Below are 57671 nucleotides of genomic sequence, written 5' to 3'. Positions count from 1 at the left end.
GACCCGCAACGGCTGGGTCCAGTCGTACGGCTCGCGGTGCGTGCGCCCGCCGATCCTGTGGGGCGACGTGACGCGCTCCGCGCCGATCACCGTCCCGTGGAGCGCGCACGCCGCCTCCCGCACGCCGAAGCCGATCAAGGGGATGCTCACCGGCCCGGTGACGATCCTGGCGTGGTCGTTCGTTCGCGACGACCAGCCGCTGGCCGACACCGCCCGCCAGGTCGCCCTCGCCCTGCGCGACGAGGTCGCGGACCTCGAGGCCGCGGGCATCGGCGTCGTGCAGGTGGACGAGCCGGCGCTGCGCGAGCTGCTGCCGCTGCGCCGCGCGGACCAGCCCGCGTACCTGGACTGGTCGGTGGCCGCGTTCCGCCTGGCGACCGCCGGCGCCGCGGACGCCACGCAGGTCCACACCCACCTGTGCTACTCGGAGTTCGGCGAGGTCATCGACGCCATCGACCGCCTCGACGCCGACGTGACGAGCATCGAGGCCGCCCGCTCGCGCATGGAGGTGCTGCCGGACATCGCCCGCGCCGGGTTCGCCCGCGGCATCGGCCCGGGCGTGTACGACATCCACTCCCCGCGGGTCCCCCGCCGCGAGGAGGTCGCCGAGCTGCTGCGCCTGGCGGTGGCCTCGGTGCCCGCGCGGCAGGTGTGGGTGAACCCCGACTGCGGGCTGAAGACCCGAGGCTACGCCGAGACGGTGCCGGCGCTGCGGAACCTCGTCGCCGCCGCCGCGGAGGTCCGCGCGGAACTGGCCGCCGAGCAGGCCGCCGAGCAGGCCGCCGAACGGGTCCCGGCGAGCTGACGACCCGGGCCACCCGTCCCCGGGCGGGGCGGGGACGGGTGGCCCGGCCGTTCAGCCCTCCAGCGGGGTGAGGAGTTCCGCGCGCACCGACGTGACCAGCTCCCGCACCCCGCGCAGGAACTCCGCGGTGCCCGGTCGCGCCTCGTGCGCGGCGTGGGCGTCGCGGTCGGCGTACTCCTCGTAGAACAGCCGGGCCAGCGGCTCGCCCTCGACGCGGTGCGGCACGTACGTGAGGGTCCCCGGCTCCTCGGCGAGGATCCCCGGCACGTTGCGGGCCACGAGGTCGTCGAACGCCGCGGCGGCGCCCTCGTCGGGAAGGTCGAAACGGACTGCGATGGCGAACACGGGAGCCTCCGTCGTCGGGGTTCTCAGCGGCGCCGGTCCAGCCGCCGCAACGCATCCTGCCGCCACGCCTCCGTGCCCGCCACGTCGTTGAAGGTGAACACGTGCAGCCCCGCCAGGTGGTGCGCGGCGGCGCCGAACTCGCCCGCCAGGCCGGCGAGGACCGGCCCCGGGTCGTAGCCGTGCCGGGCGAAGAACCGCCGCAGCAACCCGGGCTGCTTGCGCAGGAACCGCACCGACTCCCCGACGCCGATGCCGGCGGTGATCCGCAGCAGCTTCTCCCGGCTCACCGCTCCCGGGACGCCCACGCGCACCGGCAGGTGCACGCCCAGGGCCGCGACCTCGCGAGCCCACGCGGCGATCACCGCGGGGTCGAAGCAGACCTGCGTGACGACGTGGTGGGCCAGCGGCGCCTTCCGCACCAGGGAGCGCTCCAGGTCGGCCGTGGCCAGGGAGGCGTGCCCCTCCGGGTACCCGGCGACGCCGACGTCGGCGAAGGGGTGCCCGACCCGGTGCAGGGCGCGCAGCAGCGACAGGGCGTCGGGGAACTCCCCGGCGTCCTGCGCGTCACCGCCGACGACGAACACCGACGTGGTGCCGGCGACGCGCAGGCGGTCCACGACCTCGCGCAGCTCCGCCTCGTCGCGCAGCATGCGCGCCGACAGGTGGGGGGCGACGCGGTAGCCCTCGGCACTCAGCCGCTCGGTCAGCTCCAGCGTCGCGGCCGTGCCCCTCGAGGGGGAGGCCGTCACGGTCAGCGGCACCGTGCGCGGGACGTGGGCCAGCACCGCCTCCGCCGTGCCGGGGAACGGCAGCACCTCGTACCCCGCGGACTCCAGCGCCCTCCGCAGCGGCTCCTGCGCCCGGTCCGCCACCTGGCCCCCTCGTCCGTTCCCTCGCCCCGCCCCCCACCACCGCCCGTCGCGGTGCGCGGTGGCCTAGCCTGCCCCACCGTGAGCACCGCCCCTCGAGCCACCTCCGCCCGGGCGGCACCGTGGGGGGCGGTCGCGGCCGGCGCCGTCGCCGGTGCGCTCGCCCGCCACGGCGCGGCCCGGTGGCTGAGCACCCCGCCGGGCGGCTGGCCGGTGGCCACCACCGTCGTGAACCTGCTCGGCTGCCTCGCCCTCGGCCTGCTGCTGGAGGGGCTCGCCCGCCGCGGCCCGGACACCGGCCGACGGCGCCTGCTGCGGCTCGGCCTGGGCACCGGCCTGGTCGGCAGCTTCACCACGTACAGCACGCTCGCGGTGGAGACGGACCTGCTCGCCCGCGACGGGGCGGTGGGGCTCGCGGTCGCGTACCCGCTGGTCTCCGTCGTGGCCGGGGTGGCCCTGTGCGGGGCCGGCGTCGCCCTCGCCGCCCGGTTGGTGCCGCGGCCGGCGGGGGAGGGCGCGTGACGCTGCTGGCGCTGGCGCTCGCCGCGGCCGCCGGGGCGCTGGCCCGCCACGGGGTGGACGGCGCCCTGAAGCGCCGCCGACCGCAGCGGCCCACCGCCGCGGTCCTCACCGTCAACGTCACCGGCAGCCTGCTGCTGGGCCTGCTCACCGGCCTCGTCGTCGCGCACGGCGCACCGGGATCGTTGCTCACCGTGCTGGGCACCGGGTTCTGCGGCAGCTACACCACCTTCAGCACCGCGTGCTTCGAGACGGTGGGCCTGCTGCGGCGCGGACGGACCGGTGCGGCGGCCGCGCACGCGGCGACCACGGTGGTGGCCACCACGGCCGCCGCGGCCCTCGGCCTCGCCGTCACGGGTGCGCTGACCTGACCCCGGCGGCCGCGTGCGCCGAGGGGCCCCGTCCGCTGAGTAGGGTCGGGCCGTGGTGGAGCAGCGGGCGGACGGGGACGAGCAGGCGTTCGTCGCCGTGCGCGACGCCTGCAAGGTCTACGACGACGGCCCCCGGCACGTCACCGCCCTGCACCACGTCGACCTGGAAGTGCCTCGGGGGCGGTTCGTCAGCGTCATCGGGCCGTCCGGCTGCGGCAAGTCCACGCTGCTGCGCCTCGTGGCCGGCCTGGAGGAACCGGACTCCGGCGAGGTGCGCATCTGCGGCCGCACGCCCGCGCACGCCGCCGAGCGCAAGATGGTCGGCTTCGTCCCGCAGACGCCCGCGCTGCTGCCGTGGCTGGACGTGCTGGGCAACGTGCGCGTGCTGGAGAAGGTCAACCGCGCCGCCCGCCGGCGCGGCCCGGAACCCTCCCGCGCCGCGCCCGAGCGGTGCGACCTGGCAGGCGACCCTGTCGCGCTGCTGCGCCGGCTGGGCCTGGGGGAGGTGCTGCACCGCCGGCCCGGGCAGCTGTCCGGCGGCATGCAGCAACGCACCGCCATCGCCCGCGCGTTCGCGCTGCAGCCGCAGGTGCTGCTCATGGACGAGCCGTTCAGCGCGCTGGACGAGTTCACCCGCGAAGCCGCCCAGCTGCAGCTGCTGGACGTGTGGCAGGAGCTGCGCACCACCGTGGTCTTCGTCACCCACTCCATCACCGAGGCGGTCCTGCTGTCCGACACCGTCGTCGTCATGGCCGCCGGGCCCGGTCGCGTCGCGGGGACGGTCGACGTCCTGCTGGACCGGCCGCGGCGCTCCGGGCTGCTGGACTCCGCTGCGTTGCACGAGCACGAGCACCGGGTGCGAGAGCTGCTCTCGAGCGCGTGGCACGCCGGCGCGGGGGCCGGCCGGTGAGCCTGCAGCCGCGTGCGCCGCGCCCGCGGCCCGCCGCTGCGCGCGCGAGGACGTGGGCGGCCGCGCTGCACCCGCGGGTGTGGTCACCCACCCTGGTCGCGCTCGCCGTCGCCGCCGCGGTGTGGTCGTGGGTCGCGCGGCGCAGCCCCTACGTGCTGCCGGCGCCGGGCTCGGTCGTCGAGCAGTTGGCCGGTGACCCGGGCCTCTACCTCGTCAACGCCTGGGCGACCCTGTCCGAGGCGCTGCTGGGCCTGGCCGCCGGGGCGGCGGCCGCGTTCGCCGTGGCCGTGGCCGTCTCGGAGTCGGTGCTGCTGCGCCGCGCCGTGATGCCGCTGGCGGTGGTGCTCAACGTCACCCCCGTCGTCGCGATCGCGCCCGCGCTCGTCGTGGCCTTCGGGTTCGGCATCCTCCCCAAGGTGGTCGTGGCAGCGCTGACGACCTTCTTCCCGGTGCTGATGAACACGGCCACCGGCCTGCGGTCGGTTCCCCGGGAGGTGCTGCAGGTGTTCCGCACCGTGCACGCCTCGCGCTGGGACGTCCTGGTGCGGCTGCGGTTCCCCAGCGCCCTGCCGTTCGTCTTCGCCGCGCTGCGGGTGGTCTTCCCGCTCTCGCTCGTCGGCGCGATCGTCGCGGAGTTCAGCGCGGCCGGCGCCACCGCGGGCCTGGGCACGATCATCAAGGTGGCCGCGGCCAACTCCCAACTGGACCGGGTGTTCGCCTCCATCGGCTGCCTGGCGCTCATGGGGGCGCTGCTGCTGCTGGTCGTCACCACGGTGGAGCGGCGGGTGCTGTCCTGGCACTCCTCGCAGGCGCGGTGAGGAATCCACGGGCCGCTGGCGGCCTTGGACGACCCGGGGCCCCGACGCCCCGGACGACGAGCAGGAGGCGCACGTGAGCACCCGCAGGACCCCCCGGCCGCACCGGCCCGCCCTGGCCGCCCTGGCGGCCGCCGCGCTGCTCGCCGGCTGCTCCGGCGGGGACGGTGGTGCGGGCGGCGCCGGTGACCCCGCCCCCTCCGCCGACCGCGGCTCGGCCGTCTCGGCCGAGCGGTGCGCGCTCAACGAGGCGGCCGGCACGATCACCTACGTCACCGGGTACCAGTTCCAGTCGTCGGTGAGCATCCTGGACCCCGTCGCCGCCGAGGACCTGGGGTACTTCGACGCGCTGTGCCTGGACGTGGAGATCCAGCCGGGCACCGGCGAGACCGCGCAGAACGCGCAGCTCGTCGCCGCCGGGACCGCCCAGGTCTCCTCGATCGCCGGTGCCTCCGACGTGCTCGTCAACGTCGCCAACGGCGTGGACGTCACCGCCGTGGCGCTCTTCGGGCACGTGCCGGTGGCGACCCTGATGACCGGGCCGGAGGTGAGCGACCTGACGCAGCTCGAGGGCGCCACCCTCGGGCACAAGGGGGCCCTGCCCGTCACGATCGAGGCGATGCTGCGCAGCGCCGGCGTGGACGTCGCGGCCGTGGAGCAGGTGCAGGTCGGCTACGACCCCACCGTCCTGGCGCGCGGGCAGGTCCAGGCGCTGACCGGGTACAAGTCCAACGAGCCGCTGACGCTGCGGGAGATGGGCGAGGACGTCACCGAGTGGAACCCCGAGGACCACGGCGTCCCCGGCTCCATCGCCGCCACGATCGTGAACCCCGGTTTCCTCGACGAGCACCCCACGGCCGTGCAGGACTTCCTGCGCGCACAGCTGCGCGCCTACGCGCACTGCGAGGAGGACGCCGCGGAGTGCGTCGCCCTGGCCGCCGAGCGCTCGCAGGTCGGCTACGACACCGAGCACAACCAGCGGGTGTGGGAGACGGAGACCCGTCTGGTGGCCGACTCCCGGCCCGCCGGGCAGCCGCTGGGCACGATCGACCCGGCCACCGTGCGCGCCGAGGCGGACTTCCTCCTGGAGATGGGGCAGGTCGACGCCGTGCCGGACGTCGACGCCCTCGTCGACGAGGACGTCGTGGCCTCCCTGTACGAGGACGGGCAGCTCGTCTGGCCCGCTCCCTGACCGGGGGCGGGCGGCGCCCGACGCCGTAGCATGGCCGGGCCATGTCGAGCCCCTCCAGCCGGCCCGGGCGCCCGCAGCGCGGGCGCCGCCGTCCCTCCCGCTCCCCGCGCCCGTCCTCCCGCGCCCTCTCGCCGCAGGACCTGCCCGACGACCCGCGCGCCGCGCAGCTCGCCGGCCGCCTGGAGCGGGTGTCGCTGCGCGACGAGGACCGGCTGCGCCGCCGCCTGGCCGTGCTGGCCCGCACCGGCGACCCGCAGGCGCTCAGCCGCGGGCTGGACGACGTCGAGGCGCAGACCACGGCGGCCGAGGAGCGCGCCCGCCGGCGCGACGCCGCCGTGCCCGAGGTGCGGTACCCGCCCGAGCTGCCCGTCAGCCAGGACAAGGACCGCATCGCCGACGCGCTGCGCGAGCACCAGGTCGTCGTGGTGGCGGGCGAGACCGGCTCGGGCAAGACCACCCAGCTGCCGAAGATCTGCCTGGAGATCGGGCGCGGCAGGCGCGGGCGCATCGGGCACACCCAGCCGCGGCGCATCGCCGCGCGCGCCGTGGCCGAGCGCGTCGCCGAGGAGCTCGGCGGCGAGGTCGGCGGCCTGGTCGGCTACGCGGTGCGCTTCACCGACAGCGTCGGCGAGGACAGCGTCGTGAAGGTCATGACCGACGGCATCCTGCTGGCGGAGATCCAGCGCGACCCGGACCTGCTGCAGTACGACACCCTCATCGTCGACGAGGCGCACGAGCGCAGCCTGACGATCGACTTCCTCCTCGGCTACCTGGCGCAGCTGCTGCCGCGCCGGCCGGAGCTGAAGCTCGTCATCACCTCCGCCACCATCGAGACCGGGCGGTTCTCGCAGCACTTCGGCGGCGCGCCGGTGCTGGAGGTGTCCGGGCGCACCTACCCGGTGGAGGTGCGCTACCGGCCGCTGGCCGCCGACGAGCTCGCGCAGGAACTGGCGGGGGAGCTGGACGACGACGCCGGCGAGGCCCTCGACGTCGACGAACCGCCCGCGCCCGGCGACGACCGCGACCAGACCGAGGGCATCGTCGACGCGGTGCGCGAGCTGGCCGCCGAGGGCCCCGGGGACGTGCTGGTGTTCCTGCCCGGTGAGCGGGAGATCCGCGACACCGCCGACGCGCTGGGCGATCTGCTGCGCGAGCGGGAGTTCCGCGGCACCGAGGTGCTGCCGCTGTTCGCGCGGCTGAGCGCCGAGGAGCAGCACCGGGTGTTCCGGCCGCACCGCGGCCGGCGGATCGTGCTGTCCACCAACGTCGCCGAGACGTCCCTGACCGTGCCGGGCATCCGCTACGTCGTCGACGCCGGCACCGCCCGCGTCTCCCGGTACAGCCACCGCACGAAGGTGCAGCGCCTGCCGGTGGAGAAGGTCTCGCAGGCCTCCGCGAACCAGCGCGCCGGCCGGTGCGGGCGCGTCGCCGACGGCATCTGCATCCGGCTGTACTCGCAGGCCGACTTCGAGTCGCGCCCGCAGTACACCGACCCGGAGATCCTGCGCACCAACCTCGCCGCGGTCATCCTGCAGATGACCTCCCTGGGGCTGGGTGACATCGCCGCCTTCCCGTTCATCGAGCCGCCGGAGGGGCGCGCCGTCGCCGACGGCCTGGCGCTGCTGACCGAGCTGGGCGCGCTGGAACCCGCCCGTGAGGGCGAGCGCGGGGTTCCCCGCCTGACGCGCACCGGCCGCGACCTGGCCCGCCTGCCCATCGACCCGCGGCTGGGGCGCATGGTGCTGGAGGCGCGCGGGAACTCCTGCCTGCACGACGTCCTCGTCGTCGTGGCGGCGCTGTCCGTGCAGGACCCGCGCGAGCGGCCGCTGGAGCAGCGCGAGCGCGCCGCCCAGCTGCACGCGCGCTTCCGCCACGAGCGCTCGGACTTCCTCACCTACCTGAACCTGTGGAACTACCTGCAGCACCTGCAGCGGGAGCTGTCCTCCTCGGCGTTCCGCCGGCGGGTGAAGGCCGAGATGCTGCACTTCCTGCGCATCCGCGAGTGGCAGGACACCTACCACCAGCTGCGGCGCGTCACGCGCGACCTCGGGCTGGAGGTGCGGGTGCCGGCCCTCGAGGCGCCCGCCGAGGGGGAGGACGTGCCGCCGCCCGCGTACGACGCGGACGCGGTGCACCGCTCGCTGCTGGCGGGGCTGCTCGGCAACATCGGCCTGAAGGTCGAGCAGGAGGACAAGCGCGACGCCCGACGCGGCCGCGGGGACGACGCGCGCCGCGGCCGCGGCGACGGGCCCCGCCAGCAGGAGTACCTCGGCGCGCGCGGCGCGCGGTTCGCGCTCTCGCCCGGCTCCTCCCTCGGTCGCCGCTCCCCCGACTGGGTGGTCGCCGGGGAACTGGTGGAGACCTCCCGCCTGTGGGCGCGCGTGGTCGGGGCCATCGACCCGCGCTGGATCGAGCCGCTCGCCGAGCACGTCGTCAAGCGCAACTACTCCGAGCCGCGATGGTCGCGCAAGCGCGCCGCCGTCGTCGCCACCGAGCGCGTCACCCTGTACGGGGTGCCGATCGTCGCCGGGCGCACCGTCGCCTACGGGGGCGTCGACCCGGAGCTCTCGCGCGAGTTGTTCCTGCGGCACGCCCTGGTGGAGGGGGACTTCGAGACCCGCCACGAGTTCTTCGCCCGCAACCGCGAGCTGCTCCAGGAGGCCGAGGAGCTGGAACACCGCGCGCGCCGGCGCGACATCGTCGTCGACGACGAGGTCCTGTTCGCCTTCTACGACGCGCGCGTGCCCGCAGACGTCGTCTCCGGCCGGCACTTCGACGCCTGGTGGAAGCAGGCCCGGCGCACCGACCCGGACCTGCTGACCTTCGACCCGGAGATGCTCGTGGCCGGCGACGCCGGCGTCAGCGAGGAGGAGTTCCCCGCGGTGTGGCGCCAGGGCGACCTGGAGCTGCCCCTGACGTACGTGTTCGAGCCGGGCTCGCCGCGCGACGGGCTGACGGTGGACGTGCCTCTGGAGGTCGTCAACCGCTTCGACGAGCGCGACCTGGCCTGGCAGGTCCCCGGCTTCCGGCACGAGATGGTCACCGCGCTGCTGCGGGCGCTGCCCAAGCAGCTGCGCCGGAACCTCGCCCCGGCCCCGGACAAGGCCGCGCGGTTCCTGGAACGGGTGGTGCCGCAGCAGCGGCCCTTCTGGGAGGCGTTCGAGGACGAGGTGCCGCGCCTGGGCGACGGCACGGAGGTCTACTACGAGGACGTCGACCTCACCCGGGTGCCTGCGCACCTGCTGCCGACGTTCCGGATCACCGCCGCCGACGGCTCGGTGCTCGCCGAGGGCAAGGACTTCGCCCGGCTGCGGCAGGCGGTCTCCACGCAGGTGCGGGCCACGATCGACGAGGCCTCCGACGAGCTGCGCCGCACCGGGGCGACCTCCTGGCCGGCCGACCCCGGCCCGGACGACCTCCCGGCGCGGATCCCGGCCACGCACACCACCGTGCGCCGCGGCAGCGACGTCGTCTCCTTCCCGGCGCTCGTGGACGAGGGCGCCGCGGTGGGGCTGCGCACCTTCGCCACCGAGCTGGAGGCCGCCCGGGCGCACCGGGAGGGCACGGTGCGGCTGCTGCTGCTCGTGCTGCCGTCGCCGCTGCGGACCGTGCAGTCCGGCCTGCCCAACGACGCGAAGCTGCTGCTGGCCCGCGCCCCGCACGGCAGCGCCGCCGCCGTGCTGGAGGACTGCCTGCGCGCGGCCGTGGAGGAGCGGCTGGACGCCGCCGGCGGCCCGGTGCGCAGCGCCGAGGAGTTCGCCCGCCTGGCCGAGCAGGTCGGCCGCGGGCTGCTCTCGACGACCACCGAGGTCGTCGACCGGGCCCTGCGGGTGCTGCGCTCGGCCGCGCAGGTCGAGCGGGAGGTCTCCCGCACCTCCAGCCTGGCGCTGGTGCCCACGCTGGCCGACGTGCGCGAGCAGTTCACCGGACTGGTGCACGCCGGGTTCGTCACGGGGGCCGGTGCCGGGCGGCTGCCGGACCTGCTGCGCTACCTGCAGGGGATCGTGCGGCGGCTGCAGACGGTGCAGGAGAACCCGCAGCGCGACCGGGTGCGGATGGCCGAGTTCGCCCGGGTGCGCGACGAGTACGCCGCGCACCTGCGCCGGGCCGGTGCGGCGGTGCCGCCGGAGCTGGTGCGGATCCGCTGGGCGCTGGAGGAGCTGCGGCTGCAGAAGTTCTCCCAGCCGGTGCCGACCTCCGGCCCCGTCAGCGACGAGCGGATCCTCAAGGCCCTCGCCGAGCTCGGCTGAGGCGCCCAGCCGCTCCGCCCGGTCGGGGAGATCCGCTGCACCGCACGGGATGTCCTCTTGCACTCGGGTCCGGGGAGTGCTACCACTGGTGGTGCGGGAACCGGGCGAGACCCGGACCGCGTGAAACGCAGTCGCATCTGGTGTACGCACTGGAGGTGGTGGTTGTGTTGATGCGCACCGACCCGTTCCGCGAGCTCGACCGCTTCGCCCAGCAGGTGCTGGGCACGTCGGCGAGGCCGGCGGCGATGCCGATGGACGCCTGGCGCAGCGGTGACGAGTTCGTGGTGGAGTTCGACCTGCCGGGCGTGGACCCGGCCAGCGTCGAGCTGGACGTGGAGCGCAACGTCCTGACCGTCAAGGCGCAGCGCCCGGTCAACGAGGGCACCGCGGAGATGATCGCGGCCGAACGCCCCCGCGGCGTGTTCAGCCGGCAGCTCATCCTCGGCGACAACCTCGACACCGAGAAGATCCGCGCGTCCTACCGCAGCGGTGTGCTGACGCTGCGCGTGCCGGTGGCCGAGCGTGCCAAGCCGCGCCGCATCGCCGTGGAGACCGTGGAGGAGCAGCAGGCCATCGGCGCCTGACGGGCGCCGAGAGGTACCGGAGGTCGTCGTGACCGGACGAGCGGGAGCCGGTCCGCCGCGCGTGCACGAGGCGTTCTGCGAACTGCTCGGGGCGGACCCCGAGTGGGTCCGCGCCGAGTTCGACGCCCTCGTCGCGGCGGTCTGGCGGGGAGGAGGTGCGCAGGAGGCGGACAGCGGCGTCGACGCTCCCCGGCCCGGAGCCGGGCGCCCGGTGCCGCGCACGCGGCGGCCCGCACCGCCGCGCCGGGGCCGGGTGCCTCCGGCCCGGGCGCCGGAGCGGGAGCGCTCACCCCCGTCCTCCTGAGCGCTGCGCCGGCGGGCCCGCGGCACGGGTGAGTGTGCCGCGGGCCCGTCCGCGCGCCCGCGCTCAGGGGAGCGGTTCCACCGCCACCGGCACGCCCCTCAGCAGCGACTCCTGCGCGGCGTCGGCCACCCGGGAGGCCGCCACCGCGTCCTCCGGCCGGCACAGGTCGCCCTCCCCGGCGCCACCCACCAGGGCGACGAACGCAGCCACCTCGGCGCGGTAGGCGGCGGCGAAGCGCTCGGCGAACGTCGCGTGCGCGGGGCCGGCGGGGAAGCCCACCCCCGGCTCGGCCGAGCGCACCGCCATCGCGTCGTCCATGCCGACCAGCAGCGTGCCGCGCGAGCCCTGCAGCTCCAGTCGCACGTCGTGCCCGGCGCCGTTGTACCGGGAGGCCGTCACGACCGCGAGGGTGCCGTCGTCGAGCGTGCACACCGCCAGCGCGGAGTCCACGTCGCCGACCCGGCCGATCTCCGGGTCGCCGTTGTTGGACCCGCGCGCCCAGACCTCCACGACCTCCCTGCCGGTGATCCAGCGCAGCACGTCGAAGTCGTGGACGCTGCAGTCGCGGAACAACCCGCCGGAGGTGGCCAGGAACGCCACCGGCGGCGGGGCCGCGTCGCACGTGACCGCCCGGACGGCGTGCAGCCAGCCCAGTTCCCCGGCGTCGAAGGCGCGCTTGGCCTCCCGGTAGCCGGCGTCGTGGCGGCGCTGGTGGCCGATGCGGACGACCCCGCCGCGGGCCGCGACGTGCTCGAGCACCGGCAGCGAGCTCGCCACGTCGGGTGCGACGGGCTTCTCGCACAGCACCGGGACCCCCGCGTCGACGCCGGCGCGGATGAGCTCGGGGTGCGCGGCGGTGCCGGAGGCGACGACCAGCCCGTCGATCCCGCTGCGCAGCAGCGCCTCCACGCTGCCGGCGGCGCGGACCTCGACGGCGCCGCCGTCGAGGGTTCCGGCGAGCGCGCCGGCGCGGCCGGCGTCGACGTCGGCGAGCGTCAGCCGCGCGACCCCGGCGGTGGTGGCGATGTTGGCGGCGTGCATCGCGCCGATGCGGCCGACACCGGCCAGGCCGAGGTGCAGGTCGGGCACGGGGCTCCTCCGGGGACGGCAGCGCTGCTGGACCGCTCCAGCGCCGACGACCCTCGGGCCCGGCGGCACGGGGTGTCAAGGGGCGACGAGGCGCGCCGGGCCCGCTGCGGGTCAGCGGCTCACGCGGTGCGGTGCAGGTCGGACGCGTGGACCTCGTGGGCCAGCCCGCCCGTGCGCACGAACCGCTCGACCTCCTCGACCGCGCAGGCCCCCAGGCGCCGCAGCTCGTTGCCGAGCGATCCGGCCACGTGCGGTGTCAGGAGCACCCCGGGAGCGTCGAACAGCGGGTGGTCCGGCGGCAGCGGCTCGGGGTCGGTGACGTCCAGCACCGCGTCCAGGCGGCCGCTGAGGACCTCAGGCACCAGGGCCCGGGTGTCGATCAGCGAACCCCGCGCCGTGTTGACGATCGTCGTGCCGTCCCGCATCAGGGCGAGTTCCGGCGAGCCGATCAGGTGGTGCGTCTCCGGCAGCGCCGGGGCGTGGAGGCTGACCACGTCCGCGCGCCCGAGCAGGTCGTGCAGCCCGGTCGCCTCGGCCCCCAGGCCGCGGGCCTCCTGCGGCGTCACCCAGGGGTCGTGCAGGAGCGGCTCGACGTCGAAGGGGCGCAGCAGCTCCAGCAGCCGCCGCCCGGTGCGCGAGGCGCCGACGATCCCGACGACGAGGCCGTTGTTGCCGAACGGGGCCCGCGCCGACCACGCCGTCAGGGACCGGTGCTGCGCGTAGGCGCGCGAGGACTCCAGGACCCGCTTGCCGGCCAGCAGCACCACGGCCAGCGCGTACTCGGCGACCGGGCGGGCGTTCACCGAGGCGCTGCTGGAGACCCGGACGCCGCGGTCCCACACCGCGGCCGGCGCGAGCCGCTTCACGCTGCCCCCGGTGTGGACGACCACGCGCAGCCGGGGCGCGCACGCCAGCACCCCGGCGTCCAGGACGGGTGCGCCCCAGCCGGTCAGGAGGACCTCGGCGGCCCCCAGGGCCCGGCGCGATCGGGGGTCGTCCACGGCGGTCACCACCCCCGGTGCCAGGTCGACGCAGGCGTGCAGGCGCCGCAGGGCCGCCGCGTCGAAGAGGTCGCCCACCAGACCGGGGTCCCCCAGCGCGATGGCGCCGCACAGCCGGTTCACCGGGCCGCCTCGCGACCGCGCGGGACGACGTCGACGTGACCGTCGCGCCAGCGCACCCGCACGGGCCCGGAGCCCTCGGCCTCCACCGCCGCCACGGCGTCCAGGTCACCGTCCTCGCCGGCCGCCGAGAGCACCACCAGGGCCGCCACCACGCGGTGCTGGGCGACGTGGCCGCCGCTGCGCAGCCACGGGGTCGCGGAGACGACCCCGAAGGGGTCCGCCCCCGTGCGCCGACCGGCACCGGTCAGCACCGGCCCGGTCACGGCCCGCACCAGCGACGTGGTCCCGTCACCGCGCCGCACGCGCACCCAGTCCTCGCCCTCCTCCACGACGAGGTCGGCCGCCGAGCCCGCGGCCAGGGGCCACCCGCCGACGTGGACGGCGAACGGCCCGGTGCAGCGCGGCCACAGGGCCTCCTCGTCGACCCCGGCGAGCTCCGGCGGTACGTCCGGGGACGCACCCGGTGCACCGGGGGGCTCGTCCCACCACGCCAGGCGCACCTCGGAGCGGCCGCGGGCCACCGAGGCGGTCGTCAGGCGGGGACCGCGGCGCAGCCCCGCCCACACCGCGGCGCCCCCGCCGTCACCCTCACCGCCGTCCCCACCCGCTGCGGGCAGGTCCAGCCAGTGCACGTGCGAGCGCGAGACCGCCACGCCGCCGGCCAGGTGCAGCGGCTCGGTGTCGCCCCGGTGGGAGGGGGCGCCGCGCTCGTCCAGCAGGGCGACGTGGGAGTCGGTGGGAGCGGCGATCGCACCGGGGGACAGTTGCGGGGAGGTCCTGTTCGAGTAGCCCTGCCGGTCGTAGAACGGGTCGTCCGCCCGTGCCGCGAGCACCGGTTCCAGGGACCGCTGGGACCCGTGGTTGAGCACGCGGACCGTGCCGTCGCCCGGGGTGGACAGCACGAGCCAGCCGGGCACCGGCAGGAGCGTCACGCGCTCGCGCCGCCACGCCGGCGGGGTGGCCGGCTCGGCGCACCAGACGGGGTGCTGCGCGCCCAGCAGCAGCCCCAGGAAACCCTTGCTGGCCCAGTACGGCGAACCGGCGCCCGTGTACAGCTGCCGCAGGCGCGGGAACGGGCGGTGCCACCCCACGCTGAGCAGGCCGCGCTCGTCGAGCGCACCGCAGGAGGTGAAGTGCTCCAGCACGGCGGAGGCCAGCGCCCGGGTCTGCCCCGCCTCCAGCGGGGTGGCCCCGGCGATCGCACCGGCCCAGAACGGGGCCAGCACCGCGAACCGGTACGTCGCCGAGCGGCCGTGCAGCACCGGGGCGCCGGTGGCGCCGACCAGGTGCTGGGCCTGGTCGAGGTACTCGCGCAACCGCCCGGCGTGCAGCGGTTCCAGCGCGCGCCCCCGGATCCGCGCGCGCAGCAGCGGGTACAGGTGCCACGCCCAGCCCGTGTAGTTGTCGAACGTCCGCAGCCGCCCCCGGTGGTCGCGGCCGTCGGAGTACCAGCCGTCGCCGACGTACAGCGCCTCCCGCAGCTCATCGTTGCGGTCCAGGTCCTCCTGCCGCCAGGGCCCGCCGACCTCGGCGAGGAACGCCTCCACGACGTTCTGGAACCACAGCCAGTTGTTGCGGTACCCCGACGTGCCGACGATGCCGGCGAGCCACTCGACCGTCCGCTCCCGCGTGCCGTCGTCGAGCCGGTCCCACAGCCACGGGCGGGTCTCGGACAGGGCGACGGCCACCGAGGCGGCCTCGACGACGGCCTGGCGGCGCTCGCCGATCCGGGGCCAGCGCTCCGGGCCGGCGGGGTCCGTGCCGCTGCGCAGCCCGGCGGCGTACCGCTCGAGGTGGCCGTGCGGGTCGTCGCCGTCCTCGCCGCGCACGCGGAAGGCGGCCAGCAGGAACGTCCGCGCGTATCCCTCCAGCCCGTCGCTCCAGGCCCCCGAGGCGCTCACCGGTCCCGGCAGCCGCAGCAGGGCGCCGCCGGGGGAGGCGTGGGGTCGGGTCGCCAGGAGCAGGTCGTCGGCCGTCGCGAGCCAGTGCCGGCGGTCCGCCGCCGGGGCCGGGTGCTCGCGACCGCGCACCGGTGCGCTGAGGGAGGTCACCGCCGCATCCTCGGCTAGCGTGGCGGCGACGCCGGGGGAACGGACACTTTCCGACATGGACGACCAGGACGGGGCCACAGGGACCACGGGGGCCGGTGCGTCCGGGGGCGGCGCCCCCCGCACCGCCCCGGCGCGCCTGCCGCGGGCGCGCCACGAGCACCTGCTGCGGCAGGTCGGGCTGCACGGCAGCGTCCGCTCCGCCCGTGCGGCCGCCGAGCTGGGCGTCTCGGAGGTGACGATCCGCCGCGACATCGTCGAGCTGGAGCGGGCCGGGCTGCTGGCGCGCGTGCACGGCGGGGCGATCGCCCTCGCCTCGGCGGGCGCCCCGCAGGCGGCGCGCCTGCTGGTGGGCGTGGTCGTGCCGGGCACCGCCGTGCACTTCCCGGACGTGGTCCGCGGCATGGAGTCGATCTCGCACGCCCAGCACGCCCGCCTCGTGCTGGGGGTCTCCCACTACCGGCCGGAGGTCGAGGAGAAGCAGGTCGCCCGGCTCCTGGCCCTGGGCGTGGACGGCCTGCTCCTGGCGCCCACCCCCCGCGGTCGCGGGGAGGAGGAGATCGCCTCCTGGATCACCTCCATCCCGGTGCCGACGGTGCTCCTGGAGCGCCGCTTCGGCTCGATGGCGCTGCGCGGCTTCGACTCGGTGCGCACCGACCACGCCCACGGCGCCGCCCTCGCCGTCGACCACCTGGTCGCGCTCGGGCACCGCCGCGTCGCGATCGCGGTGTACGACAAGACGCCCACCGCGCCGTCGGTGCGCGACGGCCACCGGGAAGCCGGCCGCGAGGCGCTGCGCACGCTCGTGGAGCGGGTGGGCGAGACGGGGCCCCGAGGTCCGGCCCGGCACGTCGAGCTGCTGCCGACCCTCACCACCGTCGTCAACACCGACCTGCTGGGTGAGCTCGGCGTCCCGGTCCCCGACGCGGACACCACCTGGGACGAGTACGACCGGTTCCTGGCGGACGTGGCCGCCGCAGGGGCCTCGAGGACGCCCCAGGTGCACGGGTCCAACGACTACACGCACGTCATGTGGCTGTTCCAGATCTGGCTCGGCCAGCAGGGCAAGACGATGTTCGAGGACGGTGGGCTGGGGTTCACCGAGGCCGACCTCACCGAGTGGTGGGGGCGGGCACCGGCCCTGTACGAGAACGGCGCCTTCCTGCCGCCCCAGCGGGTGCAGCAGATCGAGGGCGCCGACGCCATCGGGCTGGGGGAGACGGCCGCCGAGATCAGCTGGGACAACTTCCTCGTGCGCTTCAGCGAAGGCAGCGGGGGAGCGGCCATGACGCTGCTGCCGCCGCCGGCCGACGACCCGGAGGAACGGGGCATGTTCCTCAAGCCCTCGCTGATGCTCGCGATGGGTTCGAACACGAACCACCCGGACGAGGCCGCCGCCCTCATCGACTTCATCACCAACGACCCCCAGGTCGGCGCCGTGTTCGGCATGTCCCGCGGCGTGCCCGCCTCCGCCACGGCGCTCGAGGGGTTCGAGCCGACCGGGCTGGACCAGCAGATCCTCGCCTACGAGGAGTCGCTGGAGCCCTACCTGACCAGTTCGCCACCCCCGCCCGTGGCGGGTTTCGGTTCCCTGGAGACCGCGTTCACCAGGATCGGCCAGGACCTGTCCCACGGCTCGATCACCGTGGACCAGGCCGTCGAGCAGTGGTTCACCGAGGCGGAGTCGGCGCTGCAGCGGTAGGCCGCTCCGGCCGGGGTGCCCGGGCCGGCGCGCCCTCCTCAGCCGTAGTGCCGCGAGGTGGAGGTGCGTTGCGCCTCCTCCAGCGACGCGAAGCGCGCCTCGGCGTGCGGCGGCAGCACCCGGCGCTCGCGCACCAGCCACGGCACCCCGCGCACCGCGTCCAGGACCCCCAGGGCGCTCGTGCGGTCGCGCGGCACCGTGCGCAGCAGGAACCCGGTGCGCCGCAACGCCGCCGGGACCGGCCGGCGCAGCCACGTGAACCACAGGGTGTTGCGCACCCCGTGCCGGCGGCGCAGCAGCGACTCGCGCACCACCGAGGCCTGGTGGTGCACCGTCAGCTCCTCCAGGTAGCACAGCTCCCAGCCCGCCGCCGCCAGGTCGGCGGCCAGCAGCTCCTCCTCACCGCCCAGCCACAGCCGCTTCGAGAAACCCCCCACCTGCAGGAACGCGTCGCGGCGCACCACCGACGCGCCCGCCAGGAAGCTGCCCAGCGCCGGGCCCGGCAGACCCGGCGCGCCGCGCACGGGGGAGTCGCGCAGCTCGGCGACGATCCCGTCCTCCACCGACCCCGGCTCCACCACGATCCGCGCCGTCAGCACCGCCACGCGGTCATCGGCGTCCAGGACGTCGGCCGCGCGCGCCAGCGAGCCCGGGTCCCACCAGGTGTCGTCGTCGCAGAACGCCACGTACGGGGTGCTCGCGCTCGCCACGCCGGTGTTGCGCGCCACCGCACCCTGGTTCTCCGGCAGCACCACCACGTCCAGGCGGTCCCCACCGGCCGTGCCGCGCGGGTTGCGCCGGCGCAGCGCCTCCGCCGTGCCGTCCGTGGAACCGTTGTCCAGCACGATCACCCGCGGCCGCTCCGGCAACCGCAGCAGCCGGTCCACCGCCAGCACGGCCTCGTCGCGGCGCTGCCACGTGATGAGGACCACCGTGACCCGCTCGTCCGGCGGACCCTGCGGCACCGGGCCCGAGGCGGCCTCCTCCACCGCGCTCACGCCCCGCGCTCCGCCAGGACCCGCAACCGCCGCTCGACCTCCGGCGCCGGGCGCCGCCGCGCCCGCAGAGCTCGCGGCAACCGCGACGCCGCCGCCAGCACCGAGCGGCGGTGCTCGCCCCCCTCGGCCAGCCAGCGCGCGGTCGTCGCGGCCGCCACCGGCAGCGGCCGGCGCATCCACGCCGTCAGCAGCTCGTTGCGCCCCAGCAGCTCCCGCCGCACGTGCGCGGGCGAACGGCTCACCGACGGGTGGTGGTGCGCCACGACGTCCTCCACGTACGCCAGCCCCCACCCGGCGGCCACCAGGTCGTAGGTGAGCCGCTCCTCCTCCCCGGCGAAGAACACCACGTCGTCGAAACCTCCCGCCGCCAGGAACGCCTCGCGGCGCACGATCGCCGTGCACGCCAGGAACCCCATGACGTCCGGGCCCGGCAGGTCCGGGCTGCGCCCCCACGGCGCGGAGGCCATGTCCGTGCAGATCGGGTCCAGGTCCTCGGCCGGGCCCACCAGCGTCCGCCCGGCCAGCAGCGCCAGCCTGGGGTGCGCGGCGAACACCTCCACCGCGCGCGCCAGCGCCCCCGGCTCCCACCAGGAGTCGTCGTCGGCGAACGCCACCAGTTCCGTGCGCGCCGCCCGCACCCCCAGGTTGCGCGCGGTGGCCCCCAGGTTCCGGCCCGGCTGCAGCAGCCGCAGCGGCGGCAGCCCCCGCTGCTCGCGCCGGGCCGCTTCCGCGCGCACCACGTCCACGCTGCCGTCGCTGGAGCCGTTGTCCACGACGACCACCGGGCCCTCGTGGCGCGGCAGGGTGCGGCTCAGGTCGCCGGCGCGGTCGCGCGTGGCGACGACGACGGTCACGTCCTCGGGCGGGGCGGCGGCACTCACCCGCCGGACGGTAGTGGCGACACGCGGCGGCGGCGCGGCGGGGTGGGCGGGCGTGTCGGAGCCTGCAGTGGTTGCATCACCCCGTGACCCAGACCCCGGACCGCGCCCGAGCCGCGGGAGAGACCCCCACACACTCCGCCCCCTCCGGGACCCTGGACGTGCGGCGGTTCTCCCGCGCCGTCGTCACCGGCGGTGCCGGCTTCCTCGGCAGCCACCTGTGCGAGGCGCTGCTCGACGCCGGTGTCGAGGTCGTCTGCCTGGACAACTTCCTCACCGGCGGCCCGGTGAACGTCGAGCACCTCACCGAACGACCCGGGTTCACCCTGCGCCGCTGCGACATCACCGAGTACGTGCACGTGCCCGGCGACGTGGACCTCGTGCTGCACTTCGCGTCCCCCGCCTCACCGGTGGACTACCTCAAGCTGCCGCTTGAGACGCTGAAGGTCGGCGCCACCGGCACCTGGCACGCCCTCGGCCTCGCGAAGGACAAGGGCGCCCGGTTCCTGCTGGCCTCCACCTCCGAGACGTACGGCGACCCCCAGGTGCACCCGCAGCCGGAGACCTACTGGGGGCACGTGAACCCCGTCGGCCCGCGCGGCGTGTACGACGAGTCCAAGCGGTACGCGGAGGCGCTGACGACCGCCTACCGCACCACGCACGGCGTCGACACGTCGATCGTGCGGATCTTCAACACGTACGGGCCGCGGATGCGCGCCGCCGACGGCCGGGCCATCCCCACCTTCATCCGGCAGGCGCTCGCCGGTGAACCCGTCACCGTCGCCGGCGACGGCATGCAGACCCGCTCCATCTGCTACGTCGACGACCTCGTCGCCGGGATCCTCGCCCTGGCCGCCAGCGGCCACCCCGGCCCCGTCAACATCGGCAACCCCGAGGAGCTGACCGTCAAGGAGATCGCCGAGGACGTCATCCGCGCCGCCGGGTCCCGTTCCGGCATCGAGTTCGTGCCGCGCCCCCAGGACGACCCGCAGGTGCGCCGGCCGGACACCACCCTCGCGCAGACCGTGCTCGGCTGGAAGCCGCAGGTCGACTGGGCGGAGGGGCTGAGCCGCACCGTGGAGTGGTTCCGCGCCACCGGCGCCTGACGGGGGGTGGGCGTAGGGTCGACGGGGTGAGCGTCGCCCCCGCCAGCCCCGTGGTCCTCGGGGACCGCTTCGCCCGTGAACTGCCGGAGATGGCGGTCCCGTGGCGGGCCGAGGAGGCCCCCGACCCGCGGCTCGTCGCCCTGGACGAGGACCTGGCCGCCGACCTCGGCCTGGACCCCGGCTGGCTGCGCAGCCCCGACGGGGTGCGGCTGCTCACGGGCACCGCCGTGCCCGCCGGTGCCACCCCGGTGGCGCAGGCGTACGCCGGGCACCAGTTCGGCGGCTTCTCGCCGCGGCTGGGCGACGGGCGCGCGCTCCTGCTGGGCGAGCTCACCGACCGTGGCGGCCGGCTGCGCGACCTGCACCTGAAGGGCTCCGGACGCACACCGTTCGCACGCGGCGGCGACGGCCTGGCCGCCCTCGGGCCGATGCTGCGCGAGCACCTCGTCAGCAGCGCCGTGCACGCCCTGGGCATCCCCACCGCCCGCTCCCTGGCCGTCGTGGCCACCGGTCGCACCGTGCGGCGCGAGGAGCCGCTTCCCGGCGCCGTCCTGGCCCGGGTGGCGAGCAGCCACCTGCGCGTCGGCAGCTTCCAGTACGCCCGCGCCACCGGCGACCTCGACCTGCTGCGGCGCCTGGCCGAGCACGCCACCAGCCGGCACCACCCCGAGGCCGCCTCGGCCGAGAACCCGCACCTGGCCCTGTTGCAGGCGGTGGCCCGCGCCCAGGCGCGCCTCGTCGCCCGGTGGATGCTCGTCGGTTTCGTCCACGGCGTCATGAACACCGACAACACCACCATCTCCGGGGAGACCATCGACTACGGGCCCTGCGCCTTCCTGGACGCCTACGACCCGGCCACCGTCTACAGCTCCATCGACCACGGCGGGCGCTACGCCTACGGCAACCAGCCCGCCGTGGCGCAGTGGAACCTCGCCCGCCTCGCCGAGGCCCTGCTGCCGCTGCTGCACGAGGACGAGGAGCAGGCGGTCGCGCTCGCGCAGGACGCCCTCGGCGACTTCCGCCACGAGTACCAGGCCGCCTGGACGGCCGGGGCGGCGGCCAAGCTGGGCCTGCCCGGCACCCCGGGCGAGGTGGTGCGGCCGCTGGCTGAGGAGCTGCTCACCCTGCTGCAGGCGGACCGCGTCGACCTCACCTCGTCCTTCCGCGCGCTCGCCGCCGCCGCCCGGGGCGACGCGGGGCCCCTGCACCGCCACTTCCTCGACGCCGCAGCACTGGACGACTGGCTGGGCCGCTGGCGCGCGCTGGGCCCGGACGCCGACGCGATGGACCGGGTCAACCCCGTCTACGTCCCGCGCAACCACCTCGTCGAGGAGGCCCTCGCCGCGGCCACCGACGGTGACCTCGCCCCCTTCGAGCAGTTGCTGGACGTCGTGCGGGCCCCCTTCGTCGAGCGCCCCGGCCTGGAGCGCTACGCCGCCCCCGCCCCGCCCGACTTCGGCGCCTACCGGACCTTCTGCGGCACCTGAGGTCGGCTCAGGGTTTCGTCTCGCGCCTCGGCCGGGTTCGCGCCCGGGTGGCGGGGTGCCCCGGTCGTCGGGCTCTCCGCCCGCTGCCGGGTGCACCGCCTCTCCCGGGCACGGGCGGCGGGCTCCGGACGCCCGCCGACCGGGGCACCCCTCCACCCGCCAGCCCCACCTCGTCCGCGGGCCGAGCAGGTTTCCGCAAAGCCGTGCCCGCGTAGCGACAAGACTGCGGTGATCAAGGAAGTTGCAACTTCCTNCCGCGGGACGGGGCAGGGGGCACGAGTGCGCGCGCTGCGAGGTGACGTCGTGAGGGAGGTGGCGGGTGCGGAGGCCGGCGTCCGGAGCCCGCCCGACGCACCCGGGGGAGCCGGTGCACCCGGCAGCGGGCGGAGAGCCGGCCGCAGCACCCGCCACCGACCAGCCACCCCGCCCCGTGCCGGAGCCCGGGCGAAGGGTTCAGCCGGCGAGGAACCCGGCGGCGGCGTCCAGGACCTCCGCGACGGTGATCCGCGCCAGGGTCGGGTCCACGTCCGCGCCGTGCGGGTCGCCGACGTAGTCGGTGGCCGCCGGGTCGCCGTGCCACAGCACCGCGTGCCGGTCGGCGTCGATCGCCGGGCCCCACCAGTGCGGCGGGGTCGGGCCGAACAGCAGCACCGAGGGCACCCCCAGGGCGGTGGCCACGTGCGCGGTGCCGGTGTCGCCCGACAGGACCAGGCGCGCCGAGCCCACGAGGTCCGCCAGGCCGTCCAGGTCCAGGGCGCCGCAGCGGTCCACCGCACCCGCGGCGGCCAGCGCCGCCCCCAGACCCGCCTCGTCCGCGGTGCCCGTCACGTGCACCTCGTGCCCGGCGGCGGTCAGCTCACCCACCACGGCGGCCCACCGCTGCACCGGCCAGCGGCGGGACGCGAACGCCGCACCCGGGTGCACCACGACCGGCCCGCTCACCGGCGCCGGCGGCAGCGGGCGCAGCCGCAGGTCCTCCGGCCCGCAGTCAGCCCCCCAGGCGGCCACCAGGCGGCACCAGCGCGCCACCTCGTGCTCGTGACGCACCCACTCCGGCCCGTCGGGGTGGCCGTCGGTGCGGAAACCCAGCAGGGCCTCCGGGCTCGTGGCCGCCAGCGGTTCCCGGCTGGCCGGGCCGTTGCCGTGCAGGTCCACCGCCAGGTGCCCGCACCCCTTCGCGGCCAGCGGCTCCAGCCCCGCGGTCACGAGGACCTCGTCGACCACGCCGCGCCGCTGCAGGAAGCCGCCGATCCCGGCCGGTGCCGCCAGCAGCAGCCGCCGCTCCGGGAACACCCGCCGCAGCCCGCGCAGCGCCGGCACGCCCGCCAGCAGGTCGCCCAGCCCCAGCGCCCGCAGCACCAGCAGGTCGGCACCGGTCAGCTCGCGCACCTCGCCGGGGACCCTCACGGGTGTCCCGCGCCGGCCGCCAGGATCGACGTGGTGGAGCGCCCGTCCAGGTACGGCAGCAGCACCACCCGACCGCCCCAGCTGCGCACCAGCTCCGCCTCCGGCAGCTCCGCACCGCCGTAGTCGCCGCCCTTGGCCCACACGTCGGGCCGCAGCTCCGCCAGCGCCGCCCGCGGGTCGTCCTCGGTGAAGACGCCCACCGCGTCCACGCTGGCCAGCGCCCGCAGGACCCGCTCGCGGTCCGCCTGACCCACCACGGGACGCCCCGGGCCCTTCAGCCGGCGCACGGAGTCGTCGGAGTTGATGAGCACCACCAGGGCGTCGCCCAGGCCGCGCGCCGCCTCCAGGCAGCCCACGTGCCCGGCGTGCAGGACGTCGAAGCAGCCGCCCGTGGCCACCAGCGTGCCGCCGGCGGCACGCACCCGCGCCGCCACCTCCGCCGGGCTCGACCCCGCCGGGCGCCGGTGCACGGGCGCCGGTGCCGGCGCGAAGAACCCGTTCGTGCCGCCCGCGGCCACCCACGCCGAGGCGTCGCGCACCGCCCGCGCCAGCGCCGGGGACAGCGCACCCGTGCGCGCGACCTCCACGGCCGTGCTCGCGGCGAACCGGTCGCCCGCCCCGCACGGGTCTCCCGTGGCGGGGGACGCCGGCAGGTGCAGCGCCTCGCTGCCCGCCACCGCGCAGTACGCCCCGCTCGAACCCGCCGTCACGCACACCGCCGCCGCGTCCCACAGGGTGCGCAGCTCGGCGGCCACCTCGTCCGGCCCCAGGGAGGCGCTGTCCAGGTGGTGCGCGGCCAGCGCCCCGCGCGCCTCGGCGAGGTTCGGCGTCACCACCGCGCACCGCGGCACCGGCGCCCCGCCGCGCGGGTGCGGGTCCCACACCACCGGCACCCGCTGCGCCGCCTCGCCGAGCAGGGCGCGCAGCCGCGGATCGCGGGTGGTGCCCGCGCCGTAGTCGGACACCAGCACCACGTCCGCCGCCGCGAGCGCGGCACGCGCCTCCTCCACGGCGTCGCCGTCCAGCTCGGGGGTGCCCGGGCCGCCGTCGTCCAGGCGCACCAGCACCTGCCCGTCGGCGCGCACCCGCGACTTGCGCCGCGTACCGCCGGCGTGCGGCAGCGCCACCACGTCCACCCCGCGCAGCAGCCCGCGCAGCCGCGCACCGGCCTCGTCCGCGGCGAGGGGTGCCACCAGCACCACCTCCACCGAGGGGTCCAGCGCGGCCAGCAGCGCCGTCAGACCGGCGCCGCCGGGCGACTCGCGCACCTCCGTCACGTCCACCACGGGCGCAGGCGCGTCCGGGGCGATCCGGTGCACCCCGCCGAGGACCTCGCGGTCCAGCAGCACGTCGCCGACGACCACGACCCGCCTCGCCACCCGGGCGCCCCCGTGCGCGCTCACGCGCTCTCCTCCCGCGCCGCCACGGCCGTCAGGTCCAGCGGACGCGTCCCGCGCGCCGCCGGCAGGTGCGCCTCCACCGCCACGCACAGCGTGTGCACCGCCATCAGGTGCCCCTCCTGCACCGCCGACGTCGACGGTCCCGGCACGACCACCGCGTCGTCGGACAGCTCCACCAGCGGGTTCGGCGCCGACGTCGTCATCGCCCACACCCGCAGCCCGCACTCGCGGGCCCGCTCGGCAGCGCGCAGGAGGTTCGGGCTGCGCCCGCTCGCCGACATCAGCAGCAGCACGTCGCCCGGGCGCCCGTGCCCCTCCACCTGGCGGGCGAAGACCTCCTCCACGCCGTAGTCGTTGGCGATGGCCGTCACCGTCGACGTCTCCGCGTGCAGCGCGATCGCCGACAGCGGCCGCCGCTCACCCATGAACCGCCCCACCAGCTCCGCCGTCAGGTGCTGCGCCTCCGCGGCGCTTCCGCCGTTGCCCGCCACCAGCAACCGGCCACCGCCGTCGACGACCCGCACCAGCTCCCGGCCCCAGCGGTCCAGCCGGTCCGCCTGCCGCTCCAGCGCGCTCAGCACCCCCTGCAGCTCGGCGACGTGCTCGCGCACGTACGCGCGGGTGCCCACGGCACCGGTGCCCTCCTCCAGGAGCAGCTCGTACGCCGACTCCGTGGCGGCCGCCACCCGCGCCCAGTCGTAGCGCTCCACCGCGACCTCCCGGCCCGCCGCGCCCAGGCGCGCCGCCACCGCCGGGTCCTCCACCACCGCGCGGACCGCCGACGCCAGCTGCACCGGGTCCACCCGCCCCCCGTCGTCCACCGGCACCAGCCGGCCGGTGACGCCGTCGCGGACGGTGTCGAGCATCCCGCCGACCGCGGAGGCCACCACCGGCACCCCCGCCGCCATCGCCTCCAGCACCGCGATGCCGAACGGCTCGTACCAGGGCGTGGCCAGCAGCGCGTCCGCCGAGGCCAGCAGCGCCGGAAGCTCGGCGGGGGAGACCCGCCCCACCAGCCGCACCCGGTCCGCGATGCCCAGCTCCACGGCGACCTTCTGCAGGCGCACCGCCTCGTGGTCCCCGTCCAGGTCGTGCGCCGCCGGACCGCCGGCGACGACGAGCTCGGCGTCGGGCAGCAGCTCCAGCGCCCGCACCGCGGCCTCCACGCCCTTGCGCGGCACCAGCCGCCCCACGCTCAGCAACCGGGTGCGGCACCCGGACCGGCGCGGGCCGACCACGTCGGCCGGCACCTCGCCCGGCGCCGCGAAGCGCGCGGTGTCCACCCCGCACGGCACGACCTGCACCCGGCGCGGCGGCGCCCCCGCCGCGCGCAGCTCCGCGACCTCGTCCCGGCAGGTGGCGATCACCAGGTCCACGTCGCGGGCCAGCCGCCGCTCGGCGTCCAGCCGCTCCGGCGGGCTGGTGTCCGCGCTGCCCTGGTAGCGGCGCTTGACGCTGCCCAGGGCGTGGAAGGTCTGCACCACCGGCACGCCGTGCTCGCGCGCCGCGGGCAGCGCCGCCGTGCCGGACATCCAGAAGTGGGCGTGCACCACGTCGGGCCGCCGCAGCGCGAACTCCGCCCGCAGCGCCTCGGCGAACGCGGGCATGAAGGGGACCAGGTCGTCCTTGGGCACCGGGCCGGCCGGTCCGGCGTCCACGTGCACGACCTCCACGCCCGGCCGCAGCAGCGTGCGCGCCGGCAGGTCCACCGCGTCGCGGCGCGTGTAGACCACGACCTCGTGACCGCGGTCGGCCAGCGCCGACGCCAGCGCCGCCACGTGCACGTTCTGCCCGCCGGCGTCCACGCCGCCGAGCACCGCCAGGGGGCTCGCGTGCTCGGACACCATCGCGATCCGCCGCGGCGCGCGCGTGACGCCGGTCTCCGCAGGGGCCGTCATGCCACCACCTCCTCGAGCAGTCGGTCCCAGTCCGCCAGGAAGCGTTCCACCCCGAACGCCGCCAGCGCGTGGCGGCGCGCCGCCTCCCCGCGCTCGCGGGCCTCCGCGGGGTCGGCCAGCCAGCGGCGGGCGGTGGCGATCAGCACCTCCGGGTCGCTGGAGAGCACCCCGGCGGACGGCGGGACCGCCTCCGGCGCCGCCGTGGCGGGCAGCGCCAGCACCGGCATCCCGATCATCATGGCCTCGATCATCGACAGGCCCAGGCTCGTCCAGCGGTACGGGTGCAGGTAGGCGCGGTGCGCGCCCAGCGCCTCGTGCAGCCGCGCCTGCGGCAGGTCCTCGTGCACGCTCAGGCCCGCCCCGGCCGGGGTGCCCGCCACCCGCTCGGCCAGCGCGCGCACCCCCATGCCGTGCAGCGCCACCGGCACCTCCTCGGCCACCCGCAGCAGCACGTCGGTGCCCGCCACGCGCCAGCGCCGCACCGGCTCGTTGACGCTCGCGGCCACCGAGGCGGCCGCGCCCGTGTAGCGGTGGCCGGGGTCGATCACGCCGTGGTCGACCACGGTGGTGCGGGCGTCGCCGCAGTCCCAGTACAGGCGGTTGAAGCCCGTCACGTGCGCGATCGGCACCGCGCGCTGGTCGGCCAGCGGGTGCCGGCTGTCCGCGGCACCCGCTCGAGGGGCGTCGTGCTCGACGTACACCGCCGGCACGTCCCGCCCGGGCCGGCGGCCCGTCCAGCGCTCCACCAGCTCCAGCTCCTCGGGGCGCTGCAGCACCACGACGTCGAACTCCGCCTCGCGCAGGTCCGCCACCGGCACCTCGACGGCGCTCGCCGGCCAGTCCCAGGTGCGCGCGCGCCCGCGGCCGTCCGGGCCGCGGTCGTCCACCAGCGGCAGCAGGTACTCGTGCGCACCGGAGACGAACGCGGTCATCCACGACCCGTGCACGTGCCAGACCAGGACCCTCACGACGTCCTTCCCGCGGGGGCGTTCCCCCGCACCGCTTCCTCCACGACCGCCCCGGGCACCGGCGGTGCCAGCGCGTCCACGGCCGCCACGACCTCGCGGGCGCTCACGCCCGCCAGACAGGGGTGCCCCGGCACGGGGCACTCGCGCGCCCGCGTGCCGCGGCACGGCGCGCTCTGGTCGCCCAGCAGCACGTGCGGCACCCCGTGCGGGGCCCACCGCGCGGCCGGCACCACCGGCGCGAACAGGGAGACCACGGGTGTGCCGACGGCCGCCGCCAGGTGCGCCGGGCCGGTGTTGCCCACCACCACGGCCTCCGCCGCCGCCAGGACCGCTGCCAGCCCCGGCAGGTCGGTGCGCCCGCCCAGGTCCACCGCGCGGCCGCCCGCGACCGCGGCGGTCAGCTCCCGCTCCCCGGGGCCGCCGGTGACGACGACGTCGCGCCCGGCGTGCACGAGCGCCTCCACGATCCCGGCGGCCTGCCCCGGCAGCGGTGCGCGCGCCGGCACCGAGGCGCCCGGGTGCACCACCACGTAGGAGTCCGGCAGCCCGTCCGGCGGCGCGGCGGTCGTCAGCACGCGCAGCCGGCCGTCGTCACCGGCCGGCAGCCCGAACCCCGCCGCGGCGGCCAGGTCCAGCGCGGCCTCGGCCTCGCCGACGTCGGCGCGCTGCGTGCCCTCGCGGCGGTGCCGCACGTCCAGCAGGGAACCGGGGTAGTCCTCGCTGGTGGCGCTGATCCGGCGCACCCCGGCCAGCCGCAGCAGCAGCGCCAGCGGCAGCGGGCTCTGGTGGAAGGAGGTGAACACCACGGCCTCGTCGTAGCCGCCCCCGCGCACCCGGGCCACGAGGTCCTGCACGGCGTCCGCGTCCACGGGGGCGGGGGAGAACCCGCTCCACGGCGGGTCGAACACCAGCACGTCCGCCACGCCCGGCAGCAGCCGCGCGGCACCGGCACCCGAGGGGGAGGCCAGCACGTCCACCGTCCCGGCCGCTGCCAGCGCCCGCACCGCGGGGCCGGTCAGCAGCACGTCGCCGTCGTTGTCCAGGCGCGCGGCGAGGATCCTCACGAGGTGCTCCCGGTGCCGCCCGCCGCGGTCAGCGCCACCTCCACCGCCTCGGTGAGCGTGGTGGCCACCAGCGGAGCCGCGGTGACCTCCTCGGGCCGCGTGACGAGCGTGGGCACGAGCACCGCGCGCGCCCCCGCGGACAGGGCCGCCTCCACGTCGGCGCCGATGTCCCCGATCAGCAGGCACTCCGCCGGCAGCACCCCCAGCCGCCGGGCGGCGTCGAGGACCATGCCCGGTTCGGGCTTGCGGTGCGAGGACGGCTCGTCCGGCCCGTCGGTGCACACCTGCACCGTGCCGAAGGGACCGAGCAGCCGCGCGACGCGGGCGTTGACGGCGTCGACCTGCTCGCGGGTGAGCAGCCCGCGCGCCACGCCGGACTGGTTGGTGACCAGCCCGGTGCGCAACCCCGCCGCGCGCACCCGCGCCAGCGCCTCCGCGGCACCGTCGACGGGCTCCACGAGGTCGGGATCGCCGTTGTAGGGCACGTCGTGCACGAGGGTGCCGTCGCGGTCGAAGAGCACCGCGCGCACCGGCGGCGGCCACGGCGCGGGAGGGTTCCGCCGCCAGCGCAGCTCACCGCGCACCCGGTGCCACACCGCCGCCGGCGGGATCGCCGCGCTGGTGACGAGCATCCGGCGCACCTCGGCGGCGTCGCGCGGGCCCGGTGCGATCCGCCGCCAGGCGAACTCCGCCGTCAGGCCCGCCCAGGCCAGGGCGGCGCCGGCCGCCAGCCGGGGGCGCCGGCCCAGGAGCGCGCCCAGCGCGGTGGCGGCGGCCGCGGTCGTGGCCACGTGCCCGGGCAGGCGGCCCACCGCCGACTGCGCGCGCTCGCGCCAGTCGCGCCCGTGCAGCGCCGTCATCGTCGCGTCGTCGGCGTTGCCGCGCTGCTGGCGCAGGCTCGCCAGGTCGTCCGACGGGCGCACCGGGTGGACCGCGCCGTGCGCGCCGCGCACGAGCTCCCACCCCGCGGCGAGCACCCGCAGCGCCAGGTCGGCGTCCTCGCGGAAGGCGCGCGGGAACCGCTCGTCGAAACCCGCGACCTCCTCCAGGGCGCTGCGCCGGTAGGCCATGTCGGCGGTGATCCACGCTGCGTCCGCCAGGCCGGCGGTGCCGCGCTCCCAGTCGGTGGGGCGCCGGTCCGCCGGCAGCGGCACGGTGATCCGCCCCTGCACCCCGGCCACCCGCTCCGGCGCCGCAGCGAGGTCGGCCACCAGCAGCTGCGACCAGTCGCCGGGCAGCTCCACGTCGTCGTCGACGAACGCGACCCACTCCGTCGCCGTGCGGCGCCACCCGGCGTTGCGGGCTGCGGCCGGCCCGCGCCCGCCCGAGCGCACCAGCCGCACCGGCAGACCGCGCCCGCGGGCCCGCGCGCAGGCCGCCTCGCACGGGTCGTCCGCGCGGTCGCGGCCGCGGCGGTCGTCGACGACCACGACGAGCTCCGGCCGCGGCCCGCGCTGGGCGGCCAGCGTGCCCAGCAGGACGTCCAGGCTCGGCCGGCCGACCGTGGGGACGACGACGGAGAACGCCGGTTCGGCGGGCGTCACGCGCCGGCGTCCGCGCCGGTGGCGAACGTGCTGCGTCGCACCAGGTGCGGCCCGAGCACCAGCACGTCCACCGGTGCGGAACCGAACAGCTCCAGCGCGTCGCGCGGGTCGTCGACCATCGGGCGGCCGGCGGTGTTCAGGCTGGTGTTCACCACGACGGGCAGGCCGGTGCGCTCCTCGAACGCGCGCAGCAGCGCCGCCACCTTCGGGGTGCGCTCGTCGTCGATCGTCTGGATGCGCGCGGTGCCGTCGACGTGCGTGACGGCGGGGATGCGCTCGCGCCACTCGGGGGCGACCTCGTGCACGAAGAGCATGTACGGGCTGGGGAACGGCCCGTCCGAGAAGATCTCCCGCGCCCGCTCCGAGAGGACCATCGGCGCCACCGGGCGGAACTGCTCGCGGCCCTTCACGTCGTTGAGGCGCTCGAGGTTCTCCTTCTTCCCCGGGTGCGCCATCAGCGAGCGGTGCCCCAGCGCGCGCGGGCCGAACTCCGCCCGGCCGTCGAACCACGCCACGACGCCGTCGGCGGCCAGCACGTCGGCGACCTCGCCGGCCAGGTCCTCGGGGGTGGTGAACGGCAGGCGCGCGGTGCGCAGCCACTGCGCCAGCTCCTCGTCGCTCCAGGAGCGGCCCAGAGCGGCGTCGTGCATGGGGGCGATCGTGTCGCCCGCGTCGGCGGCCAGCTGCAGCGCGGCGCCCAGCGCGGTGCCCGAGTCGCCCGCGGCGGGCTGCACGAACACCTCCTCGAACGGCGACTCGCGCCAGACGCGGGAGTTCGCCACGCAGTTCAGGGCGGTGCCGCCGGCCATCGCCAGCACCTTGTCGCCCGTCGTCCCGTGCAGCCAGGTGGCGACGTCCACGAGGGTGCGCTCCAGGACCTCCTGCACGCTGGCGGCCAGGTCGGCGTGGTCGGTGTCGCGGCGCGGGTCCCACTGCTCGCCGTCCAGCAGCCGCGGCGCCCACCGCGACCAGTCCGGGGCCTGGGCGACGAAACCGCCGTCCCCGGTGGCGTGCACGAACTCGGCCAGCTCGTCGGCGAAGCGGGGCTTGCCGTAGGAGGCCAGCGCCATGACCTTGTACTCGTCCGAGGAGTGCAGGAACCCCAGGTGCGCGGTCAGCGACTCGTACAGCAGGCCCAGCGAGTGCGGCAGCCGCTGGCTGGCCAGCACCTCCAGGGACCCGCCGCGGTAGCGCCCGGCCAGCGAGGAGACCGCCTCGCCGCGCCCGTCGACCGTCAGCACGCTGCAGCCGCCCTCGCGCGCGGCCTCCGGGGAGGCCAGCGCCGCCGAGGCGGCGTGCGCGACGTGGTGGGGCACGTGGCGCACCTTCGCCGGGTCCAGCCCCGGCAGGGCGGTGGCCAGCGCCTCGGCGGCGCGCTCGGCGTAGCGGGTGCGGATCGCGTCGTCCGGGTCGCCCAGGTCCAGCTCGGAGCTCGGCAGCACCAGGGAGGGGTCGTAGGAGTAGCCGACGAGGTCGAGGTCCTCCGGGCGCAGGCCGCCGGCCGCCAGGGCGTGCTTGATCGCCAGCTCGGGCAGCTCCCACGTCGAGTACGGCACGGGTCGCTTGCCGTGCTTGCGGCGGCTGAAGCGCTCCTCCTCCGCGGCGAAGACCACCTCGCCGTCGACCACGAGAGCCGCGGCGGGGTCGTGGAAGACGGCGTTGACGCCGAGCACGCGCATGGGGTGTCGACCCTCTCGTTCGAAGCGATCCGCCCCGTGCTGGAGCGTCCTGCGACCGGCCCCGACGCTTCGGGAGCGGCAGGGCCGTACCCTGCCAGCACCGGCCGACAGGTGCCCGTCGACGCGCTCGTGGCGGCGCGGCGGAGTCGAAGACAACCACAGGGGGGCGTGCGCAGGTGACGGCGGGTGGTCAGGGGGTCAGCGACCGGGTCTGGACGCTGCCGAACGTGCTCAGCTTCCTGCGCCTGCTGCTCGTGCCCGTCTTCGCCGTCCTCATCGCCCGCGGCCACGACGGCTGGGCCCTGCTGGTGCTGGCCGTCAGCGGTGCCAGCGACTACCTCGACGGCCACCTCGCCCGGCGGTGGAACCAGGTCACCCGCCTCGGTCAGGTCCTCGACCCCTTCGCCGACCGCCTGTACATCTTCACCACGCTGCTCGGGCTGGCCTGGCGCGAGCTGGTGCCGTGGTGGCTGGTCGCCGTCCTCGTCGCCCGCGACGTGGTCATGGCCTGCACCCTGCCGGTGCTGGCGAGCGTGGGCCACGGCCCGCTGCAGGTGCACTTCCTCGGCAAGGCGGGCACGTTCTGCCTGCTGTACGCCTTCCCGCTGCTGCTGCTCGGCGAGGTCAGCCCCGCGCTGTCGGGCGTGGCAGGCCCCCTCGGCTGGGCGTTCGCGCTGTGGGGCGCCGGCCTGTACTGGTGGGCCGGCGTGCTCTACCTGCAGCAGGTGGCCGGCCTGGTGCGCGCGGAGCGGGCGGGCGGAGGGTGAGCCGCCCGCCCGCCCCGCCGGGCGCGGGGGGGCCGGTGCGCCCGGACGCCAGCATGAGCCTGCTGACCGAGGTCATGCAGCGGCCCCTGGACCCCGGGTACGCGGCCGCGGCCGAGCGTCGCCGGGCCGCGGGGGACACCCGCCCGGGCCGGCCGCGCGCGCTCACCGCGCTGGCGGCCCTGGCCGTGGGCGTGCTGCTCGCGGTGGCCGGTGTGCGCGCGGCCACCGGCGCCCCGGAGGCCGACCGCGGACGCGCCGGCCTGCTCGAGCGCGTCCGGGCCGCCACCGAGCGCGCCGACGACCTCGCCGCGCGGGCGGCGCGGCTGCGCGCGGCCAACGCCGAGCTCGCCACCCGCCTCGGCGGGGCGCCCGCCGCGGTCGCCGGCGCCCGGGCCGACGCGCTGGCGGTGGCCGCCGGCGCCGTGCCGGTGACGGGGCCGGGCGTGGAGGTCGTCCTGCGCGACGCCGCACCGGACCCCACCGCCGCGTCCGCCTCCTCGGGGCGGGTCGTCGACCGCGACCTGCAGCTGCTCGTCAACGGTCTCTGGCAGGCCGGTGCGGAAGCCGTGGCCGTCAACGGGCTGCGCCTGTCCTCGCTGTCGTCGATCCGCGCCGCGGGCGAGGCCGTCCTGGTCGACTACCGGCCCCTCACCCCGCCGTACCGGGTCACGGCGATCGGCGACCCGGTGGGGTTGCAGACCCGCCTGGCCTCCTCGGTCGCCGGGCGCTACCTGCAGGTGCTGGAGGACAACTACGGCATCGGCGTCGAGGTGCGCGCCCGCTCCGGCGAGGACGCCTCGACCCTGCCCGCGGCCGCGCGACTGCAGCTGCGCGCGGCCGCGCCGCCGGACGGCGCGGGGGGCACCGGGGCGGCGGGTACGGTGCCGGGGACCGGCGCGACGGCCGGTGCGGACGCGGGAGGGGGACCGCCGTGATCGCGGCCGTGGGGCTGCTGGTGGGCATCGTCGCCGGGGTGCTGCTGCACCCGGAGGTCCCGGTGTTCCTGCAGCCGTACCTGCCGATCGCCGTGGTCGCCGCGCTGGACGCCGTCTTCGGCGGTGTGCGCGCCGTGCTCGACGGCATCTTCGACGACCGCGTCTTCGTCGTCTCCTTCCTGTCCAACGCGGTGGTGGCCGCCCTCATCGTCTACCTGGGCGACCAGCTGGGGGTGGGTTCGCAGCTGTCCACGGGGGTCGTGGTCGTGCTGGGGGTGCGCATCTTCTCCAACGCCGCCGCCATCCGCCGCCACCTGTTCAAGGCGTGAGGTTCGAGGCGTGAGGTCCGAGGCGTGGGGCTCCCGGGCGTGAGCGGCGAACCGGGACCCCGCCCGCCCGGCGCGCGGCCGGCGGCCTCGCCGTGGCGGCGCCTGTGGCGCGCCGCGCGCCCGCGCGCCACGCGCGCGCAGCTGCTGGCCGGGGTGCTGTGCGCCGCCCTCGGCTTCGGCGTCGTGGTGCAGGTGCGCCAGACCGACGTGGCGGGCCTGGCGGACCTGCGCGAGAGCGACCTCGTGCGCATCCTCGACGACGCGGGGGAGCGCGGCGACCGGCTCGCCGAGGAGGTCCGCGAGCTGGAGCGCACCCGTTCGGAGCTGACCGCCGGCAGCGACTCGGCCGAGGCCGCGGCGCGCGCCGCCGAGCAGCGCGCGCTGGAGCTCGGGCTCCTGGCGGGCACCGTCCCGGCGGTCGGTCCGGGCATCACGGCGACGATCGCCGATCCGGCCGGGGAGGTGGGGGCGGCCGCGTTCGTCAGCCTCGTGCAGGAGCTGCGCGACGCCGGCGCCGAGGCGATCCAGGTCGGCGACGTGCGCGTGGTGGCGAGCACCGCCTTCGAGGAGCCGCCCGCCGGCGCGGGGGCGGGCGTGGTCGTCGACGGCACGCTGCTGACCCCGCCGTACGAGGTGCGCGTCGTCGGCGACCCCCAGACCGTCGCCACCGCGCTGGACATCCCCGGCGGGGTGCGGGAGTCGTTGCGGCAGCTGAGTGCGGAACTGTCGGTGGAGACCGCCGAGGAGGTCCGGGTGACCGCCTTGCACGCCGTCTCGAGCCCTCAGTACGCTCGCCCGGCGTCGCCGGGGGCCACCGCCGGCAGCGAGTGACCGGCAGCTTTCGACCGGCCCGCGGCGAGCGCGCCGCGGGCCCCACGACGAGGAGCGAGACGCCCCATGGCCTCCAGCGTGCCCGAGGACCTGCGCTACACCGCCGAGCACGAGTGGGTGCGCGCCGAGGACGGCGGCACGGTGCGCGTGGGCATCACCGACCACGCCCAGGACGCCCTGGGGGACGTGGTGTACGTCTCCCTGCCGGCCGAGGGCGAGACCGTCACGGCCGGAGCGGCGTGCGGCGAGGTGGAGTCCACCAAGAGCGTCAGCGAGATCACGGCCCCCGTCAGCGGGGTCGTCGCCGCGCAGAACCCGGGCCTGGAGACGCGCCCGGACCTGGTGAACTCCGACCCGTACGGCGAGGGGTGGATGTTCACCGTGACCGTCTCGGACCCCGCGCAGCTGGACGGCCTGCTGGACGCGGAGGGCTACCGCTCCCACGTCGGCTGAGGCCGTCCGCGAGGGGTGTTCCCCCGTCCGGGGGAGCGGCGTGCACGGGGAGTGTGGAGCCGCTTCCCCGCCCCGGCTAGGCTGGCGATCAGCGTCAGGAGCGGGCCGTGCCCGCCGCGGAGGACCGCGGCGGCGTGCCGTCCGCGGTGTTGCGAGAGGTGGTGCGATGTCTCCGTCGGGCACGTCTCCGGAGGAGGGGGCGATCCCCGGGCCGGGAGCGGACGAGCGTCCCGCCGACTCGACGATGTCCTTCGCGGGGCTGGCCGCCCCGGAGGTCCACGAGGCCGTGGAGGGCGGCCTCAGCGGCGACGACCTGGCGGCCGTGGAGGCCCTGCCGCGCGGTTCCGCGCTGCTGGTGGTGCGCCGCGGGCCGAACGCGGGCGCGCGCTTCCTGCTGGACGCGGAGAGCACCTCGGCCGGCCGGCACCAGGACAGCGACATCTTCCTCGACGACGTCACCGTCTCCCGCCGGCACGCGGAGTTCCTGCGCGCGCCGGACCCGGCGTCGGGTCCGGGCTTCCGGGTGCGCGACGTCGGCAGCCTGAACGGCACGTACGTCAACCGCGAGCGCATCGACGACGTCCTGCTGCGCGCGGGGGACGAGGTCCGGATCGGCAAGTACCGGATGGTCTACCACCCGAGCCCGCAGTCGTCGCCGGCCGCGCCGGGTGGGGGCGGGCGGACCGCGTGAGCGCAGCGGCCTCGCGGGCGGCCTTCGACCCGGACGCGCCGCGCATGACCATCGGTGAGGTGATGGCTCTGCTGGCGCCGGACTACCCCGACGTGACCATCTCCAAGATCCGCTTCCTGGAGGAGCAGGGCCTGGTGGAGCCGCGGCGCACCGCGGCCGGCTACCGCAAGTTCTCCTCCTCGGACGTGGACCGCCTGCGGTACGTGCTGACCGCCCAGCGCGACCACTACCTGCCGCTGCGCGTCATCCGCGAGAACCTGCAGGCGATGGACCGCGGCCTGCAGGCGCCCGAGCACCCGGCGGCCTCCCCGCGCGTGCCCGAGGCGGTGGGGGCGCCCGCGGCCCAGCGCTTCGACGGCAGCGCGGCGCAGCTGCGGCTGACGCGCGCCGAGCTGCTGCGTGAGAGCGGGGTGGACGCCGAGCTGCTGGACGCCCTCGAGGGGTTCGGGGTGCTCGCCCCGGTGCCCGGCGGCCCCTGGTACGACGGCGAGGCGCTGGAGGTGCTGCGAGCGGCCGCCGCGCTGGCGGCGCACGGCATCGAGGCGCGCCACCTGCGCGTGTTCCGCACGGCCGCCGACCGCGAGGTGGCGCTGGCCGAGCAGGTCGCCGCCCCGCTGCGGCGGCAGCGCTCGGTGGACTCCGCCGCCCGCGCCGAGGAGGTCGCGCGCGAGATCGCCGCCGCGTGCCTGCGCCTGCACACCGCGCTGGTGGCCGGCGCCCTGGAGCGCGCCACGAGCTGACCGCCGCCGGGTCGGCGCGGCACGGGGTGCCACCCGCCGCGACGGCCTCCGGGGGAGTACGGTGAGGGTGTGCGTGCGCTCGATGTCATCGGCGTCCGGGTCGAGATGCCCTCCAACAACCCCATCGTGCTGCTGCGCGAGCGGGACGGGGACCGTTACCTCCCGATCTGGATCGGGGCGCCCGAGGCGAGCGCCATCGCCTTCGCCCAGCAGGGCGTGGTGCCACCCCGGCCCCTGACCCACGACCTCCTCAAGGACGTCGTCGCGGCCCTGGGCCGGCGGCTGGAGGAGGTGCGCATCGTGGAGGTGCGCGACAACGTCTACTTCGCGGAGCTGGCGTTCGACGGCGGCGCGACGGTGAGCTCGCGCACCTCGGACGCGATCGCGCTGGCGTTGCGGGTCGGCTGCCCGATCGTGGGGGCCGATGAGGTCCTGGACTCCGGCGGCGTGCCGGTGCCCGACGAGGACGAGGACGAGGTCGAGAAGTTCCGCGAGTTCCTCGACCACATCACCCCGGAGGACTTCGAATCCGGTTCCGGGCCGGAGCGGTGAGCGGATCCGTGGGCGGCGCGCCGCGCGCCTCGTTGACGCTCCGCGGGTGCGACTCTACGGTCAGTTGACAGGACGCTCCCGGTCGGCACGGCATCGACGATCGGACCGGGGCGATGAGGAGGAGGCCGGCGTGAGCAGAGGCGAGGCAGACGCGGACGCGGAGTCGTCGCGCGGCAGGAAGCCGGTGCCCTCGCAGGGTCTCCTGTTCGCCGAGGACCTGCCGGACCTGGACGAGGAGGTCGGCTACCGGGGCCTGACGGCGTGCAAGGCCGCGGGGATCACGTACCGGCAGCTGGACTACTGGGCCCGCACGGGGCTGGTGGAGCCGAGCGTGCGCAGCGCCACGGGGTCCGGGTCGCAGCGCCTGTACGGGTTCCGCGACATCCTCGTGCTGAAGGTGGTCAAGCGGCTGCTGGACACCGGCGTCTCGCTGCACCAGATCCGCACGGCGGTGACGCACCTGCGCGAGCGGGGCGTGGACGACCTGGCGCAGATCACCCTGATGAGCGATGGCGCCAGCGTGTACGAGTGCACCTCCGCCGATGAGGTCATCGACCTCGTCCAGGGCGGGCAGGGCGTGTTCGGCATCGCCGTGGGCCGGGTGTGGCGCGAGGTCGAGGGGGAGCTGGCGTCCCTGCCCAGCGAGCGCCTCGCCGAGCGCACCGAGGTGGCCGCATCGGCGGTGGTGCTGGCCGACGAGCTGAGCGCCCGGCGTCGCGCCCGCGAGGCGGGCTGACGGCTCCACGGCGAACGCGGCGGTGCCNCCGCCGCGTTCCCGGGGTCCCGCGGCAGCAGGGGTCAGTCGAGCAGGTGCGCGTGGGGCAGGGCCTGGCGGGCGAAGGGGTCCACGACCCAGTCGTGGCTGTCGGGCAGCCACAGCACCGCCGCCAGCAGCGCGTCCGCCCACGCCGACAGCAGGACCTCCAGCGGTGCCCGCCAGGAGTGCTGGTAGGCGTCGCCGACCTCGTCCAGGACGAGCTGCTCCACGACGGCGCTGGAGGAGCCCAGCCGCACGGCCAGCAGTTCCTCGTCGCGCGCGAACAGCGGCAGCAGACCGGGCGGGGCGCCCGGTCCGGGGCCCTGACCGGTGGCGCGGCGGACCGCCTCCTCCAGGCCCAGCGGCACCCAGCCGCCGGGGCCGACGGTGGGGCGGCTCGCGCGGTAGCGGGTGCGCACGGGGTCCACGCCACCGACCGAGCGCCACCAGGCGCGGGCGCCACGCGGCACGAGCAGGCCGAGCTGGTGCTCGACCGCGTCGAGCGCGGCCTCGTCGACCCCGGGCAGGAGGCGGGTGGCGATGTCCGCGCCGGCGCGCGTCCACCGCGCGCGCAGCACGTCCACGAGCTGCAGGACGCGCGTGACCTCGGCGTGCTCCTCACCGGTGCGCAGCAGGGCCGCCGAGCCCGAGCGCTGCGGCACGGGCAGCGCGGGGGCGTGCGGGGTGGTTGCGGTGCCGGGCGCCGGCGTGGTCCGGGCGGCACGCACGAGGCGGGGTCGGTCGGTGGGGGCGTTGGGCGTCACGGAACCTCCTCGGACCCGCGGCGACGCGGGGTGGTGCTGATCGGTGCGCACGTGGGGGTCGTCCCGCACCGTCAGCGCACGGTAAGCGATGTCGCCCTCTCGTGCACTTCGACGCCTGAGCTGCTTCTCAGGTTCCACCCAGTCTCGCGCCCATCACCCGCTGCGACGAGCTCGAGCGGGTCGCGAGGCGAGCAGGACGTCCAGCACGGTGTCGAACTGCGCGGCGACCCGGCGCGCCGCCACGGCTCGCAGGGCGTGCAGGGGCTTGCCCGAACCCTGCGACTGCGGGACCGCCACCCGGTCCGGCAGGGGTTCCAGGAGGAGGTCGCCGAACAGCGAGCGCAGCTCCTCCAGCCGGAACCGCTGCTCGCCCGAGCGCGGCGAGTAGCGGTTGACGAGCACCCCGGCCACCCGCGGGCCGGAGCGCAGCGCCCCCACCTCGTCCAGCGTGCGCCCCACGGCGGCCACCGAGAACCGGCTGGCGTCGGAGACCACGAGGACGGCGTCGCTGGCGCGCCACGCCGAGCGGGTCAGCCCGCCCAGCGACGGGGGGCAGTCCAGCAGCGCCAGCTCGTGGTCGTCGAGCTTGCGCAGGGCGCGCCGCAGCCCGTCGAGGTCGGCCTGCTCGTGGTCGGGCGCGTCCAGCCGCGCGGAGGCGGCCGATCCGCTGACCACGTCGAGCAGGCCGGGGTGGTCGTCCACCCAGCCGCTGGGCGCCACGGCGGACTCGGCGACCCGCCGCTTCGGGGTGCGCAGCACCGCGGCGACGTCGTGGGACCGCTGCGCCGTGACGTCCAGGCCCGACGTGGCATCGGCCTGCGGGTCGAGGTCGACGACGAGGGTGCTGACGGAGCGGTGCAGGGCCGCGGAGGCGACCCCCAGGACCACCGACGTCTTGCCGACGCCACCCTTCGCGCTGCAGACGGCCACGGTGATCACCGCGTGAGGATACAGGTCTCACGAGTACGGGATCGCCCGTGCCGCAGGGTGATCGGTGCTCGCACGACCCGTCGCGCGGATCGGGCGAGGGCCGCGGGACCGTTCCCGGCGGGTTGCGGGAGGGGTGCGGGAGGGGTGCGGGAGGGGTGCGGGCGGGTTGCGGGCGGGTTGCGGGCGGGTTGCGGGAGGGGTGGTCACGGCCACCCGTGGCCCGCACCCGTGGCCTACAGTGGCGGCGGAAGCTGGCTGCGCATCCCGCGCGGGAGAGACCCCGGTCCGGCCGGGGCGCCGAAGGGGCAACATCCCCGGAACCTCTCAGGCGGAAGGACCGCGGGGGACAGGCCGCTCTGGAGGTGCCGCTGCGCGCACCGACAGACGGGGGCGTCCCGACCGCCGCGAACCCCCGGAGTCCCCGTGACCGCCACCGCACCCGCCGGCACCACCACCACTGCGCCGCCCGCTCTCGACGCGCCCGGGCCGCTGCCGTTCAGCGCCCGCCACACCGGCCCCGACGCCGGCGAGGCCGCCCGGATGCTCGCCGCCGTGGGTGTCGCCGACGCCGAGGAGCTCGTGCGCCGCGCCGTGCCCGCCGGGATCCTCGACGCGCCCGGTGCCCTGGACCTGCCGCCGGCGCTGGACGAGTCGTCGGTGACGGCGGCCCTGCGCGAGCTGGCCGGGCGCAACCGGGTGGTGCCCTCGATGATCGGGCTGGGCTACCACGGCACCCGGACCCCGGCGGTCGTGCGGCGCAACGTGCTGGAGGACCCGTCCTGGTACACCGCGTACACCCCGTACCAGCCGGAGATCTCGCAGGGCCGCCTGGAGGCCCTGCTGAACTTCCAGACCGCGGTGGCCGACCTGACGGGCCTGGCCGTGGCGAACGCCTCCCTGCTGGACGAGGGCACCGCCGCCGCGGAGGCGATGGCGCTGGCCCGGCGGGTCTCGAAGGCACCCGCCGGGGCGGTGTTCGCCGTGGACGCGGACGTGCTGCCGCAGACGCTGGCGGTGCTGCGCACCCGCGCGGTGCCGGTGGGGATCGAGCTGGTGACCGTGGACCTGGACGCGCCGGACCCGCTGGGGGTGCTGGGGGAGCGGGCGCTGTTCGGCCTGCTCGTGCAGTACCCCGGCACCTCCGGGCGCGTGCGCGACCTCGAGGCGGTCGTGGCCGCCGCGAAGGGGCGCGGCGCCGTGGCCGTGGCCGCGGCCGACCTGCTGGCCCTGGCGCTGCTGCGGGCGCCCGGCGAGTTCGGCGTGGACGTCGCCGTCGGCTCCGCCCAGCGCTTCGGGGTGCCGATGTTCGCCGGCGGCCCGCACGCCGCGTTCATGGCCGTGCGCGCCGGGCTGGAACGCTCCCTGCCCGGCCGGCTGGTGGGCGTGTCGAAGGACGCCGACGGCGCCCCGGCGTACCGGCTGGCGCTGCAGACGCGCGAGCAGCACATCCGCCGCGACCGGGCCACGAGCAACATCTGCACCGCGCAGGTGCTGCTGGCGGTGATGGCCGGCTGCTACGCCGTGCACCACGGCCCGCGGGGCCTGCGCGCGATCGCCGCGCAGGTGGCCGGCACCGCCGCCCGGGTCGCGGCCTCGCTGCGCGCCGGCGGCGTGGAGGTCGTGCACGAGGAGTTCTTCGACACCGTCCTGGCCCGCGTGCCCGGCCGCGCCCGCGAGGTCGTCGCCGCGGCGCTGGCGGCCGGGGTGAACCTGCGGCTCGTGGACGGCGACCACGTCGGCCTCACCTGCGACGAGACCACCACCGCGGAGCACGTCTCCGCGGCCCTGACCGGTTTCAGCCTGCCCCCCGCCGGGGACGCGCCTGCCCACGCGCTGCCGGCGCCGCTGCTGCGCACCTCGCCCTTCCTGACCCACCCGGTGTTCTCGAAGCACCGTTCGGAGACGGCGATGCTGCGCTACCTGCGCCGCCTGTCCGACGCCGACTACGCCCTGGACCGCGGGATGATCCCGCTGGGTTCGTGCACGATGAAGCTGAACGCCACCACCGAGCTGGAACCGGTGTCCTGGCCGGAGTTCGCCGACCTGCACCCGTACGCACCGGCCGACCAGCTCGCCGGCACCGCGCAGCTCGTGGCCGACCTGGAGCGCTGGCTGGCGGAGGTCACCGGCTACGACGCGGTCTCGCTGCAGCCGAACGCCGGTTCGCAGGGGGAGTTCGCCGGGCTGCTGGCGATCCGCGCGCACCACCGCTCCCGCGGCGAGGCGCACCGCACGGTCTGCCTCATCCCCAGCTCCGCGCACGGCACGAACGCCGCCAGCGCCGTCATGGCCGGCCTGCGCGTCGTCGTCGTGGCCTGCGACGGCGACGGGAACGTCGACCTGGACGACCTGCGCACCAAGGTCTCCGAGCACGCCGACGACCTCGCCGCGATCATGGTGACGTACCCGTCCACGCACGGGGTGTACGAGGAGTCGATCCGCGAGGTGTGCGCGCTGGTGCACGACGCCGGCGGCCAGGTGTACGTCGACGGCGCCAACCTCAACGCCCTGGTCGGGCTGGCCCGGCCGGGCCGGTTCGGCGCGGACGTCTCGCACCTGAACCTGCACAAGACGTTCTGCGTCCCGCACGGCGGCGGTGGCCCCGGCGTCGGGCCGGTCGCGGTGCGCGCCCACCTGGCGCCGTTCCTGCCCGCCACCTCCCCGGACGCCGACCCCGAACGCGTCGGCATGGTCTCCGCCGCACCGTTCGGCTCCGCCGGGATCCTGCCGATCTCGTGGGCGTACGTGCGGCTCATGGGGGCCGACGGGTTGCGCGCCGCCACCGTGCAGGCCGTGCTCAGCGCGAACTACGTCGCCGCACGGCTGCGGGAGGCGTACCCGGTCCTGTACCGCGGGCCCGGCGGCCTCGTGGCCCACGAGTGCGTCCTGGACCTGCGCCCGATGACGAGGGCCACGGGCGTGACCGTCGAGGACGTCGCCAAGCGGCTCATCGACTTCGGTTTCCACGCCCCGACGATGTCGTTCCCCGTCGCGGGCACCCTCATGGTCGAGCCGACCGAGAGCGAGGACCTCGCCGAGGTCGACCGGTTCTGCGACGCGATGCTCGCCGTCGCCGCCGAGGTCCGCGAGGTCGAGCGGGGCCGCTGGGCGGTGGCCGACTCCCCGCTGCGGCACGCCCCGCACACCGCCGCGTCCCTCGCGGGGGATTGGGACCACCCCTACACCCGCGAGGAGGCGGTGTACCCGGGCGGGCTGGACCCGCGCGCGAAGTACTGGCCGCCGGTGCGCCGCATCGACGGCGCGACCGGTGACCGCAACCTCGTGTGCTCCTGCCCCCCGCTGGAGGAGCTCGCGGAGGGCTGAGCGGACCGGCGGCGCGCCGCGCCGTCAGCGCCCGTCCGCCCCCGCCAGGGCGGGCGGGCCGTCGGGGCCGTCGCTGCCGGCGGCGTACTCCTGCAGCGGCGCCGCTCCGTGCTGCCACGCCGCCAGGACGGGCTCGACGATGCGCCAGCCCTCCTCCGCCTCGGCCGCGTGCGCCGACAGCCGGGTGTCGCCGGCGAGCACCGCCAGCAGCAGCTGCCCGTAGGGGCCCGGTTCCTGCCGGGCCAGGTCGGCGCCCATCTCCACGGCCTCCAGCTCGAACGGGTCGCCGGCGCCGTTGAGGTCGAAGCGCAGCGAGACCCGGTCGGGGTCCAGCTGCAGGCGCAGCTCGTTGCGGTGCGGGCGCGGACCCTCGAACACCGCGTGCGGCACCTCCGCGAAGCGGACGACCACCTCGCGCCGGTCCGCGCCCAGCGCCTTGCCGGTGCGCAGCCGGAACGGCACGCCCGCCCAGCGCCAGGTGTCCACGTGCAGCACCACCTCGGCGTACGTCTCGGTGCCGCGATCGGCGTCGACGCCGGTCGCGTCGACGTAGTCGCCGACCTCCCGGCGGCCGTGGCGGCCGTCGACCGTGCCGGCGGTGTACCGCCCGCGCGCCGTGCAGCGGCCGACCTCGTCCCCGTCCAGCGCGCGCACCGCGCGCAGCACGTCGACCTTGCGGGCGCTGAGGTCCGCCGGGCGCATCGACTGGGGCGGTTCCATCGCCACGTACGCCAGCAGCTGCAGCAGGTGGTTCTGCACCATGTCCCGCAGGGCGCCGGAGCGGTCGTAGTAGCTGGCGCGGGACTGCGCGTCCACGGTCTCGTCGAACACGATGTCGACGGACTCCACGTGCGTGCGGTTCCACACCGACTCGAAGAGGCGGTTCGCGAACCGCAGGCCCAGGACGTTCAGGACGGTCTGCTTCGCCAGGAAGTGGTCCACGCGGAACGTGCGGTCCTCGGGCACGACCCGTCCCAGCGCGGCGTTCAGGCGGCGGGCGCCCTCCAGGTCCTGCCCGAACGGCTTCTCCACCACGACCCGCGCGTGCTCGGGCAGGCCGCACTCGCCGAGCGCGGCGACGACCCGCTCGAACAGCACGTGGGGCAGGGCCAGGTACACCACGACGGGCTCGCCGTCGCCGGCGCGCTCCAGCGCGGCGCGCAGCACCTGCGGGTCGGTGACGTCGCCGTGGACGTACGCGGCGGTACCGGACAGCTGCTCGCGCACCTCCTCCGGGGCGTCACCCGCACCCTCGGCCAGGGCCCTGCGCACGTGGTCGCGGAAACCCCCTTCGTCGAGGTCGTCCTGGGCGACGCCCACCAGCCGCACCCCGTCGGGGTGCAGCGGGGCGACCTGCGCCAGGGCGGGCAGCAGGTACCGGGCGGTCAGGTCCCCGGTGGCGCCGAGGACGACGAACTGGGCGGTCACGGGTGCTCCTCACTGTCGTTCGGCTGCGTCCGCGCCCCAGCACACCAGCCGCGCGCCCTGACCGCGCGCCGGGACCCGCGACGACACGCCCGCCGGCGGCCCACCGCCCCGGGGTGGCGCCCTAGGATCGGCAGGGGGGTGGTCGTCGTGGGGTGGCTGGAGGACCTGCTGGACCACGCGTGGCTGCTGTGGATCGCCGCGGCGCTCGTCCTGGGCATCCTCGAGCTGACCGCCCTGGACCTGGTGTTCGCGATGCTCGCCGGCGGTGCGCTGGCCGGGGCGCTCGCCGACGCCGCGGGCCTGGGGTACGTCGGCCAGGTCCTGGTGGCCGCGGCCGCCGCAGCGATGCTCGTCGGCACGGTCCGCCCGGTGCTGCTGCGCCGGCTGCGGATGCCCCCGGCCGGCACCACGAACGCGCCCGCCCTGCTGGGCCGCCCGGCCCTCGTGCTCACCGACGTCACCGTGCGCGGAGGCACCGTCAAGCTCGTCGGGGAGACGTGGTCGGCGCGCTCGGCGTCGGCCGGTCAGGCGTTCACCTCGGGCGAGGACGTCGTCGTGGTCGCCATCGACGGCGCCACGGCCGTCGTCGGCCCGCCCGCCCCCGCCGCACCGCCCGCCCCGCCGGAGGAGAAGCCCTGATGGACACCGTGACGGACACCGTCGTGACGATCGTCGTCCTCGCCCTGGTCCTGCTGTTCGTCGCGATCGTCATCGCCCGGACCATCCGCATCGTGCCCCAGGCCACGGCCGTCATCGTGGAGCGGCTGGGCCGCTACTCGCGCACCCTGGACGCCGGCCTGCACTTCCTCGTGCCGTTCATCGACAAGGTCCGCGCCACCGTGGACCTGCGTGAGCAGGTCGTCTCCTTCCCGCCGCAGACCGTCATCACCTCCGACAACCTCGTCGTCAGCATCGACACCGTCATCTACTACCAGCCGACCGACCCCAAGGCGGCGACCTACGAGATCGCCGACTACATCCAGGCGATCGAGCAGCTCACCGTCACCACCCTGCGCAACGTCGTCGGCTCCCTGGACCTGGAGCAGACCCTCACCAGCCGCGACCAGATCAACGGCCAGCTGCGCGGTGTGCTGGACGACGCCACCGGGCGCTGGGGCATCCGCGTGAACCGGGTCGAGCTGAAGGCCATCGACCCGCCGGCCAGCGTGCAGGACTCCATGGAGAAGCAGATGCGCGCCGAGCGCGACCGGCGCGCGGCCATCCTGAACGCCGAGGGGCTCAAGCAGTCGCAGATCCTCACCGCCGAGGGGGAGAAGCAGTCGCAGATCCTGCGCGCGGAGGGTTCCGCGCAGGCCGCGATCCTGCGCTCGCAGGGCGAGGCGCGCGCCATCACCCTGGTCTTCGACGCCATCCACCGCGGCGACCCGGACCCGAAGCTGCTGGCCTACCAGTACCTGCAGACGCTGCCGCAGATCGCCCGCGGCGACGCCAACAAGCTGTGGATCGTGCCCAGCGAGCTCAACGACGCGCTCAAGGGGTTCGGGGCGATGTTCAACGCCCACGGCGGCTCCGGCCCCGACGGGTCAGGCGGGGACTCCGCACCGCGGCGCCGGCCCGAGGGCGAGGCCCCGGCGGCCGGTTTCGAGGAACCCGTCCTGGAGGACCCGGCGGAGGCGCTGAACCGCGCCCGTGCCGAGGCCGCCGGCGCCACCCGGGACGCCGAGGGCGCCACCCGCGCGGCCGGTGGTGCCCGTGGTTCCGGTGGCCTGCCGCCGCAGGGCGGCTCCTGACGCGCCCCGGCCGTTACCCGGCCTGCGGCGGGACGGCGCTCGGCCGCCCGCCGTCGCCGCCCGGCCCCAGGGCCTCCAGGACGGCGGCCCGGCGCAGCGCTTCCAGCTCCGCGGCCTGCCGGTCGGCGCGGTGCACGAGCTCCTGCAGCTCCTCGGCGTCCAGCCGTGAGTCGCTCAGCGCCAGCTCCCGCAGCGAGCGCCACAGCGCCCCCTTGCCCTGCACGCCGAGCGAGAGCATCTCCAGCTCGACCACCGAGCTCAGCGGGGAGCGGCGCAGCAGGCGGCCGTTCGTCTTCAACGTCCCCAGCGCCTCCCCGGCCCGCCCCAGCACCTGCAACCGGCGGTCTGGCTCGACGCCCAGCGTCCGCAGGAGGCGGGTCAGCGTGCGGCGGTCCTCGTCGACCTCGGCGGTCAGGCGCCCCAGGACGTGGCCGGCGTCCGTGCCGCGGTGGCTGCGCGCCGCGCGGGCGAACCGCGCCCGGCCGGCCGTGGCCCCGGCCAGGTGGTCGTTGAGGTAGATCGCCAGCAGGTGCTGCCGGTCCGGCGGGGGGGTGCGCTCGTCGTCCACGCCGGTGCACTACCCGCGGCGGGCGCCGGGAAACCGTTCCCGCCCCGGGGCGGTTCCCGGAGCCGCCGGCGGGGTAGGGGAGTGCCGTGGAGCCCAGCGACCGGGAGCTGTCCCTGACCTTCATCGGCACCGCGACGACGCTCGTGCGCTACGGCGGGCTGACGCTGCTGACCGATCCGAACTTCCTGCACCGGGGGCAGCGCGCCTACCTCGGCAAGGGGCTGGTCGCCAAGCGGCTCACCGAGCCGGCCCTGGGCGTCGAGGACCTGCCGCGGCTGGACGGCGTCGTGCTCTCGCACCTGCACGGCGACCACTTCGACCGTGTCGCCCGCCGCGGACTGCCCCACGACGTCCCGCTGCTGACGACGCCGCACGCCCGTCGCCGCCTCGCCGGCCGCCACGGCTTCACCGACGTCACCGGTCTGGACACCTGGGACTCCCGCACGCTGGTGCGCGACGGGGTGCAGGTGCGGGTGACGGCGGTGCCCGGCCGGCACGCGCCGGGACCGTGGCAGCGGCTGCTGCCACCGGTGATGGGCAGCGTGTGGGAGTTCGGCCCGCCCGGTGCGCGTGCCGAGTTCACCGTGTACGTCTCCGGGGACACCCTGAACGTGCCGGAGCTGCGGGAGATCCCCCTGCGCCACCCCGAGGTGGACCTGGCCGTGCTGCACCTGGGCGGTACCACCCTGCCCGGTGGCCTGGTGGTCACGATGGACGGCGTGCAGGGCGCCGACCTGCTGCAGGTCGTCGACCCGGTGCACGCCGTCCCGGTGCACGTGGACGACTACCGCCTCTTCCGCTCGCCGCTCTCGCACTTCCGCGGCGAGGTGGAGCGCCGCGGGCTGGGGGAGGTCGTGAAGTACGTGGCGCGCGGGCAGACGGCGGTCTTCCCCGCCCGCTGACCCGCCCTGCGCCGGTGCCGCCCGCTCCGCCGGGCGGGCGGCACCGGGACCGCCTCAGCGGGGGGCGATGCGCAGGAACGTCACCGAGTGCGCCGGGAAGTCGCGGGTGAAGACCCGCTCGATGCCGTGCACGGTGCTGGTGACCGGCTGCACGGGCTGCGACTCGCGGGTGTTCTCCGCGGCCGGGTCGCCGGTGATGACGGTCGTCTCGGCGGTGGTGCCGCGCACCTCGATGCGCGGGTCGTAGGTGCGGCCGGTCTCGATGGTGCCCGGTTCGAGGGCGAGGGCCTCCTTCGCGCCGCCGGTGGCCTTCTCCACCGCCCCCTGGGTGCCGTTCCAGCCGCCGAGGTTCCACCAGTGGTGGTCGCCGCCGCTCTGCACGCCGAAGCCGACGAGGAAGCCCTCGTCACCGGCGGTCTTCGTCGCCTCCAGCGTCACGTCGTAGTCGGTGGAGCCCAGGTCGCCGGTGCGCACCAGGGTGTTCTCGACCGTGGTGTCGGTCTGCTCGTAGGCGCCGTCGGTCACCGCCCAGGTGCCCGTCCCCGTCACCGGGGACCACTGCCCGGCGCCGTCCGAGAAGTCGTCGGAGAACAGGGTCCGCCCGTCGGGGGTGGTGACGCGCACGTCGTCGCAGCGGGCCGCGGTGCGCCAGGTGGACAACCCGACCCCGCCGGCGATCGGTTCGACGGGCACCACGCCACCGGTGGCGGTGCTCGGCACGACGCTGTCGCCCACGTTGGTCATGAAGAGCTTCTGCACCTCGTAGCTGGCCGAACCCCACGACTCCTCGCCGTCGAACCAGATGCGGCCGCGACGGCGTCGCGGAAGACCGCGAAGTTCTCCGCGTACTCCTCGGGCAGGTCCTCCTCGTTGCCGATGCCCAGGTGGGTCAGGCCGAACGGCTCGGGGTGGCCCATCTCGGCGCGGACCCGGCCCCGGGTGGAGGTGGCCGGGCCGTTGGCGAACTCGATGAGGTCCAGGGTGTCCTGCACGTGGCGCTGCAGCAGTTCGGGGTCGTCGGTGGCCTGGTTCTGCCCGCAGCCGGTGAGCAGGGCCGGTACCACTGGCAACGGCATCGCACCGATGTCCTCGGCGAACTGGGAGTACCCGTCCCCGCGCACCTGGACCCGGAACTGCCCGGACAGCGCCCGGCCGTCGTCCCCGGTGAGCGCCAGCGTCAGCGGTGTGCCGCCGGTCGCGTCGCTGCGGGCCCACACCGACACGTCGTACAGCTCACCGGCCTGCACCGCCGTGCCGTCGCTGAAGCCGGCGTTCGTCACGCCGTAGGTGCCGCGCGTCCCGCTCGCCAGGTCCAGGCGCAGGTACGTGCGGTCGCGCTCGTTCAGGCGGCCGGCGCCAGGGCTGCGCGCGAGGAGGAGGTGGGCACGGGGGATCCTTCCGGGACCGGTGCCGTCCCGGAGGTGGACGTGCTGCACCGCAACGGGTGGGGGTCGCGTGGCGGTCCGCGCGCAGCGGTGCGCGCCTCGGGTCACCGGTGGCGTGCCGTTCAACCTAGGTAGCGCACAGCGACGGGGTCAAGTGTTCCGGAGCGGACTTGTGCAACGTTGTAGTCGCGGGGCATGCTGCGCAGGTCACCCGTCCGGGTGCGCTCGACGACGAGCAGGAGGAAACCCGTGCCCCGATCCACCACCGGCGACGAGACGGCGCCCGCGCGGCGCCGCCGCCGCACCTCCCTCGCCGCGTCCGCCGCCGCCCTGTGCCTGCTGGCCGGTGGCGCGACCGCGAACGCCGCCGGGCACCACGGCCCGCCGCCCAGCGGCAAGCTGCCCATGAGCGGGGACACCGGCGACTACGAGGCCGGGGTCGTGGACGACCCCGCGCACGACCCCACGCTGTTCAGCGACCGCGGCACCTACTACGTCTTCTCCACCGGTGTGGCGAACCCCGACGACCCCGGCGGGATCTTCGTGCGCAGGTCCACCGACCTGGCCGGTCCGTGGGAGTCGGTCGGGGCGATCGAGCTCCCGGAGTGGACGAGGGCGTACGGCGTCGGTCACCTGTGGGCCCCCCACGTCGTGCAGCGCGGCAACACCTTCTACCTGTACTACTCGGCGTCCTCGTTCGGGTCCAACAACTCCGCCATCGGCGTGGCCACCACCCGCACCCCGGGCGACCTGGACAGCTGGGTCGACCACGGCCCGGTGCTGCGCTCGGACACCGACGACGACTTCAACGCGATCGACCCGCAGGTCTTCTCCGACGGTGGCCAGTGGTACATCGCCTTCGGCTCCTTCTGGACCGGGGTGAAGATCCAGCGGCTGGCGGACATGTTCACCCCCACCGGGCCCGTCATCGACCTGGCCAGCAACCCGGTCGACCCGCCCAACGCCATCGAGAACCCGCAGGTCTTCAAGCGCGGCGGCTACTGGTACCTCACCGCCTCCTGGGACTTCTGCTGCCAGGGCGTGAACAGCACCTACAAGACCGTCGTCGGTCGCTCGAAGAGCCCCACCGGCCCGTTCGTGGACCGCGAGGGCCGGGCCATGACCGACGGCGGCGGCACCCTGCTGCTGGGCTCCCGCGGGAACCAGGTCGGCACCGGCGCCCTCGACGTGCTCAACGACCGCGGTCGCACCTACGCGGTGCACCACTACTACGACGCGGCCACCGGCGGCACCATCCGCATGCAGATCCGCGAGGTGGAGTGGCGGGACGGCTGGCCGTACTTCAGCTACGGCCCGGGCGACGGCGCACCGGCGTCGTGAGGCCGCCCGGGCGAGCCGACCGCGGCTCCCCGGGCCCGCGCGGCCGGCGTCCACCGGGGCGCCGGNGGCCGCCGCGGCGCAGCGCGGCGGCCGGCCCGGGCACGGGGGTGGATCAGCCGGGCACGTAGTCGAAGGTGTCCGGGTTCGGGCCGGTGCGGCCCTCCTCGCCCTTGTCCAGGGCGCCGATCGCGACCACGTCCTCGCCGCTGAGCTCGAAGTCGAACAGGGCGAAGTTCTCCTCGATGCGCGCCGGCGTCGTCGACTTCGGGAAGACGATGTCGCCGCGCTCCACGTGCCAGCGCAGCACGACCTGCGCGGGGCTCTTCCCGTACCGCTGCGCGATCTCCGTGATGACGGGGTCGCCGAGGACGGCGCCCTGCGCGATGGGCGACCACGCCTCCACCGCGATCTGGTGCTCCGCACCGGCCCGGCGCACCTCGTCGTTCGTGAAGTACGGGTGCACCTCGACCTGGTTGACCGCGGGCACGACCGTCGTCTCGTCCAGCAGGCGGCGCAGGTGGTGCGGCTGGAAGTTGGACACGCCGATCGAGCGCAGCCGACCGTCGCCGTGCGCCTCCTCCAGCACCCGCCAGGTGGAGGCGAAGTCCCCGCCGTACCGGGTGGGCAGCGGCCAGTGGATGAGGAACAGGTCCAGGTAGTCGGTCTCCAGCGCCGCCAGCGACTCGTCGATCGCCCGCCGGGCGGCGTCCGGCTCGTGGAAGCCGTTGTTCAGCTTGCTGGTGATCCAGACGTCGGCGCGGTCCACGCCGGCGTCGCGCACGCCCTGGCCGACCTCCCTCTCGTTGCCGTACATCTCGGCGGTGTCGATGTGCCGGTAGCCGACCTCCAGGGCGCGGCGCACCGCCTCGGCGGTCTCGGCGGGCTCGATCTGGTAGACGCCGAAGCCCAGCTGCGGGATCTCGCGGCCGTCGTTGAGCATGATCGTGGGCACTGCCACGGGGGCTCCTCCTCAGTCGTCCGGTGCTGTCGCGCAACACGCTGGTCCCCGCTGCACGCGCGCGCCACCGGAACCTGCCGTATGGTCCGGGCCATGGGGTTGAAGACCTTCATCGAGGGCTGGCCGGTCTACCGGCAGCTCACGGGCGACGATCCACTGGGACGCGGTGCCGCGTCGCAGTCGAAGCGGTCCGCGACGCTGACGCCGCGCACCGCCGAGGCCGACCGGGTCGCGAAGTCCGTGTGCCCGTACTGCGCCGTCGGCTGCGGGCAGCGCGTCTACGTCAAGGACGAGCGGGTCACCGCGATCGAGGGCGACCCCGACAGCCCGCACTCGCGCGGGCGGCTGTGCCCCAAGGGCGCCGCCAGCGAGCAGCTCGTCAACGGCGACTCCCGCCAGACGAAGGTCCGCTACCGGGCGCCGTTCGCGACCGAGTGGACCGACCTCGACCTCGACACCGCGATGGACATGATCACCGACCGGGTGATCGACGCCCGTCGGCGCGGGTGGCAGGACGCCGACGACCACGGCAACAAGCTCAACCGCACGATGGGGATCGCCAGCCTGGGTGGCGCCACGCTGGACAACGAGGAGAACTACCTCATCAAGAAGCTCTTCACCGCGATGGGCGCCATCCAGGTGGAGAACCAGGCCCGTATTTGACACTCCGCCACGGTGCCCGGTCTGGGTGCCTCGTTCGGTCGCGGTGGGGCCACCGGTGACCTGCAGGACCTGAGCAACGCCGACGTCATCGTCATCCAGGGCTCGAACATGGCCGAGTGCCACCCGGTCGGGTTCCAGTGGGTGATGGAGGCCAAGGCGCGCGGGGCCAAGGTCATCCACATCGACCCCCGCTTCACGCGCACCAGCGCGCTCGCGGACACCTACGTGCCGATCCGCAGCGGCACGGACATCGTGCTCCTCGGGGCGATCATCAACCGCGTCCTGACGCAGGAGCGTGACTTCCGCGAGTACGTGCTGAACTACACGAACGCCTCGTGGATCGTCAGCGAGGACTTCCAGGGGCCCGAGGACCTCGACGGGCTGTTCTCCGGGTTCGACCCCGAGACCCGCTCGTACGACACCGACTCCTGGCAGTACGCCGGCTCCGAGGAGCACGGCCAGGAGGAGGAGGAGACCAACCGCTCCTCCGACAGCGAGACCGGCCAGTCCATGGGGTCCGGCGGCGCCCCCGTCGACCACCAGCAGATCCAGCGCGACGAGACCCTGCAGAACCCGCGCACGGTCTGGCAGATCCTCAAGCGCCACTTCGCGCGGTACACCCCGGAGATGGTCGCCGAGGTCTGCGGCGTGCCCACCGACGTCTTCGACGACGTCGCCGAGGCGTGGATCTCCAACTCCGGCCGCGAGAGGACCGGAGCGCTCGTCTACAGCGTGGGCTGGACCCAGCGCGGCACCGGTGTGCAGTACATCCGCACCGGCGCGATCCTGCAGCTGCTGCTGGGGAACATGGGCCGTCCCGGCGGCGGGATCATGGCGCTGCGCGGCCACGCCAGCATCCAGGGCTCCACGGACATCCCCACGCTGTACAACCTGCTGCCCGGGTACCTGCAGATGCCGCACGCCGAGCGCCACCCGGACCTGCAGACCTACGTGGACAACATCAAGGGCACGAACCAGAAGGGCTTCTGGGGCAACGCCGACGCCTACACCGTCAGCCTGCTCAAGGCGTACTTCGGCGACAGCGCCACCGCGGAGAACGACTACCACTTCGACGACCTGCCCCGCATCAACGGTGACCACGGCACCTACGGCCAGGTCATGGACATGATCGCCGGGGGGAAGATCTTCGGGTACTTCCTGCTGGGCCAGAACCCGGCGGTCGGCTCGGCCAACGGCCGCGCCCAGCGACTGGGCATGGCGAACCTGGACTGGCTCGTCGTGCGCGACCTCGTCATGATCGAGAGCGCCACCTTCTGGCAGGACGCCCCGGAGGTCGGCACCGGCGAGATCATCCCGGAGGAGTGCCGCACGGAGGTGTTCTTCCTGCCCGCCGCCACCCACGTGGAGAAGGAGGGCACCTTCACGCAGACGCAGCGGCTGCTGCAGTGGCGCGAGAAGGCCGTGGAGTCCCCGGACGACGCGCGCAGTGAGCTGTGGTTCTTCTACCACCTGGGCCGGCGCATGCGGGAGAAGTTGGCCGGCTCCACCGACCCGCGCGACCGCCTCCTGTTCGACATGACCTGGGACTACCCGGTGCACGGCGAGCGCGACGAGCCCGACGCCCGCGCGGTGCTCAAGGAGATCAACGGCTACGACGTCACCAGCGGTGAGCTGCTGCCCGGGTACACCGCCCTCAAGGCCGACGGCAGCACCTCCAGCGGGTGCTGGATCTACTCCGGCGTGTACGCCGAGGGCGTCAACCAGGCCGCCCGCCGCAAGCCCGGGCGCGAGCAGTCGCTGCACGCGCCCGAGTGGGGCTGGGCGTGGCCGATGAACCGCCGCGTCCTGTACAACCGCGCCTCGGCCGACCCCGACGGCAAGCCGTGGAGCGAGCGCAAGGCGCTGGTCTGGTGGGACGAGGACGCCGGGATGTGGACCGGCGACGACGTGCCCGACTTCGAGGCCACCAAGGCGCCCTCGTACCGGCCGCCGGAGGGCGCCACGGGTGTGGAGGCCCTCGCGGGCGACGACCCCTTCGTCATGCAGTCCGACGGCAAGGGCTGGCTGTACGCGCCCAAGGGCGTCGTCGACGGCCCGCTGCCGGCGCACTACGAACCCGCCGAGTCGCCGTTCCGCAACACCGTCTACACCCAGCAGCAGAACCCGGCACGGGTGATCTACACCAACCACCTCAACGAGGTGCACCCGAGCCCGCCGGAACCGGGCGACGACGTGTTCCCGTACGTGTGGACGACCTCGCGCCTCACCGAGCACCACACGGCCGGCGGCATGAGCCGGTTCCTGCCGTACCTGGCGGAGCTGCAGCCCGCGCTGTTCATGGAGGTCTCCCCGGAGCTGGCGGCCGAGCGCGGCCTGCAGCACCTGGGGTGGGCGCACGTCATCACCGCGCGGGCCGTGGTGGAAGCGCGCGTCATGGTGACCGACCGCCTGGCCCCGCTGAAGGTGCAGGACCGCGTGGTGCACCAGATCTGGCTGCCGTACCACTGGGGAGCGGCCGGTCTGACGACCGGTGACGTCGTCAACGACCTGGCGCACATGACGGTCGACCCCAACGTCCACATCCAGGAGTTCAAGGCCGGCACGTGCGACGTGCGCCCGGGCCGCCGGCCCCAGGGGCGCGGGGCGCTCGACCTCGTCGACGAGTACCGCGTGCGCGGCGGGGTCACGATGGCCACCGGCAGCGTCGCGGTCACCCAGCAGTACCTGGACGGGCAGATGGCCCGCGGCGAGCAGGCCGTGGCCGGTGGCACCCCCGCGGGCACGGGGGAGCACCCCGAGCTCATCGAGAAGGTGCTGTCGGTGCGGCACGACATCCGCTCCCGGCCCGGGCAGCCGCAGCAGGAGGGCGTCGACGGCCGCGCCCTGGTGCTGGGGGACGGACCGCGCGCGGCCGCCCGCAGCGCCGACGAGGACCGTGACGACCGGGCGGACCGGGCTGACGGGGACGGCGCCGGCGACGGCGGGGAACAGGGGAGGGAGATCTAGTGGTCTCGGCGAACAGCCTGTCCGGACGACTGGAGGACCCCGCCCGCGACGCGGGGTACGTCGACCCGCCACCGCGCAAGGGCTTCTTCACCGACACCTCGGTGTGCATCGGCTGCAAGGCCTGCGAAGTGGCGTGCAAGGAGTGGAACGCGGTGCCGGAGGACGGCATCGACCTGCTCGGCATGTCCTACGACAACACCGGTGGGCTGGGGGCGGACTCCTGGCGCGCGGTCGCCTTCATCGAGCAGTCCCGCCCGGTGGGGAACCAGACGGCCCCCTTCGCCTCGGCGGCCACCGGCCACAGCGCGGAGCAACTGCAGCAGGACACCGTCGCCGCCGGCATCGACGTGTTCGACGAGGCGTCGCGCCTCGGGACCGGCGTGCCCGGCGGTCAGCCGCTGGCGGACGTCGCCGCGGACGCGACCGGCGGCTGCGGGTCGGGCGGCGGTTGCGGTTGCGGCACCCAGGCGTCCGCCACCACGAGGGCCTCCGGGACCGCGGAGCAGGGCGAGCAGTTCCTCGGCATGCCGGGGATGCTGGCGCCCGCCGCGCTGCCCGACCGCGACGGCCGGCAGTCCATGCGCTGGCTGATGATGTCCAACGTCTGCAAGCACTGCACCCACGCCGCCTGCCTGGACGTGTGCCCCACGGGGTCGCTGTTCCGCACGGAGTTCGGCACCGTGGTGGTGCAGGAGGACATCTGCAACGGGTGCGGGTACTGCGTGTCCGCCTGCCCCTACGGCGTCATCGACAAGCGCGAGGTCGACGGCCGGGCCTGGAAGTGCACCCTGTGCTACGACCGCCTCGGCGAGGGGGACACGCCGGCCTGCGCGAAGGCGTGCCCGACGGAGTCCATCCAGTACGGCGACCTCGACGAGCTGCGCGAGCGGGCCGAGAACCGACGGCAGCAGCTGCACGACGTGGGTGTCACCGAGGCGCGCCTGTACGGGCACGACCCGGACGACGGCGTCGGCGGCGACGGGGCGTTCTTCCTGCTGCTGGACGAGCCGGAGGTGTACGGGCTGCCCCCGGACCCCGTGGTCACCACCCGAGACCTGCCCTCGATGTACAAGCACATGGCGGTCGCCGCCGGGGCGATGGTCCTGGGCGTCGTCGCGGCGGCGGTGGGGCGGCGATGAGCGAGCAGCCGCAGATGAAGGGCCTGCGGCCGGAGCCGCTGCCCTCCCAGGCCACCCCGCACCAGGCCGGCCAGCCCGACCGGCCCGGCACCGACCCGGTGGGCGGGCAGGCGGCGCGCATGTGGAGCGCCGGCATGGGGCGCCGGCGCCAAGAGGGCGGCAAGCGCCGCCGGGGTGACGTCAACGCCGTCGTCCCCGAGGCGGAGTTCCGCTCCTACTACGGCCGCGCGGTGCTCAAGCCACCGGTGTGGGAGCACGACATCGCGTACTACCTGTTCACCGGCGGGCTCGCCGCGGGCAGCTCGATGCTCGGCGCGGTGGCGAACCTGCGTGGGGACGTCGGCGCCCGCCGCGGCCTGCGGCTGACCGCCCTCGGGGCGGTCGGAGCCAGCGCCTACTTCCTCATCGCCGACCTGGGCCGGCCCGAGCGCTTCTACCAGATGCTGCGCGTCGCCAAACCCACCTCGCCGATGTCCGTGGGCACGTGGATCCTCTCCGCCTACGGGCCGCTGGCGGGAGCCGCCGCCGTCTCGGAGGTCGCCCCGCTGCTGCCCCGGCACGGTGTCCTCGGCCTGGCGCGCAAGGTCGCCGGCCCGGCCGGCGCCCTCGCCGGCGCGGGAGCCGCCCTGACCGCCCCGCTGCTGGCCACCTACACCGCGGTGCTGTTCGCCGACACCGCCGTGCCGAGCTGGCACGAGCCCTACCGGGAACTGCCGTTCGTGTTCGCCGGCAGCGCCCTGGCCAGCGGTGCCGGTGCCGGGATGCTGCTGGCACCCCTGGCGCAGGCCGGCACCGCCCGCACCGCCGCCGTGATCGGCGCCGGCCTGGAACTGACCGCGGCCCACCGGATGGAGAACGAGCACGGCCTCGTCAGCGAGCCGTTCCACACCGGGCGTCCCGGCAGGTTCCTGAGGACCGCCCGCGCGCTGACCCTCGCCGGTGCCGCCGGCGCGGTCCTGGGCCGCCGCTCGCGCCTGCTGTCCGCCGCCGCGGGCGCGAGCCTGCTGGCCGGGTCGCTGCTGACGCGCGTGGCCGTCTTCGAGGCCGGTGTGGCCTCCACGAAGGACCCCAAGTACGTCGTCGTCCCCCAGCGCCAGCGCCTGCGGGACCGCGGCGCGCTCGAGCAGGAGGACCACCGCGCCGAGGACGGGGGCGCGCAGCAGCACAGCGCCCCGGAGACCCGCACCTAGCAACACCCCGGGAGGGACCGTGGCGTTCAAGTCACCCGACCAGATCGCCGTCGCCGCAGTGGCGGCGGGGGAGAAGAAAGCGCACCTGAGCGTCGGCAAGCTCCTCGTGGGCGGGTTCCTCGCCGGTGCCTACATCGGCATCGCCGGCCTGCTGGCCGTCGACGTCAGCGCCGGCATGGACCGGGCCATCTGGGGCGGTGCCATCACCCTGGTGACCGGCGCCGTGTTCAGCCTGGGCCTGATCCTCGTCCTCATCGCCGGCTCGGAACTGCTCACCGGGAACATGGCGCTGGTGCCGATGGCGCTCATGCGGCGCAAGACCACCTGGGGGCGCCTGGCCCGCAACTGGGGCCTGGTGCTGGCCGGGAACCTGGTGGGCTCGCTGTTCGTGGCCTACTTCCTCGCGGTGCAGACCGGGGTGATCGGCGGCCCCGGCGCCGAGGACGGCACCACAGCCGCCGCGACGTTCGAGCGGTTGTCGTCCATCGCGTCCGGCAAGGCCCTGGCCGAGAGCAACCTCGAGGTGTTCCTGCGCGCCGTCGGCTGCAACTGGCTGGTCTGCCTGGCGGTGTGGATGTCGCTCGCGGCGGAGGACATCGCCGGCAAGATCCTCGCGATCTTCTTCCCCATCACCGCGTTCGTCGCCCTCGGGTTCGACCACGTCGTCGCCAACATGTTCTTCCTGCCCGCCGCGTACTGGGCCGGGACCCCGGGTCTCGGCTGGGGCGACATCCTCACCAACTGGCTGTTCGCCGGGCTCGGCAACGCCATCGGCGGCGCGGTGCTCGTCGGGGTCGCCTACTGGTTCCTGTACCTGCGCGGCACGCCGCAGGACGCGCCGAAGGCGGCCGGCGGTTCCGACGACTCCGCCACGGCCGGCGCCCCGCGCGGCAGCGGCCGCGACGCCCCCTGATCCCCACCCCGTCGACCCACGCCCCGACCCCGCGGTG

At 75.8% G+C, this 57671-nt stretch carries 48 protein-coding genes, 2 pseudogenes and 1 riboswitch (1 of these 51 running past the window's edge); of the genes and pseudogenes, 30 read left to right on the top strand and 20 right to left on the bottom strand.

Translation table 11 applies throughout. The features are described 5' to 3' along the window. Positions 1 to 805: the final stretch of a 5-methyltetrahydropteroyltriglutamate--homocysteine S-methyltransferase gene (gene metE / locus MN205_RS19765; protein WP_242130166.1), read on the top strand. Its footprint begins 1589 nt before the window's first position; the window shows 805 of its 2394 coding nt (coding positions 1590-2394); its start codon lies beyond the left edge, outside the window; it ends in the stop codon at positions 803 to 805. Positions 806 to 856: 51 nt separating this feature from the next. Here the strand turns inward: metE and MN205_RS19760 are convergent, their stop codons facing one another. Together MN205_RS19760 and MN205_RS19755 are read right to left on the bottom strand one after the other, a co-directional pair. Next, positions 857 to 1150, bottom strand: coding sequence for a putative quinol monooxygenase (locus tag MN205_RS19760; protein ID WP_242130164.1), 294 nt, complete (start codon positions 1148 to 1150; stop codon positions 857 to 859). Between the two features lie 23 nt (positions 1151 to 1173). Further along, a complete protein-coding gene (locus tag MN205_RS19755; protein ID WP_242130162.1) occupies positions 1174 to 2022 on the bottom strand; it encodes a methylenetetrahydrofolate reductase in 849 nt (282 codons plus the stop codon). 78 nt (positions 2023 to 2100) lie between these two features. On the opposite strand from MN205_RS19755, the gene MN205_RS19750 reads away from it, so the two are divergent. From MN205_RS19750 to MN205_RS19715, 8 genes are all read left to right on the top strand, one after another. Next, positions 2101 to 2541, top strand: a complete 441-nt coding sequence (locus MN205_RS19750) for a CrcB family protein (RefSeq protein ID WP_242130161.1) — start codon at positions 2101 to 2103, stop codon at positions 2539 to 2541. Next, the gene (locus tag MN205_RS19745; protein ID WP_242130160.1) at positions 2538 to 2909 is read left to right on the top strand and encodes a CrcB family protein; all 372 of its coding nucleotides are present in this window, start codon (positions 2538 to 2540) and stop codon (positions 2907 to 2909) included. The genes MN205_RS19750 and MN205_RS19745 overlap by 4 nt, the downstream gene beginning before the upstream one ends. 52 nt (positions 2910 to 2961) lie before the next feature. Then, positions 2962 to 3819 carry an ABC transporter ATP-binding protein gene (locus tag MN205_RS19740; protein WP_242130159.1) on the top strand — a complete coding sequence of 286 codons (858 nt, stop codon included), beginning with the start codon at positions 2962 to 2964 and terminating at the stop codon, positions 3817 to 3819. Positions 3820 to 3821: 2 nt separating this feature from the next. Beyond that, complete coding sequence (locus tag MN205_RS19735) at positions 3822 to 4637, top strand: ABC transporter permease subunit (protein WP_255820882.1); 816 nt, start codon at positions 3822 to 3824, stop codon at positions 4635 to 4637. Between the two features lie 73 nt (positions 4638 to 4710). Then, positions 4711 to 5826, top strand: coding sequence for an ABC transporter substrate-binding protein (locus tag MN205_RS19730; protein ID WP_242130157.1), 1116 nt, complete (start codon positions 4711 to 4713; stop codon positions 5824 to 5826). Between the two features lie 41 nt (positions 5827 to 5867). Then, positions 5868 to 10076, top strand: a complete 4209-nt coding sequence (hrpA, locus tag MN205_RS19725; RefSeq protein ID WP_242130156.1) for an ATP-dependent RNA helicase HrpA — start codon at positions 5868 to 5870, stop codon at positions 10074 to 10076. Between the two features lie 164 nt (positions 10077 to 10240). Beyond that, positions 10241 to 10660: an HSP20 family small heat-shock protein gene (locus tag MN205_RS19720; RefSeq protein ID WP_242130155.1), complete on the top strand. Its 420-nt coding sequence runs from the start codon at positions 10241 to 10243 to the stop codon at positions 10658 to 10660. A 28-nt stretch (positions 10661 to 10688) separates the two neighbouring features. Then, positions 10689 to 10964, top strand: coding sequence for a hypothetical protein (locus tag MN205_RS19715; protein ID WP_242130153.1), 276 nt, complete (start codon positions 10689 to 10691; stop codon positions 10962 to 10964). A gap of 63 nt (positions 10965 to 11027) precedes the next feature. Here the strand turns inward: MN205_RS19715 and MN205_RS19710 are convergent, their stop codons facing one another. From MN205_RS19710 to MN205_RS19700, 3 genes are all read right to left on the bottom strand, one after another. Beyond that, positions 11028 to 12053: a Gfo/Idh/MocA family oxidoreductase gene (locus MN205_RS19710; protein WP_242130152.1), complete on the bottom strand. Its 1026-nt coding sequence runs from the start codon at positions 12051 to 12053 to the stop codon at positions 11028 to 11030. A gap of 119 nt (positions 12054 to 12172) precedes the next feature. Continuing rightward, positions 12173 to 13177: a hydroxyacid dehydrogenase gene (locus MN205_RS19705; RefSeq protein ID WP_242130151.1), complete on the bottom strand. Its 1005-nt coding sequence runs from the start codon at positions 13175 to 13177 to the stop codon at positions 12173 to 12175. Beyond that, complete coding sequence (locus MN205_RS19700) at positions 13174 to 15228, bottom strand: DUF2264 domain-containing protein (RefSeq protein ID WP_242130150.1); 2055 nt, start codon at positions 15226 to 15228, stop codon at positions 13174 to 13176. The genes MN205_RS19705 and MN205_RS19700 overlap by 4 nt, the downstream gene beginning before the upstream one ends. 55 nt (positions 15229 to 15283) lie before the next feature. Between MN205_RS19700 and MN205_RS19695 the strand changes: the two genes are divergently transcribed. After that, positions 15284 to 16927, top strand: coding sequence for an extracellular solute-binding protein (locus MN205_RS19695; protein ID WP_242130149.1), 1644 nt, complete (start codon positions 15284 to 15286; stop codon positions 16925 to 16927). A gap of 38 nt (positions 16928 to 16965) precedes the next feature. On the opposite strand, the gene MN205_RS19690 is transcribed toward MN205_RS19695, so the two are convergent. Both MN205_RS19690 and MN205_RS22215 read right to left on the bottom strand, forming a co-directional pair. Then, positions 16966 to 17916 (bottom strand): glycosyltransferase family 2 protein, encoded by a 951-nt coding sequence (locus MN205_RS19690; protein WP_374115996.1) that lies wholly within the window; start codon positions 17914 to 17916, stop codon positions 16966 to 16968. 5 nt (positions 17917 to 17921) lie between these two features. After that, on the bottom strand, positions 17922 to 18806 hold the full coding sequence (locus MN205_RS22215) for a glycosyltransferase (RefSeq protein WP_308220317.1): 885 nt from the start codon (positions 18804 to 18806) through the stop codon (positions 17922 to 17924). A 158-nt stretch (positions 18807 to 18964) separates the two neighbouring features. On the opposite strand from MN205_RS22215, the gene MN205_RS19675 reads away from it, so the two are divergent. Beyond that, positions 18965 to 19909 (top strand): UDP-glucuronic acid decarboxylase family protein, encoded by a 945-nt coding sequence (locus MN205_RS19675; RefSeq protein ID WP_374115995.1) that lies wholly within the window; start codon positions 18965 to 18967, stop codon positions 19907 to 19909. A gap of 26 nt (positions 19910 to 19935) precedes the next feature. Further along, positions 19936 to 21396 carry a YdiU family protein gene (locus MN205_RS19670; protein WP_242130147.1) on the top strand — a complete coding sequence of 487 codons (1461 nt, stop codon included), beginning with the start codon at positions 19936 to 19938 and terminating at the stop codon, positions 21394 to 21396. Positions 21397 to 21849: 453 nt separating this feature from the next. On the opposite strand, the gene MN205_RS22210 is transcribed toward MN205_RS19670, so the two are convergent. The 7 genes from MN205_RS22210 to MN205_RS19635 are packed head-to-tail and all read right to left on the bottom strand — an operon-like array spanning position 21850 to position 31356. Continuing rightward, positions 21850 to 22803, bottom strand: a complete 954-nt coding sequence (locus tag MN205_RS22210; RefSeq protein WP_242130145.1) for a glycosyltransferase family 9 protein — start codon at positions 22801 to 22803, stop codon at positions 21850 to 21852. Continuing rightward, the gene (locus MN205_RS22205) at positions 22800 to 24206 is read right to left on the bottom strand and encodes a PfkB family carbohydrate kinase (RefSeq protein WP_242130143.1); all 1407 of its coding nucleotides are present in this window, start codon (positions 24204 to 24206) and stop codon (positions 22800 to 22802) included. The genes MN205_RS22210 and MN205_RS22205 overlap by 4 nt, the downstream gene beginning before the upstream one ends. Then, positions 24203 to 26101 carry a glycosyltransferase gene (locus tag MN205_RS19655; protein ID WP_242130141.1) on the bottom strand — a complete coding sequence of 633 codons (1899 nt, stop codon included), beginning with the start codon at positions 26099 to 26101 and terminating at the stop codon, positions 24203 to 24205. Before MN205_RS19655 ends, MN205_RS22205 begins: the two co-directional genes overlap by 4 nt. After that, positions 26098 to 27069, bottom strand: coding sequence for a glycosyltransferase (locus tag MN205_RS19650; RefSeq protein ID WP_242130139.1), 972 nt, complete (start codon positions 27067 to 27069; stop codon positions 26098 to 26100). Before MN205_RS19650 ends, MN205_RS19655 begins: the two co-directional genes overlap by 4 nt. Further along, positions 27066 to 28133, bottom strand: coding sequence for a glycosyltransferase family 9 protein (locus tag MN205_RS21315; RefSeq protein WP_242130138.1), 1068 nt, complete (start codon positions 28131 to 28133; stop codon positions 27066 to 27068). The genes MN205_RS19650 and MN205_RS21315 overlap by 4 nt, the downstream gene beginning before the upstream one ends. Next, a complete protein-coding gene (locus MN205_RS22200) occupies positions 28130 to 29677 on the bottom strand; it encodes an HAD-IIIA family hydrolase (RefSeq protein WP_242130137.1) in 1548 nt (515 codons plus the stop codon). The genes MN205_RS21315 and MN205_RS22200 overlap by 4 nt, the downstream gene beginning before the upstream one ends. Beyond that, on the bottom strand, positions 29674 to 31356 hold the full coding sequence (locus MN205_RS19635) for a carbamoyltransferase C-terminal domain-containing protein (protein WP_242130136.1): 1683 nt from the start codon (positions 31354 to 31356) through the stop codon (positions 29674 to 29676). Before MN205_RS19635 ends, MN205_RS22200 begins: the two co-directional genes overlap by 4 nt. Before the next feature lie 218 nt (positions 31357 to 31574). Here MN205_RS19635 and MN205_RS19630 point away from each other — a divergent pair, with 218 nt between their 5' ends. The 9 genes from MN205_RS19630 (at position 31575) to MN205_RS19590 (ending at position 37390) form a co-directional block, all read left to right on the top strand. Further along, complete coding sequence (locus MN205_RS19630; RefSeq protein ID WP_255820867.1) at positions 31575 to 32123, top strand: CDP-alcohol phosphatidyltransferase family protein; 549 nt, start codon at positions 31575 to 31577, stop codon at positions 32121 to 32123. 53 nt (positions 32124 to 32176) lie between these two features. Continuing rightward, on the top strand, positions 32177 to 33058 hold the full coding sequence (locus MN205_RS19625; protein ID WP_242130134.1) for a DUF881 domain-containing protein: 882 nt from the start codon (positions 32177 to 32179) through the stop codon (positions 33056 to 33058). Next, a complete protein-coding gene (locus MN205_RS19620; protein ID WP_242130133.1) occupies positions 33055 to 33387 on the top strand; it encodes a small basic family protein in 333 nt (110 codons plus the stop codon). The genes MN205_RS19625 and MN205_RS19620 overlap by 4 nt, the downstream gene beginning before the upstream one ends. A gap of 39 nt (positions 33388 to 33426) precedes the next feature. Then, positions 33427 to 34218: a DUF881 domain-containing protein gene (locus MN205_RS22195; protein WP_242130132.1), complete on the top strand. Its 792-nt coding sequence runs from the start codon at positions 33427 to 33429 to the stop codon at positions 34216 to 34218. A 66-nt stretch (positions 34219 to 34284) separates the two neighbouring features. Beyond that, positions 34285 to 34671, top strand: coding sequence for a glycine cleavage system protein GcvH (gene gcvH, locus MN205_RS19610; RefSeq protein ID WP_242130131.1), 387 nt, complete (start codon positions 34285 to 34287; stop codon positions 34669 to 34671). Positions 34672 to 34837: 166 nt separating this feature from the next. Further along, positions 34838 to 35362 (top strand): FHA domain-containing protein, encoded by a 525-nt coding sequence (locus tag MN205_RS19605; RefSeq protein WP_305037247.1) that lies wholly within the window; start codon positions 34838 to 34840, stop codon positions 35360 to 35362. 44 nt (positions 35363 to 35406) lie between these two features. Next, complete coding sequence (locus MN205_RS19600) at positions 35407 to 36102, top strand: MerR family transcriptional regulator (protein WP_255820864.1); 696 nt, start codon at positions 35407 to 35409, stop codon at positions 36100 to 36102. A gap of 69 nt (positions 36103 to 36171) precedes the next feature. Further along, positions 36172 to 36654: a bifunctional nuclease family protein gene (locus MN205_RS19595; protein WP_242130128.1), complete on the top strand. Its 483-nt coding sequence runs from the start codon at positions 36172 to 36174 to the stop codon at positions 36652 to 36654. Positions 36655 to 36784: 130 nt separating this feature from the next. After that, on the top strand, positions 36785 to 37390 hold the full coding sequence (locus MN205_RS19590; RefSeq protein ID WP_374115992.1) for a MerR family transcriptional regulator: 606 nt from the start codon (positions 36785 to 36787) through the stop codon (positions 37388 to 37390). Between the two features lie 62 nt (positions 37391 to 37452). Here MN205_RS19590 and MN205_RS19585 read toward each other — a convergent pair whose 3' ends face one another. Together MN205_RS19585 and MN205_RS19580 are read right to left on the bottom strand one after the other, a co-directional pair. After that, positions 37453 to 38175 carry a hypothetical protein gene (locus MN205_RS19585; RefSeq protein WP_242130126.1) on the bottom strand — a complete coding sequence of 241 codons (723 nt, stop codon included), beginning with the start codon at positions 38173 to 38175 and terminating at the stop codon, positions 37453 to 37455. 153 nt (positions 38176 to 38328) lie between these two features. After that, positions 38329 to 39114 (bottom strand): ParA family protein, encoded by a 786-nt coding sequence (locus MN205_RS19580; RefSeq protein ID WP_242130124.1) that lies wholly within the window; start codon positions 39112 to 39114, stop codon positions 38329 to 38331. Positions 39115 to 39364: 250 nt separating this feature from the next. Then, positions 39365 to 39455, top strand: a riboswitch (glycine riboswitch). A gap of 73 nt (positions 39456 to 39528) precedes the next feature. Between MN205_RS19580 and gcvP the strand changes: the two genes are divergently transcribed. Then, the gene (gcvP, locus tag MN205_RS19575) at positions 39529 to 42429 is read left to right on the top strand and encodes an aminomethyl-transferring glycine dehydrogenase (protein ID WP_242130122.1); all 2901 of its coding nucleotides are present in this window, start codon (positions 39529 to 39531) and stop codon (positions 42427 to 42429) included. Between the two features lie 24 nt (positions 42430 to 42453). Here gcvP and MN205_RS19570 read toward each other — a convergent pair whose 3' ends face one another. Then, on the bottom strand, positions 42454 to 43857 hold the full coding sequence (locus MN205_RS19570) for a glucose-6-phosphate dehydrogenase (RefSeq protein ID WP_242130121.1): 1404 nt from the start codon (positions 43855 to 43857) through the stop codon (positions 42454 to 42456). A gap of 138 nt (positions 43858 to 43995) precedes the next feature. Here MN205_RS19570 and MN205_RS19565 point away from each other — a divergent pair, with 138 nt between their 5' ends. Together MN205_RS19565 and MN205_RS19560 are read left to right on the top strand one after the other, a co-directional pair. Further along, positions 43996 to 44496, top strand: a complete 501-nt coding sequence (locus MN205_RS19565; RefSeq protein ID WP_242130120.1) for an NfeD family protein — start codon at positions 43996 to 43998, stop codon at positions 44494 to 44496. Then, complete coding sequence (locus MN205_RS19560) at positions 44496 to 45608, top strand: SPFH domain-containing protein (RefSeq protein ID WP_242130119.1); 1113 nt, start codon at positions 44496 to 44498, stop codon at positions 45606 to 45608. Before MN205_RS19565 ends, MN205_RS19560 begins: the two co-directional genes overlap by 1 nt. A 13-nt stretch (positions 45609 to 45621) precedes the next feature. Here MN205_RS19560 and MN205_RS19555 read toward each other — a convergent pair whose 3' ends face one another. Continuing rightward, positions 45622 to 46176 carry a hypothetical protein gene (locus tag MN205_RS19555; RefSeq protein WP_242130237.1) on the bottom strand — a complete coding sequence of 185 codons (555 nt, stop codon included), beginning with the start codon at positions 46174 to 46176 and terminating at the stop codon, positions 45622 to 45624. Between the two features lie 86 nt (positions 46177 to 46262). Here MN205_RS19555 and MN205_RS19550 point away from each other — a divergent pair, with 86 nt between their 5' ends. After that, positions 46263 to 47078, top strand: a complete 816-nt coding sequence (locus tag MN205_RS19550; protein WP_242130118.1) for an MBL fold metallo-hydrolase — start codon at positions 46263 to 46265, stop codon at positions 47076 to 47078. Positions 47079 to 47132: 54 nt separating this feature from the next. Here MN205_RS19550 and MN205_RS19545 read toward each other — a convergent pair. Continuing rightward, a pseudogene (locus MN205_RS19545) lies at positions 47133 to 48184 on the bottom strand (alpha-L-arabinofuranosidase C-terminal domain-containing protein); the annotation flags it as partial. Positions 48185 to 48712: 528 nt separating this feature from the next. Between MN205_RS19545 and MN205_RS19535 the strand changes: the two are divergent. Beyond that, positions 48713 to 49804 carry an arabinan endo-1,5-alpha-L-arabinosidase gene (locus tag MN205_RS19535; RefSeq protein WP_242130115.1) on the top strand — a complete coding sequence of 364 codons (1092 nt, stop codon included), beginning with the start codon at positions 48713 to 48715 and terminating at the stop codon, positions 49802 to 49804. Positions 49805 to 49916: 112 nt separating this feature from the next. Here the strand turns inward: MN205_RS19535 and MN205_RS19530 are convergent, their stop codons facing one another. Next, positions 49917 to 50744, bottom strand: coding sequence for an aldo/keto reductase (locus tag MN205_RS19530; protein WP_255820850.1), 828 nt, complete (start codon positions 50742 to 50744; stop codon positions 49917 to 49919). A gap of 111 nt (positions 50745 to 50855) precedes the next feature. Between MN205_RS19530 and fdh the strand changes: the two are divergent. From fdh to MN205_RS19505, 4 genes and pseudogenes are all read left to right on the top strand, one after another. Next, a pseudogene (gene fdh, locus MN205_RS19520) lies at positions 50856 to 54101 on the top strand (formate dehydrogenase); the annotation flags it as partial. 290 nt (positions 54102 to 54391) lie between these two features. After that, positions 54392 to 55531, top strand: coding sequence for a 4Fe-4S dicluster domain-containing protein (locus tag MN205_RS19515; protein WP_242130111.1), 1140 nt, complete (start codon positions 54392 to 54394; stop codon positions 55529 to 55531). Then, positions 55528 to 56721 carry an NrfD/PsrC family molybdoenzyme membrane anchor subunit gene (gene nrfD / locus MN205_RS19510; RefSeq protein ID WP_242130110.1) on the top strand — a complete coding sequence of 398 codons (1194 nt, stop codon included), beginning with the start codon at positions 55528 to 55530 and terminating at the stop codon, positions 56719 to 56721. Before MN205_RS19515 ends, nrfD begins: the two co-directional genes overlap by 4 nt. A gap of 19 nt (positions 56722 to 56740) precedes the next feature. Next, positions 56741 to 57634, top strand: a complete 894-nt coding sequence (locus MN205_RS19505) for a formate/nitrite transporter family protein (RefSeq protein ID WP_242130108.1) — start codon at positions 56741 to 56743, stop codon at positions 57632 to 57634. The last annotated feature ends 37 nt before the right edge of the window (positions 57635 to 57671 follow it).

Source organism: Kineococcus sp. TRM81007 (assembly GCF_022669155.1).
GTDB lineage: Bacteria > Actinomycetota > Actinomycetes > Actinomycetales > Kineococcaceae > Kineococcus.
Note: the sequence above shows the minus strand (reverse complement) of the source record. Positions and strands in the feature narration are given on the sequence as shown.

Bases quoted from the DNA above. Each gene is read 5' to 3' on its own strand.
- gcvH (WP_242130131.1), top strand. From the start codon at position 34,285: ATGGCCTCCAGCGTGCCCGAGGACCTGCGCTACACCGCCGAGCACGAG.
- MN205_RS19655 (WP_242130141.1), bottom strand. From the start codon at position 26,101: ATGACGGCCCCTGCGGAGACCGGCGTCACGCGCGCGCCGCGGCGGATC.
- MN205_RS19635 (WP_242130136.1), bottom strand. From the start codon at position 31,356: ATGCGCGTGCTCGGCGTCAACGCCGTCTTCCACGACCCCGCCGCGGCT.
- MN205_RS19560 (WP_242130119.1), top strand. From the start codon at position 44,496: ATGGACACCGTGACGGACACCGTCGTGACGATCGTCGTCCTCGCCCTG.
- MN205_RS19605 (WP_305037247.1), top strand. From the start codon at position 34,838: ATGTCTCCGTCGGGCACGTCTCCGGAGGAGGGGGCGATCCCCGGGCCG.
- MN205_RS19600 (WP_255820864.1), top strand. From the start codon at position 35,407: ATGACCATCGGTGAGGTGATGGCTCTGCTGGCGCCGGACTACCCCGAC.
- nrfD (WP_242130110.1), top strand. From the start codon at position 55,528: ATGAGCGAGCAGCCGCAGATGAAGGGCCTGCGGCCGGAGCCGCTGCCC.
- MN205_RS19625 (WP_242130134.1), top strand. From the start codon at position 32,177: ATGAGCCTGCTGACCGAGGTCATGCAGCGGCCCCTGGACCCCGGGTAC.
- MN205_RS19695 (WP_242130149.1), top strand. From the start codon at position 15,284: ATGGACGACCAGGACGGGGCCACAGGGACCACGGGGGCCGGTGCGTCC.
- hrpA (WP_242130156.1), top strand. From the start codon at position 5,868: ATGTCGAGCCCCTCCAGCCGGCCCGGGCGCCCGCAGCGCGGGCGCCGC.
- MN205_RS19530 (WP_255820850.1), bottom strand. From the start codon at position 50,744: ATGCTCAACGACGGCCGCGAGATCCCGCAGCTGGGCTTCGGCGTCTAC.